The organism is Bifidobacterium sp. UBA4282 (genome assembly GCF_002394995.1).
In the GTDB taxonomy this organism is placed as follows: domain Bacteria; phylum Actinomycetota; class Actinomycetes; order Actinomycetales; family Bifidobacteriaceae; genus Bifidobacterium; species Bifidobacterium pullorum_B.
Genome location: NZ_DGVO01000040.1, coordinates 34,071 through 88,816 on the forward strand (window position 1 = coordinate 34,071; position 54,746 = coordinate 88,816).

Here is a 54,746-nt window from a genome sequence, read left to right on the forward strand (position 1 = left end):
ACCCCGGGCAACTTCATCTTCCGTACCCGCGAGTTCGAGCAGATGGAGATGGAGTTCTTCGTGGTGCCGGGCACCGACGAGGAATGGCACCAGTACTGGATCGACACCCGCACCCGCTGGTACACCGATCTGGGCATCAAGCCGGAGAACCTGCGCCACTACGAGCATCCGAAGGAGAAGCTGAGCCACTACTCCAAGCGCACCGTGGACATCGAATACCGCTTCGGTTTCCAGGGGTCCGAGTGGGGCGAGCTGGAGGGTATCGCCAACCGCACTGACTTCGACCTGACCGCGCACCAGAACCACTCCGGCGAGGACCTGAGCTACTTCAACCAGGCCACCGGCGAACGCTTCATCCCGTACGTCATCGAGCCGGCCGCCGGCCTGACCCGCTCCCTCATGGCGTTCCTGGTGGACGCCTACGACGTGGACGAGGCCCCGAACACCAAGGGCGGCGTGGACAAGCGCACCGTGCTGCGTCTGGATCCGAGGCTCGCCCCGGTCAAGGCCGCGGTGCTGCCGCTGTCCAAGAAGCCGGAGCTGCAGGGCATCGCCCAGGATCTGGCCGCTGACCTGCGCCAGCACGACTGGATGATCGACTACGACGAGGCCGGCGCGATCGGCCGCCGCTACCGCCGTGAGGACGAGATCGGCACCCCGTTGTGCGTGACGGTGGACTTCGACACGATCGACGACCATGCCGTGACGGTCCGCGAGCGCGACACGATGGCCCAGGAGCGCGTCAGCCTGGACAAGGTGGCCGAGTACGTGGCCGAGCGCGTCGGCGAGAAGCGCGTGCGCTACCCGCAGGGACCTGTCTCCATCGTCGGCGCCAAGGCCGCGGATGGCGGCCAGGACGTGGCCAAGGAGCAGGGCGTCGACGAGAGCGAACCGGTGAAGGTGGCCGAAGCCGGCGGGCAGTACTGAGTCAGACCGATACGATTGACAGCAAGACGACGGGATCCAGTCCGGCACAACGTCCGGTCTGGGTCCCGTCGCCGTGAATAGGGATGGGAATCCGGATATGTCAGAGGAAACCGTGATCGACTGCGTCGACGAAACCGTTTCGGTCGATCCGCGCACCGATGCGAAGCCGACGTCCGCCGTGCGCATCGCGCCGGTCGACCTGGGGCCGGTGCACGTCGAGACCCCGGTGGTGCTCTCGCCGATGGCGGGCGTGACCAACTGGCCGTTCCGCGTGCTATGCGAGGAATACGGCCTGGACGGACTGTACGTGGCCGAGATGATCACGGCCCGAGCGCTGGTGGCGCGCAACCCCAAGGCGCTGCGGCTATGCCGGTTCGCGCCGGGGGAGAGGATCCGTTCGCTGCAGCTGTACGGGGTGAACCCCGTCATTGTGGAGCAGGCGGCGCGCATCGTGGTGGACGAGGACATGGCCGACCACGTGGACCTCAACTTCGGCTGTCCGGTGCCCAAGGTCACCCGCCGCGGCGGCGGTTCCGCCCTGCCATGGAAAACCGATCTGTTCCGTGAGATTATCCAGCGGGTCGTGCGCGTCTGCGGCGAAGCGAATATTCCGGTGACCGCCAAGATTCGCGTCGGCATCGACCATGATCACGAAACCTTCCACGAGGCTGGCCGTATCGCCCAGGAGGAGGGGTGCAAAGCGGTGACCCTGCACGCCCGCACCACCGCCGAATACTACGGCGGGCATTCCGACTGGTCCCGGATCGGCGAGCTGGTGAGCGAACTGGACATCCCGGTGTTCGGCAACGGCGATATCTGGGGTGCCGACGACGCGCTGGCCATGGTCGAGCAGACCGGGTGCGCCGGCGTGGCCATCGGCCGCGGCTGTCAGGGGCGCCCGTGGCTGTTCGCCGACATCAAGCACGCGTTCGCCGGCAGCGGGGAGCGTACGAATCCCACGCTGGGTGAGGTCGGGCGCATCATCGTACGCCATGCGCGGCTGCTGACCGAGTTCTATGACGGTGACGAGCGGATGGCCGTGCATGACCTGCGCAAGCACGTGGCGTGGTATCTCAAGGGGTTCCCGGTCGGAGGTGCCACCCGCCGGGCGTTCATGGAATGCGAGTCGCTGACCGATGTGGAGCGCGAGGTGGCGCAGCTGGATCAGGACGCGCCCTATCCGGAGCGCGTGGTGGACAAGCCGCGTGGCCGGGTGCGCTTCCAGAAGAAGGTGCACCTGCCGTACGGCTGGTTGGATTCGCGGACGACCACACATCAGGAGCGCGAGGCGTTGTTCGGCGACGATCCGATGGACGCCAGCTACTGATGGGGCGCGGAAATTGCCTGGACTGCAAAAGAGTTGTTAAAAAGCGGTACACGCTTGAGAATCTGCGTTGATTGTCAGGCCGACTGCGATAGAGTTATGCGTAACCGTGAGTGACAGGAGACTATGGTGAGCGAGATCGCCCAGACTGAATTCAGCGACAAGACCAACATCAAGGTCGTCGGTGTCGGTGGAGCCGGCGGCAACGCCGTCAATCGCATGATCGCCGAAGGCCTGCAGAACGTGGAATTCGTGGCCGTCAACACCGATGCCAAGGATTTGCTGCGTTCCGACGCGGATGTGAAGATCTCTTTGGGGGATAACCAGAATCGCGGGCTCGGTGCCGGTGCCGACCCCGAGCGCGGCATGAAGGCCGCCCAGGACCATCAGTCGGATATCGAGGAGGCCCTCAAGGGCGCCGACATGGTGTTCGTCACCTGCGGCGAGGGCGGCGGCACTGGTACCGGTGCCAGTCCGATCGTGGCCCGCGCGGCGCACCAGCAGGGGGCTCTGACCATTGCCGTGGTCACGCGTCCGTTCGCGTTCGAAGGCCCGCAGCGTGCCAACAAGGCGGAACTCGGCATCGAGAACCTGCGCAAGGAGGTCGATGCGCTGATCGTCATCCCGAACGATCGTTTGCTGGAGCTGTCCGACCGTTCCATCGGCATCGTGGAGGCGTTCAAGACCGCGGATAGCGCGTTGCTGGCGGGCGTGCAGGGCATCACGGACCTGATCACGCTGAACTCGTACATCCATGTGGACTTCGCCGATGTCACCGCCATCCTGCGTGGGGCCGGCACGGCGCTGTTCGGTATCGGTTCGGCCCGTGGCGAGGACCGCGCCACCAAGGCCGCGGAGATTGCCATCAGCTCGCCGTTGCTGGAGGAGAGCATCGAGGGTGCTCACGGCGCGCTGATCAACATCGCGGGCCCGAGCGACATCGGCCTGCAGGAGGCGGCTGCGGCCACACAGCTGGTGCGCGACGCCATCCATCCGGAGGCGCAGATCATCTGGGGTCTGGCGCTCGACGACTCCTACGGGGACGAGGTCAAGGTCACGGTCATCGCGGCCGGATTCGACTCCGCCAGCAAGAAGCAGGATTCGCAGGAGAAGATCACGTTGGCGCCTGCCGTGGCGTCCGCCCAGCCTTCCCCGATCTCCGTTACGCCCGCGCAGCCTCAGGCCCCGGTCGTCACCGAGCAGACAACCCCGGCATTCGCGCCGTCCACTGGGGATGCGGCGTCGCGGTCCTTCGACGAGACAACCGAGCATGACGTCATCTCGTCCAACGACCCCAGCGATCTCGACATCCCTGACTTCCTGCGCTGAATCGACGGACTGTAACGAAAGGAATCGTGATGGCTGGGTTTATGAAGAACGCGATGTCCTATCTGGGCATGACGGATGTCGTTGACGACGATCCGGTGCTTGACGAGGAACCTGCCGAATCGTCGTTCGATTCGGATCATTCGGTCACGCCGATGACTTCGAACGCGTCGTCCGGTACCTCCGGGGCCTCCCGTGAATCGTCCGCCAGTCCGTTCCCGGGGCGGGTCAGCCGTATCACGACGATTCACCCCAAGACCTATGACGAGGCGCAGATGGTGGGGCGTGCGTTGCGCGACGGTGTGCCGGTGGTGCTCAACCTGACCGGTGTGCCGGAGGCTGTTGCCTACCGGATCGTCGATTTCTCCGCCGGTGTGGTGTTCGGTGTGCGCGGCTCGATCGAACGGGTGACCCCGCGCGTGTTCCTGCTGAGCCCGGCGAATATCAAGGTGGACGAACCGCAGACGTCCAAGTCGTCCCACGATCTGTTCTCGGACTGACGGTTCGCTGTTCGTTATCAGCTTGTCCCCGGTTCTCTTGGTAGGCTGGGGACATGCTGTTATTTGTCTTCGCGCGCATCGTCGATTGGCTGATCGGTGCGTATATCACCGTATTGCTGATTCGGATGGTGGTGGATTGGGTGGCGGTGCTGGCCCCGCGGTGGCGTCCGCGTGGCGTGGTGTTGTCGTTGATCGGTGCGGTCTATAGGCTCACTGATCCGCCTTTGCGGTGGCTGAGGCGCTATATTCCGCCGATTCCCATGGGGCCGATATATTTCGATGTCAGCTTCATCGTGCTGTATTTCGCTCTGATCGTGTTGCGGATTCTCCTTTAATGGCATGTGTAATGGCGTTCTGCACAGGGGACGTGCTAGCATCGTAAATTGAGTACGTACATAGCGAGGCACTATGCCTGAAGCGAGGTGCAAGATTTATGGCTCTGTTGACGCCGAAGGACATTAGGGAGCATACGTTCCGAACCGTTCGTCTGAAGGAAGGCTATGATGTCGACGAGGTCGACGACTTCCTGGATCAGGTCACCGAAACCGTTGAGGCGCTGGGCCGTCAGGCCATGCAGGGCAGCCAGTCCACGCAGTCGCTCGGTCCGGATGTTGCCAGCCTGAACACCAAGATCTCCGAGCTGACCGCACAGGTGCAGTCGCTGCAGGAGGAGAACGAAGGCCTGAAGACCGCCGCGGCGAACGCCGATGCCCAGTCGGCACAGGTCGACGCCGCGCAGCTGACCGAGGCCCAGGAGAGCAACCGTGCGCTCTCCGCCCAAAACGAGCAGCTCAAGGGACAGGTGGATCGTCTGAGCGCTCAGGTCGATCAGCTGACCGCTCAGGCCGCGCAGGCTACCGGTAACGAGGATGTTGCCGCGCAGCTGGTTTCCGTGCAGCGTGAGCGTGATGAGTTCCGCTCCCGCGTCGAGGATCTCTCCCGTCAGCTGGCCGCCGCCCAGCATCAGGCCGGTGCCGCCGCCCAGAAGGCCCAGCAGGTTGACGAGCTGGCGCGCCAGCTGAAGGAATCGCAGGATCGTGAGGCGCAGCTGCGCGAGCAGATGGCCAAGGTGGAGCCCGCCGCGGAGACCGGCAGCCTGCAGAAGATCGCCGGTGCCGCCGCGGCCGCCACCACCGAGCCGGAGCGCGCCACCGCCATGCTGACGCTGGCTATGCAGCTGCACGACCAGTACGTCGATAAGGGCAAGGCCAAGGCCAAGGAGATCACCGACACGGCCCAGAACCGTTACGAGGAGACCGTGGCCAAGGCCAACGACTACTCCACCCGCACCCGCACCGAGGCCGACGATTACAGCCAGCGCGTGCACGCCGATGCCGACGAGTATTCGGATCGTACCCGTGCCGAGGCCGATAGCTACGCGGTCAAGACCCGTCAGGATGCCGACACCTACATGCAGAACAAGCATGTGGAAGGCGACCAGTACTCCGAGACCAAGCACCAGGCGGCCGACCAGTACGAGGCCGAGGTCCAGCGCCGCGCTGCCGAGTACGATCAGAAGACCCGTACCGCCGCCGAGACCTATGCCGAGGAGGTCCGCAACAACCTGGAGACCCAGAGCAAGGTCATCGAGGGCAACATCCAGAGCCTGAAGCATTTCGAGAGCGAATACCGCGCTCGACTGACCGAGTTCCTCGGCCAGCTGGTCTCCCAGGTCTCGGATACGAACAACTTCAATCAGGTCGAGCAGAACTGACCTGACCGGAGCTGATACCGTATGACTGTGAGTCAACAAAGACGGCTGCGCACACGCGTGGCCGTCTTTGCGTGTATTGCGATTGTCGGATTGGTCCTTGACCAGGGCACCAAGCTCTGGGCGCAGCAGGCGCTGGCCGATGCCGGTACGGTGCCGGTGATTCCCGGACTGCTGTCGTTCACGCTGGTGTTCAACCCGGGCATGTCATTGGGGCTGTTCTCCTCCGCCACCTGGGCTATATCGTTGCTGGCTGCCGTGGCGTGCGTGCTCTTGGCCGTCGGCGCGTTGAAAACCGTCAGACTGGCATGGACCGTGGTGCTGTCCGTGGCGTTCTCCGGCGCGTTGGGCAATCTGATCGATCGTGTGGCGTATGCGGACGGTTTCCTCAACGGCAAGGTGGTGGATTTCATCAACTACGGGTGGTCCGTGGGAAACGTGGCGGATATCCTTCTTGTGGGCGCCGGCATTGCGGTGGTGCTGCTGCTGGTGCTGGGGGTGCCCTTCAGTGAATCGGATCTTGGTGAGGAGCGGCGATGACCCATCTGGCACCGGCTCCTGATGCGCTGATCGGCAAGCGGTTCGACGTTGCCGTGGCCAAGATGCTTGGTATCTCACGGGCGAAGGCGTCTGATCTGGTTGCCAGCGGGCAGGCGCGCATATTGGGGCGTGACGTGGCGAAATCGGGAATCCTGCAGGCCGGTGACATGGTGGAGTTCGACCTGCAGGAGGAACGCCGTGCCCCCGAACCCATTGCCGATGATATGGGCGTGGCTTACGAGGATGATGACGTTATCGTTGTGGATAAGCCGGTCGGCGTCGCCGCGCACGCCTCGGTGGGGTGGTCCGGCCCTACGGTGTTGGGCAGTCTGCTGGACCGCGGGGTGCATATCACCTCGTATGGTGCTCCGGGGCGGCAGGGGATCGTGAGCCGGTTGGACGTCGGCACTTCCGGTCTGATGCTGGTGTGCAAGTCGGAGCTGGCATACAAGGAGATGCGGCGTCAGTTCGCCGAACATGAGGTGGTGAAGACCTACCATGCCCTGGTGCAGGGCAACCTCAAGGAGGATAAGGCCACCATCGATGCGTCGATCGGGCGTGCCAAGGTGTCCGATTTCCGATTCACCGTAACCCCCGCCGGCAAGGAGGCGGTCACGCATTGGGATGTGATGGAGCGTTTCGGCGAGGCCACGCTGGTGAGCGTGAATCTGGAGACCGGGCGTACCCATCAGATTCGTGTGCATTTCTCCTCCATCGGGCATCCGCTGGTGGGCGACCCGATGTATGGGGCGAATCCGGTGATGGCGGCCGAGTTGGGTCTGGAACGCCAATGGCTGCATGCGGTGCAGTTGGAGTTCCGGCATCCCCGTACGCACGTATGGACCACCGTCAAGTCGAGGTACCCCGCCGATCTGGCGCATGCGTTAGAGCAGTTGCGTGCCCAGCACGCCGAGTAGCGGCAGCGCGCCCACGGTGATGGCGTATATCGATATCCAACGGCTGCACGAACGGCGGCAGAGACTGATGGCGCCCAGGACGAGGGATGCCAGGGCCGTAACCACCGTCAGCCAGCCGGTGGCCAGCATCGACACCATGAGCAGCGCGCCCCATGGGGAGTATTCGCCGGAGAATAGCGCCCACATCTGAAGCACCGTGCCCAGCAGTCCGAGCGTGGTACACACGGCCACCACCAGCGTTGCTGTACGTAGAATATTCGACGTATCGGATGATATGTGTTGTCTGGTCATGATGATGACGGTAGACGGGGCGTGCCGCCGACGTCTAGATGGATCGGGCAATGTGGTCGAACGATACCGGTTATCCACATGCCCGGCGTGTCGTCGCGGCTATGATGAGGGTAGGCGTCGAGTCCGGGAGGGCGGCATGGCAGGCAGGAAAACGCGTAGCACCAACGAGATTCTGGTGGATATCCTGAACGAACTGGCCGAACATACCGATTCGGAACACGGCCTAACGGTCAAGGAGCTGAGCAATAGAGTGGGGGCAACCGAGAAAACGGTGCACGCCCACCTGCAACTGTTGGAGGCCCAGCGTCCTATGGGTAGGACGGTTCGGCGTTTGACCGCAACCGATATGCGTCAGGCGGACAGTGCCGATGCACGCCCCGGATGGTGCATGGAGCCTGCGATTGATGTGGCCGAGCTGCGTCTGTTCGGTGACGGGCTGGCATTGTCCCGCATCGATGAGGAGTATGCGCGAGAGTCCTATGACCGATTGCGTGTTCTTGCGGGATTCGCCGGCGCACATTCACAGGGGTTGCGGAACATACGGGTACCCAAGCCGTACAATCGCGAGTTCCTGTCGAATGTCGAGAATCTCGACGAGGCCATCAGCGGGAAACGCGTGGTGTGCTTCCGGATGTGCGATTACGCGGTGGATGGCAGTCTGACGCTGCGTATCGATCCGGAAAGCGGCAAACCGCGGGAATACCGTGCCGACCCGTATCAGATGACGTACCGCAACGGCATGTACTACCTGCTCTGCCATATGCATGGCAAGAACGGCGTGGCATTCGCGCATGTCGATAGGATTCGCGACCTGCGGATTGTGGAGGGTGTACGGCAGGAGTGCCCGTTGGAGGAGCTGCACGCGCCGGATGGCTCCCCGTTCTCGTTGGCGGATTATCTGGCGGAACGCCTATACCCATGGACCGGCCAGGCCGAGGACATCCTGATGCATGTCAGCAGCCTGTCATGCATCTATGACTGGTTCGAGCGCCCCTCGGTCAGCCGAGTGGATGCGCGCACGTATGAGGTCGCCGTGCACGCCGACCCGCAGACCGTCTTGTGGTGGGCCCTCCAATATTCCGATAACGTCGACATCGATATTGTGCAGCCCCAGTCGTTGCGCGACGCCATGGCCGCCGTGGGCCGACGTCTGGTCGAACGATACGGCAGCGGCTCCGGTGAAGATGACGTCTGACAAGATGCTGGTGGATATACCGTGCGGCGGAAGCGCCCGAAGCGGGAGGACGCCGCTGCGAACACTTCCGTTTGCGTGGCATGCTATGCCATGATGCCGAGTTCCCGTTTGGTGAACTGGGCTGTCATGGATTGTCCGGTGAGCGTGGCGATGACGGCAAGTCGGGTGAGGGCGCCTTTGAGGGTGCGGATGTCGTCGGGGTACTGCTCGACGAGCAGATCAATGGCCTCGGCGGGGATGTCGTATCCGTGCATGGTGGCCGTCATGCGCAGGATCGCCGTTCTGGTTTCGAGCGATGGGGCGTTAAGCCCCACCACGATGCCTGATTGCAGCCGGGCAATGAGCGACTGTTGGAATCCTTTGAGGTTTTTGGGTGCGACGTCGCTGGCGATGACGATGCGTTTGCTGGCCTGGTAGAGGCTGTTGAAGGTGTGGAAGAACTGTTCGAGGGTGTGGAAGAACTGTTCGAGGGTGGCCTCCTTGCCGCCGAGGAACTGGATGTCGTCGATCAGGAGGACGTCGACCTGGCGGTAGCGTCGGTTGAATTCGGCGATGCGGCCCTGGCTTTGGCTGGGGTTCTGGAGGGCGTCGATGAATTCGTTGGTGAATTCCTCGGATGTGACGTAGCGTACCTTGAGGGTGGGGTCCTTGACGAGGGCGTAGTTGCCGATGGCGTTCAGGAGGTGGGTCTTGCCCAGTCCCGATCCGCCGTAGATGCATAGGGGGTTGAAGTCCTGTCCGGATCCTTCGGCGACGGCGAGGGCGACGGTGCGTGCGAAGCGGTTGGAGTCGCCGGGCACGAACGTGTCGAACGTCGCATTCTTATTCAAATGCGTCTCCGGATCCAGCGCCGGTCCACGCTCGCCGCTCTCGAACGATTGCGATGGAATCATGGCGGGGATGGGCAGCTGGCCCTGAACCGAGGTCTTGCCCGCATACGGGTCGAATGTCGACGGGGCTTCCGGCGTGCGCTCCTCGTTCCGGACGGGTTTGGTATGCGGCCGCTCCGGCTGAGCGGCGGGGCGTTCCTCGACGGCGGGCGCGATCTTGAACGCGGGGAACATCTCCTGTCCCGAGGCGATCCGCAGCGCATTCATCAACGATTCGTTGAGCGTGGTCTGCAATGTCTGCTGGACCTCGGCGTTGCTGACGCACAGCACGATGGTGGTGCCGAACACCGCTTCGGGCACCACGTCCTCGAACCATCCCTTTTCGCGGGCCGACAAGGTGCTGCTATGGAGAACGGCCAGCGCGTCCGACCAGATGTCGGCCGCCTGCGTTGCCGCAGGGTTGATCGTCGTATCAGCCACCAGGGTCCCTTTCCTCATCGCAGCGTGTTGTTGACAACTGAAATACAGTAGTCCATGTTTACTCCGAATCGAGGAAGTTATCCACACCCTTGCGTGTTGAAATGACTGGATTGTGAATAACATTCGTGTAATTTGTGGATAACTTTCCGCATATGTGCGGCACCATTCCAACGTTTTACGGCCGGTGTTTGTGAAGTTGGCTTGAACAAACGCGTCCGGTGTTTTGACTTGGGGTAGGGGTCAGAGTACGTTAGTAGAGCTTGACTCATGAGGAGCCGCGCTCAGGCGTGGCAAAAACACCGGGAGCATTAGATTATGAAGAGGACATTCCAACCGAACAACCGCCGTCGTCACATGAAGCACGGCTTCCGTCTGCGTATGCGCACCCGTTCCGGCCGCGCCGTCATCAACCGTCGTCGCGCCAAGGGCCGCAAGTCCCTCTCCGCCTGATTCCAACAGCGCGGGACAGCGTGGAGCGGCTGAGGAGCCACCGTGAATTTGTCGCGGTGCTGAAATGCCGCCGCAGGGTCTCTGATTCGGACATCGTCGCGCACTATCTGGTACGCGGCGATGTTTCGAAGGCTGCAACCCCGGCGGATGGTCATCGTCGTCTCGGCCTCGCTGTGTCCAAAGCCGTTGGCAATGCGGTAACCAGGAATACCGTCAAACGTCGGTTCCGGGTATCGGCGGCACACCATCAGGATGCGTTGCCCCCGAACTGTGATGTGGTGCTTAGGGCCAAGCCCAGCGCTTCATCCGCATCCTTCGCTTCGTTGGATGGCCAGATTCATTCCCTGTTCGAATCCATCGCGCGCAAATCGGGACAACGATGAACGGCAGCGTGGGCAGGGGCATGATTCGGTGTATCCGGTGGTATCAGCGTCATATCTCCGCGAACACCCCTGCATGCTGCAAGTACTATCCCACGTGCTCTCGGTACGCCATAGAGGCCATTGAACGGTTCGGCGCGTGCCGTGGAGGGCTGTTGGCGGCGTTGCGTCTGCTCAGATGCCGGCCGTGGAGTCGTGGAGGCATCGATGACGTACCCCAACGGTATTCGCTGTTCTACAGATTTTCCTGGTCCAAGGCTCACGAGGAGCCTCGGTTGACACCACTGGCCTGGGACGATAAGGAGAAGGCCTGATCATGAATACTTCGAACGAGTTTTTGCTGGATACCAGCTTCTTCGGTTGGCTGTACAAGATCCTGACGCCGATCGAATGGCTGATGACGCAGGTGATGAACCTGTTCCATGAATTCCTGAAGCTGCTGGGCATGTCGCCGATTGGTTTCTCCTGGGTGCTGTCCATCGTCTTCCTGGTGCTGGTGGTGCACGCGTGCATCTTCCCGCTGTACTACCGGCAGATGAAGTCGATGCGCAAGATGCAGGCGCTTCAGCCCAAGATGCAGCACATCCAGAACAAGTACAAGGGCAAAACCGATCAGGCCAGCAAAGAGGCGCTGAGCCGCGAGATGATGAAGTTGTACCAGGACAACGACGCGAACCCTGCCGGCTCGTGCCTGCCCATGCTCATCCAGGGCCCGGTGTTCATGTGCATGTTCTATGTGCTGTCCGCCATCCCCTACATCGCCGACGGCAAGCGTGCGGCCTTGGGCGCGTTCGACCAGGCGACCGCCGAGGAATTCTCCCAGACCACCGTGTTCGGGGTGAGCGTGACCGATAACTTCACCACGGCGGACATGTCGGGCAAGATCGTTATCGGCATCTTCGTGGCGCTGATGTGCGCCTGCATGTGGTTCATGCAGTACAACAGCATGAAGCGCAACATGAACCAGGAGACCATGGTCGGACAGGCCGCCATGATGCAGAAGATGATGCTGTGGGTGTTCCCGATCATGTACATCTTCTCCGGCATCGCGATGCCGTTCGCCGTACTGGTGTACTGGCTGACCAACAACATCTGCAACCTGCTGCGTTCGATGTGGCAGATCTACAACTTCCCGACCCCGGGCTCCCCGGCGTCCGAACGCAAGAAGATCCGCGACCATGACCGTGAGAACGCCCGCCGTGCCAAGGCGGGCCAGATCTCCCTCGAAGAGGAGGAGCTGGTCAAGGCCAAGGAGGAGGCCGAACGGCGCGAGACCCAAGGGTATCAGCGCCAGCAGCCGCAGCGTAAGAAGCGGAAGAAGAAATAACGATGTTGCGTCCCTGCCGTATGTCGGATGGCGGGGACGCATCCTTTTCCGATACCGCGTAAGCTCGGTATCGGTGAACGACTTGAACAACAACCCCTCGAGTAAGGAGTACAGAACAATGGCGCAGGATGACGACGAGAAAACGATGGATCAGCTCAATGATGAAGCCGACATCGCCGCCGATTATCTTGAGGGCCTGCTGGATATCGTCGATTACGAAGGCGATATCGAGTTGGGTGTCCGCAACAACCGCCCCATGGTGCAGATCGTTGCCGATGACGATTCGGACATCAAGCATCTGATCGGCCGTCACGGCGAGGTGGTGGATGCGTTGCAGCAGCTGACGCGCCTTGCGGTGCAGCAGAAGACCGGTGAGCGTTCCCATCTCATTGTGGATGTCGACGGGTTCCTGAAGCGCAAGCGTCAGCATCTGCGTGACGTTGCATTGGATGCCGTGGACGAGGTGCGCGAGACCGGCGAGCCGGTCAACCTGAAGCCGATGAATTCCTTCGAGCGCAAGGTGATTCACGATGTGGTGCGTGAGGAGGGGCTCAAGTCCCGCTCGCATGGCGAGGAACCCCATCGCTACGTGACGGTGTACATGAAGGCTGGTAACGACGAGTGATGTCCGCATTGTGGACATTGGGTTTCGAAGTATAAGATATGATGGAGGGCCGGTATCGGTCCTCCATCATTGTATGTGTCGAATGAGAGGATGCGTTCATGCCCGGAGACGCCGAGATTCATGATCCGCTGGATGATTCCCCGATTCTGGAAGAGGTACTGGGGGAGGCGCTGCCGCGCTTGCGGAAGTTTCACGTGAAACTTTCCACGGAAGGGGAGCCCAGGGGACTGATCGGACCAAGGGACGTCGGAATCCTGTGGGAACGGCACATCCTGAATTCGGCGGCCATTGTGCCGTTTATCCGACGCGAGATCGGCAAGACGAACGCATCGATTGCGGATGTCGGTAGTGGCGGGGGATTCCCGGGTATTGTGGCTGCGGCTTGCATGCCGGAACATCGTTTCACGTTGATAGAACCGATGGAGCGTCGTGTGGAATGGCTGCATGAGTGTGTGGTGCTTATGGAGCTGTCCAACGTGACGGTGATCAGGGCGCGCGCCGAAGAGATTATCGCTGCATTGAAGCGGCGAGATGCGCAGGTGCGACCGTTCGATGCGGTGACCTGCAGAGCCGTGGCCCCCATGACGAAACTGACCGGCTGGACGTTGCCGATGCTCAAGCCTCAGGGTAGCCTGATCGCCTTGAAGGGGCGTTCTGCTCAGGCGGAACTGGACAAGGCCGAGCGTGTTATTCGTACCGCCGGGGGTATGCGCGCACGCGTGGTTGTGGCCCCGGTTGGCGGTGATTTGGAGCCGACCCACGTGGTTATTGTGCGCAAACGATAAGTGTTATCCACAGTTATCCACGTATGTGTGGATAATTCTGTGGATAACTTTTTCGTTGGAATTGCAACGATTATCGGCAATATGAGACGACTTGTGGATTGAGTTATCCACATTGTTACTCACACTATCCACATGGTTAATGAAACCGGTGCAATGTCCATGCGCACCGTGAGACTGGAAGATACTGCATACACTGAGGAGGGCTGTTCATGGCGGAGCAACAACACAGGATCGAATCTGCCGCTGAGACGATTCATCGGATCTTTCAAGGCGGTGGTTCGCCGTTGGGCGCCGACATGGTTGATGCCGCCAGCAGGTATCGCCGACTCCAGCAGGTCGATTTCCCTCGTCCGCAACGGACGCGGTGCATCGCCGTGGCCAACCAGAAAGGCGGTGTAGGGAAGACCTCTACGGCGGTGAACATCGCCGCGGCATTGGCCGATCATGGCGCCCACGTATTGGTTATCGACATGGATCCGCAGGGTAACGCCTCCACCGCATTGGGGATCAGGCACTCATCAGGGCAGCCCTCGGTCTACGACGTGCTGGAGGGACGGCTGTCTGTTGCGGAAGTGATGCAACCGTGTCCAGATTTCCCGTCCCTGGAGGTGGTGCCGGCCTCCATCGATCTGAGCGGCGCCGAGTTGGAAGTGGCGGATATGCCCGACCGCACCTTCCTGTTGAAGCGGGCGTTGGACACACATCTTGCCGATCATGATCTGGACTACGTCATCATCGACTGCCCGCCGAGCCTGGGGCTGCTGGTCATCAACGCGATGTGCGCGGTCACCGAGATGCTTATTCCCATCCAGGCCGAGTATTACGCGTTGGAGGGATTGGGCCAGCTCATCAACACCATTGGTCTGGTGCAGGAGCATTACAATCCCGCGCTGATTGTTTCCACGATGTTGGTCACGATGTTCGACCGCCGCACTCTGCTCAGTCGTGAGGTGTTCGATGAGGTGAAGAAGCATTATCCCACCATCGTGCTGGACACCACCATCCCACGTACGGTGAAGATCTCCGAGGCCCCCAGCTTCAATCAGACCGTCATCCGCTACGACGCACATGGCGTGGGTGCCATCTCGTATGGCGAAGCGGCATTGGAAATCGCACGACGTTCGCCGATGGTGTTGGATGCCATCGACAAGAGGAAAGGGGAGCGCTGAGATGTCCTCACGTTCACGTTTGGGTAAGGGATTAGGCGCATTGTTCCCTGCGCTGCCTGGCGAGGCCATGCCATCCGAAACGGTGACGCCTGAACCGGCAAAACCCGAAACGCCTCCGCATGACGAAGCGAAGCAGGCTGCCGCGCCGGCCGAGCCGAAGGCATCAGGCACCACCAGAAGTGGCCGGAAGACCTCGGGCAAACGTGCGTCGATGCCGTCGTTGGACACCATCGTGCATCCGAGCGACATGTTCTTTGACACGACCTTGGCCCAGCCGTCGGCACCTGCCCCGAAATCCAAGGAACCTGAGCCGAAGGTTTCACGTGAAACATCCGAGGCCGAGCCGGAGGTGGAGCTGCAGCCGGTGCAAGGCGGGTATCTGGATGAGCTGCGGTTGGACGCGATTGTGCCCAATGCCCACCAGCCGAGAACGATATTCGATGAGGATGATCTTCGTGAACTGTCCGAGTCTATCCGCGAGGTCGGCGTCCTGCAGCCCATCGTGGTCCGCCGGCTGACCCCAGGCCAGTATGAACTGGTGATGGGCGAACGGCGTTGGCGCGCTTCGAAGCTGGCTGGGTTGGAAACGATTCCGGCCATCGTCAAGACAACGTCGGATAACGACATGCTGCGTGACGCGTTGCTGGAAAACCTGCATCGTGTCGCATTGAATTCCCTGGAAGAGGCGGCCGCCTATCAACAGATGATCGATGAATTCGGACTGACGCAACAGCAGCTGTCGAAATCGATCTCCAAATCGCGTCCGCAGATCGCCAACACCCTGCGACTGTTGAATCTCCCGGTCACGGTGCAGAAGAAGGTTGCATCGGGTGTGCTGTCTGCCGGACATGCCAGGGCGTTGCTGGCGTTGCCAACCGAAGAGGCGATGGAGAAACTGGCCGATCGCATCATCAGCGAGGGGCTTTCGGTGCGCAGTACCGAAGAGATCGTATCGATGCAGGTGGCGGCATCGGAGCGGCCCAAGAAACGCAGGACTCATGCCGCTAATCCTTGGGTTGGATCAGCCATCCAGCAATCGCTGGAGAATCGTTTCGATACCAAGGTGTCCATCAAGGGTACGGCGAAGCATGGTCGCATCGAGATCGTGTTCTCTTCGCCGGAGGATATGGACCGCATCATGAAGCTCTTGGTTCCCGAATCCTTGACACCTCAGGATGACGACCAAGCGGGATGGGTGTAAAGAACCGCCGCGAACAAAGTTTCACGTGAAACAAAAGCCCCGCACACCACGGTTCCATGTCGTGATGTGCGGGGCTTCTGCGTTGAATCAGCGGGGGAGATTAGTCGCCCGACAGATACCGTTGCGCATCGAGTGCGGCCCGGCATCCCATGCCGGCCGCGGAGATGGCCTGGCGGTAGACGCGATCCACGGCATCGCCGGCGGCGAAGACGCCCGGAACGGATGTGCGGGTCGAAGCGCCGTCCACAAGAATGTAGCCGTCGTCATCGAGTGCCAGGGCACCGTGGAGGAAATCGGTGGCGGGGGTGTGCCCGATGGCCACGAAGATGCCGTTCGCCGGAACATCGGTCACCTCATCGGTGGCGCGGTTGCGCACGGTGATCGATTCGGCACCGGCGTCGGAGCCGTTGACTTGCTCGACCACGGTATTCATCATCAACGTGATATCCGGGTTGGAACGGACACGTTCCACCATAATCTTCGAAGCGCGGAATTCGTCACGACGGTGAATCAACGTGACCGAGGAACCGAATCGGGTGAGGAACAGCGCCTCCTCGCAGGCGCTGTCGCCGCCGCCAACCACCACAATCGGCTTGTTACGGAAGAAGAATCCGTCGCATGTGGCGCAGTAGGAGACACCGCGCCCGGCGTAGGTCTCCTCACCGGGAACCTGGAGCTTGCGCACCGTGGATCCGGTGGTCACCACAACGGTACGTGCCTGGAACACATCACCTTGATCGCAGGTGACAGTGTGAACGTCATCGCCGAAATCGACGGATACCACGTCGTCCCAGACCAGACGGGCACCGAACTGTTCGGCCTGCCGCTGCATGGCATCCATCAGATCAGGGCCCAGAATCCCGTCGGGGAATCCGGGGAAATTCTCCACGGTGGTGGTATTGACCAGTTGACCACCGGGAGTGACGGCGCCCGCAATAACCAGCGGGCGGTACCCGGCGCGGCCCAGGTAGATGGCCGCGGTGTATCCGGCGGGGCCGGAACCGATAATGACAACATCCTGAATATCGCTCATGCCTCAACAATATCCGAACACGTAGGATGACGCATCATCTATTCCGTTCACAGGGGAATCGCCGCTTGCTTTGGTTCAGACTTCCGTGGCGTGACGGAAGGACTCATTGAACTTCCGCCAGTGCCGGCCGAATCCGGTCAGTGCAAAAACGCCGGCATAGCAGCCGCCGATGATGGCGAACGCCATCGGCAGCGGCATGGACTGGCCCAGATAACCAGCCAGCACGCTGCCGAATGGCATGCCGGCGCTGACCGCTGCGGTCAGCGCGCCCAACGTACGTGCGCGGATATCTCCGGGAATCAACGCATAGAGGATGGTGTCGATCATCGGGTTGATGGACCCGGCGGACAATCCTGCTATGGCGATGACCGCCAGGACCACGGGGAATGGAATCTGCATGGCCATACAGCAACACGGCGGCAGACAGGCGCAGGCGAACATCAGCAGGAACACCCATCGTGAGGAATAGCGGCGTCCGACGGGACCATGAGCAGGGTCACGGCGATGGTGGTCATGGCGTTGCCCGCGCGGGACAGGGCATCGGCGCCAATCACGCAGTACAGCGGTAGTGAACGGTGTTGGACGGACAACGCTATCCTCTTTATATGCAGGCTTATATGCAAAACGTTCCGGCCCCGTAACGTACAAGGCCGGAACGTTCCCGTGAAAGCCGCGGGGTGAAGACGGATCAGAAGAACTGGATCTCGTCGATGTACAGCTGGTTCTGCGGCAGATCCTCGGTCGGCACCCACAGCAGGATATCCTGGGTGTTCACCATCGTGTCGAACATGACCTCGGTGGTGTCGCCCTCGGCGAACGTGAACTCCGCCACCTGCTCGCCGGCGTTGGGGTCGGTGGTGTTGACCTTGACATACCCACGTCCGCCGGAGGAGCGGATGGTGATGACCATACGGTAGACGTCCTGCGGCTGGGCCAGATGTACCGCATACCCGTAGCCGTTCGCCGACGGCGCGTTGATGAACGATTCCGACTGGATCTCGAATGGTGTGGTGTTGACGTGGCGAGGAGTCGGCACCGCGGAAGCCTGCTTATCCGCGGTGATGAGTTCGTGCGTCTTGGCGGGCTGATCCTGAGCGTCCTCGGAGTCGGCGTCCTGTTCATCAGCCGGTTCGGCGGTATCGGTATCCGGCTGGTCTTCGGACTGATCGGTCTTGTTCTCGTCCTTGGCGGTGTCGTCAGCGGTGTCCTCAGTGTCGTCGGATTCGGCGGCTGCACTATCGTTGCCGAACGGAACCGCATCGGGGTCGAACTCCGGCCAAGCCTCGCCATCGGTCTGGATGACGTTCGGGTCGCTCGAATTGGTGGACAGGATATGCATGGTGCCGAACAGCGCCGCAACCAGCACGACCACGGCGGCGATGATCGCCATGGTTTTGGTGGTGAGCCGGCCGAAGATGGTCTGGTCCGACACATCCGCATCGTCCAGATCCTCGGCGCGGACCACTTCCTTCGGTGTGAAGCTGGGCGGAACTGTTCCATCCGGCACCGACTGTTCGGCCTGCAGGGCCCGGGCGGACGCGGATTCGACGGGAACGCCGTTGTCGTCGATGACGGGGATGCGGCTGGTCTCCTCAAAGGGGCTAGCCGGTTCGGCGCGTACGCTGGACACATCCAGCGGAATCGTCAATCGTTCGTTGCCCACTGGTTCCTGCGTAGGATACTGGGTGCCGAACAGATTGCCGGAGTCGGTGGGATGATGACCCGAATCGATGCCTTCGGCCAGGATTGTGCGTCCCTTATCCCAGAGCGATTTGACGGGGTTGGCGGTTGCAGCCGCGACGGCTGCCGCCGACGACTGATGCTCCGCTGATGTACCGTCCGTAGTTACGTCCGGTTCGGTGGTCGCCGGGTGGGAGGTCACCAGTTTGGGCATCGGAATGAGGTTTTCGACATCGGTCGGTCGAATCGCGAGACGTTGGATTGATGCCTGACCGGTGGCGGTGGGGAGTGGGAGGTGCTGGTCGCCCAGTTCCGGAACGGTGACCCACGTGTTCAGCAGGGCCATGAATTCGGGAATCGAAGCCAGCGGCGCCTCATCCCCGATACGAAGTCCACGGGAGCAGATGAGCCGGAACTCGTATGGTGTGTCCTCCGGCAACGCTTCCATATCTGATGCTGCTTCATACCGACGATGGGTCAGCAAACGGTACAGCAGCGCCGACAGCTGGCAGATCGCGAGTTCCTCGGCCGATGACGAGCCGGCATATGCAACGGAATCCGCAATCATCATACTCACCGGAGCGTCCGCCAGTTGGACACCGGATGTGGACACGCGCACGGTATCCGCACTGATCGCATGGTGCACGACACCATTGTCCATGAGATGCCGCACCGTATAGGCGGTGTCCCCGATGATGGAGCGGATGGCGTCGTACCCCAACGTGCCGAACCGGCCACCGTCAAGGTATTCAGCCAGGCTCACGCCGGTATCGGGCTCGGTCACGACGATCAGCGCGTCATCCTCGTGATGGATATGCAGAATGGGCGTGCAGCGGTGCTCATTCGACGCCGCGATCACCGACGCCGCGGTATCGGCTTCCCCAACGGCCGATGCGTCCAGAATGATGAACAGCTGGCATTCCTGATCGAGGATCTGGTCGGTGGCCTTCCACACCTGCAGGCCCTGTTCCTCGCATAGCGGCGACACCAAAACGTAACGGTTGATGATGGTATCTCCCAACTGCGGTCTCATGCTTCCCTCAACTCCCGAGCACATTGAAATGGACGCTTGTTGCGAACTAGTAGCCATTGTATCGGCGGGGATAGCCGAAGAATCCGGGGTATCCCGCGGCGTCTGCCCCTTTGCGGTAACCGTGGCGGCATCCCGTGCGGCGCGGCCGCCGAGCCGGGACCGTACCATGCCGATCGCCGCCAGAAGCTCATCGGAACGCATCAGCCACAGAGCGCCCACATACACCACGGTGATCACGATGGTCGATATCACGCATATGCCGACGGCCTGCAGCCAGTTCACCGCATCGGCGCCGAAATCGGCACCGACCAGTGCATACACCGGATCCAGCAGGACAATGCCCACGGCCGCGGCGGCAACGGCGGCCGCGATGGCCTTACCGTACGAACGTGCCAGTCGCATACCATCGATTCGATTGCCGAACCGGCGGCGCAGCATCCACAACAGCAGCGGGAAGCACAGGATGTTGCCCACGGACACGGAAGCACCCAGCGCGGTGACCCAGTATTGCGGCGGCAACAGGAACGTGGCCGCAACCACGGTGACCACCTGCACGCCGGAGGCGGCGAATGCGAATATAAAAGGATGCTTGCCATCCTCGAACGCGAAGAAGGTGCGCTGAATAATCAGATACGCCGAGGTCATCGGCAGACCGATGCCCAGACCCACCAACGGCCCCGCAATCAGCAGCGCCTCGTCCACGCTCACCGACGGCAGCAGCGCCAGGGTGATCGGCGCGGGAATCACCACAAACGCGGCCGCGAAGAAGAACATCAGCACGCCGACATTGCGCAACGCCGAACTGAGCTGCCGGCGTGCGTCATCGAGATCATGATCGGCCAGTGCGCGGGAGATCTGCGGGAACATCGCGGTCGCCACCGACACGGCGATCAGCGAGTACGGCAGCATGAACAGGGTATAGGCGTTCTGGTAGGTGGCGTTGCCCGCCACGTCGAACTGGCTGATCCCCAGCCGCATCTCGGCGGTTTCCGGGGCGTTGGTGGTGATGCGGGTGTTGATGATATTGGCCAGCTGGTTGATGACCACCACGCCGACGCTCCACGCGGCGACCGGCCCCATCGAACGCAGACCTATGCCCCGCAGCCCCCAGCGCGGACGGTACCGGATGCCGATGCGAGCCATCGGCACGAACAGGATCAGCGCCTGGAACGCCACACCCGCGGTCCAGGCGCCCGCGGTCAGCGCCAGCTTATCGGCGGTCCAGAACTCAACCGACTGCTGGTCGGCCCCGCCGAACAGCAGGATGAACACCGTGAACCCGATGCAGCTGATCACGTTGGCGCCCACGGAACTCCACGCATAGGTGCCGAAATGGTCCTTGGCCGCCAGAATCTGGCCGATGACGGTGTACAGCCCGTAGAAGAAGATCTGCGGCATGCACCACAACGTGAAGGCGTTGGTCAGGGCGGTCAGCTCCGGGCTGCCGTTCACGTACAACGTCGTCAGCAGCGGCGTGGCCGCCGCCATGAGCGCCGTGACGGCCAGCAGGAGGGCGATGGCCACGGTGATGAGCTTGTCGAGCCGTTCCTCGGCGTCCTTGCTGTTCAGCGTGCGCACAATCTGGGGCACCAGCACGGCGTTGAAGATGCCGCCGGAGACCAGCGTGAACATGACCTGAGGAATCATGGCGCCGGCCTGGTAGGCGTTGGCCGCCATGCCGGTGGTGCCCATTGCCGCGGCGAGCAGGATGGTGCGGATCTGACCGGTCACGCGTGAGGCTGCGGTGCCGGAGGCCATAATCAGTGAATTGCGTCCGATCGAGGAACTCATTCGTCGGGGTCCTTTACACGGTGGAACTGTCGCCAGAGGCCTGCGATGCCGAGCAGTACGGCGCAGACGATGATGATGAACCCGCTCATGTCACTGATCTGCAACGCACTGGTGATGGTGGTCGATTGCGCGGCGCCGAACGCGTTCCCCTCACGGTCCAGCAGCGTCAGCTGCGCGTTGGCCGTGCCCGAGGTCGATACGCGGATGGCCAGGGTGGTCTGCTCCTCGCTGGTCGGCGGCACGACCACGTCGACCAGCCGGGAGGTGACGATGGTCATGGAATCGGTGGTCGCCGAAACCTGGACCCGTACCGGGTACGGCAGGGCGTTGCTGACGGTGACGGGCATATTCGCCGTTTCGCTGACCACGTTCAGGCTCTCGATGGGGGTGATCCTGACGGCGTTGAACAGGGTTTCGGCGATGGTCTGAGGCCCGGCGAGCGTGGCACTGTCCGCGGTGGCGTTGTAGGACAGCGCATGCAGGGCGCATCGCCGGTTCACGGCCAGCAGTTGGTTGACCCATGCGGTGGTGTTCTCGGAACGATGCGTCACGCTGTCGGCATCCTGGCGGGCCAATGCCTGGGTGTCCTCACTGGCCTTCATCGATTCCTCCTGCGCATCGGTGAGGACGGAATCGCGGAAGCGGATGACGACGTCGTTGGCGTTGCTCAAGGCGTCCAACGCGGGCGTGAACCGCTCGGATACGGCCTGTCCGGCGCCATCGCTGTCGGGCACGGCGAGCAGTGCGTCCTGTCCGGTGGCGGAGGGCGTGGCCGACATCAGCGTGTGCAGGTCCGTCATCTGCAGCCAGGGCGACTGTTCGATGGCGGACAGCAGGGCGTCCAATGTGGCGGTGTCCGTGGAGGAGTCCAGGCAGATGAGCAGGTTGCGTTCCGTATAGGGTTGCTCCATCTGATAGAACGCGCTTTGCGCCACGAACCGGACCAGACGGCCTCCCGCGGTGCGTTCCGCCGTGGCGGTCTGACTGGTGGCCTGGCCCTGCGCCAATCCGCTGAGAACGGGCTGCGCCGCGAGCACGGTGACATCGCCGGCGTCGGTGGGGACCACGGTGGTGTCGGTGCGTACGATGCCCAGGGACATATCGCTGAAATCGCTGGTGGCGACCACGGTGTCATACCCCTGTCGCTTGGCGGTCGTCAGCGCCTGCTGGGTCCACGATGCCGATCCCTGCCAGGCTACGGCGTCCAATTCGGCTTCGTCGTCGCCGAGCGCCTGCCGGTACTGCGCCAGGGCGGTTGCGGCGTTCCAGTCCTCCGCGCGGATGCCGGTGCGGTCGTACCGGCTGGTGTAGGCCGCCGCATAGGCGGTGATGTCGAATCCGGCGGGCTGCATGATAGCCGAACTGCGGATCGGCATCCGCATGGCGTCCAGATATGTGGGGTCGGCGATAACCTGCACCCCCGGGTGGTTGTTCAGCAGCTGGGTCTGTTCCTTGACCTGGGCCTCACCGGTCTTGCTCAACGAGACCACGTCGGAGTCGGCACCGTCGGTGAGCAACGTGGTCAGGTCATCCGTGTCGACCTGCCACTGGGTGCTGGACAACGGCAGGGCCACGGTGACGTTCAGCGCGGGGGTGGCGGCACCGTTCAACCCTTCGGCGGAACGTGTTAGGAACGTGTGCGTCTCCACGCTGGTGCCGTCGGTATGGAAGTCGATGCGCAACGGTTTGGGGCCCCACTCGGCGATGGACGTCAGCACGGCGTTATCGGCGTTGACATCGATGGCGACGGTCGCGGTGCCGCCGGGGGCGATCTCCGGGGTCTGGACTTCGGCGAGGACCTGCGGTGTGGGGATGCCGACCTCGTCCTGCGCCCACTGCTGGATATCGGTGCGTGAGATAAAGGTGTAGTGGACGTTGGTGGACAGGGTGACCGTGCCCGCGGGCAGGGCGTGATCGGTGGGGTTGGCGATGTCCAGCGTGAGGTGGTATCCGGATTGCGCCGTGACCGGCGCCGTGGCGGTGTCGATGTCGACGGTGACCGCGTCCGTGGCGGTGCCGTCGTCCATGGCGACCGCCTGCGGGATGCAGACCATGGCCACCGCCAGCATGAGGGCGGTGACCCATGCCACGGCATGGCTGCATATGCGGTGTCCGATACCAGCGGGGATGCGAGTCACGATTGTTGTTCCTGCCTGTTGCGTTTCCTGGCGTACAGCCATGCGATCTTGCGTTCGTTCGGATAGCTTAGTACGTCATCGAGGTCGTCGAAGTCCACCCAGATCGCGTCCTCGGCCTCATGGTCCGGATCGCCCTCAACGGTGAGCTCGCCGCTGACGCGCCGTAGCGCGAAATGGTGCACCAGTTTATGGACGCGTTGATTCGTGCCGGTGAACCAGTAATCGATGGTGGCAATCGACTCCACCACCTCGCCCAGGATGCCGGTCTCCTCGTGCACTTCTCGCACGGCCGTCTGCTGGGGCGTCTCGCCCTTCTCGATATGCCCCTTGGGTAGACACCATTCCAGATGGCCGCTGCGCGAATGCCGGGCGATGATCGCCACACGGCCGCGGTCGTCGAAGACCAGGCCGCCCGCCGAATACTCCCTGACAACCGGCAGCTCCTGCGCGTCCAGCGAAGCGAACGTGGTCGGCCCGTCGGTGTTGCGCCGCGGCGGCATCATGGCGGGGGTCGGCGTGCGCGCGGATTCCGGCGGACGGGGCTCCGGGGATCGGGAGGTGTACAGGAGCTCGTCCGGTTCCAACGGGTTTTGGGCATGGTTGCCCGCAGCATGCGCGAGCATGCGTGCAAGGTCTGCGGGCGTAATCATGGTTTCCACCTTACTCAACTCTATGTGCAGGTGGGGTAATGGTGTCGGGTGCGCGGCGTTTATCCGCCGTGGAAGGGTGACGGTATGCTGGAAGGCGCAATGATTCGTCTGCCGAAAGGGTGCGCGTGAGTTTCGAAGTGTGGCCGGAAGCCATCGAGTTGGGCCGTCTGTTCGCCGATGAGGGGTATGAGTTGGCGTTGGTCGGTGGTCCGGTGCGGGATATGCTGCTGCACCGTCATTCCCATGACCTCGATTTCTGCACGTCCGCGCGCCCGGAGCAGTTCGAGCCGATCCTGCGCCGTTGGGGGCGCGACGGCTTCTGGGATATGGGGCGGAAATTCGGCACGTTGGGGGCCATGCGCCGCCGTGCCGACGGCACCGAGGTCCAGGTCGAGGTGACGACGTACCGCTCGGATGTCTACGATCCCGACTCCCGTAAGCCGGAGGTCAGCTACGGCGACACGTTGGAGGGGGATCTGTCCCGGCGTGATTTCACCGTCAACGCGATGGCGCTGCGCGTGCCCGACCTGGAGTTCGTCGACCCGTTCGGGGGTGCGAACGATCTGGCCAAGGGCGTGCTGCGTACCCCGGTCGATCCGCGGCAGTCCTTCGACGACGACCCGCTGCGCATGATGCGCGCGGTGCGGTTCGTGGCGCAGCTGGGGTTCCGCATCGAGCCGGAAACCGCCGAGGCGATTACGGACATGGTCGACCGCATCGGCATCGTATCGGCCGAGCGGGTGCGTGATGAGCTGGTCAAGATGCTGCTGTCCGACCGGCCGCGTGCGGGCATCGAGGCGTTGGTCGAGTCCGGTCTGGCCGACATCGTGTTCCCGGAGATTCCCGCCCTGCAGCTGGAGATCGATGAGCACCACCGGCATAAGGACGTGTTCGAGCACACGATGATCGTCATCGACCGCGCCGTGGCGTTGGAAACCGGCCCGGATGGCCCCGTGCCCGCTCCGGATCTGACGTTGCGTCTGGCCGCGCTGATGCATGACATCGGCAAGCCGAAGACCCGCAGGTTCGAAGCCGGCGGCAAGGTGAGCTTCCACCACCATGACGCCGTGGGCGCCAAGATGACGCGCAAGCGGCTGAGGGCCCTGCATTTCGATCATCATGTGGTGGATGATGTGGCCGAGTTGGTGAATCTGCACCTGCGCTTCCACGGGTATGTGGACGAGCCGTGGACCGATTCGGCCGTACGCCGGTATGTCAAGGACGCCGGGCATCTCTACGAGCGTCTGAACCGGCTGACCCGCGCCGACGCCACCACGCAGAACCGCCGCAAGGCCATGGTGTTCGCTTCGGCCATGGATGAGATGGAACAGCGCGTGCGCAACCTCAAGGAGAAGGAAGACTTCGACGCGATCCGCCCGGACCTCGACGGCAACGAGATCATGGACCTGCTCGGTCTCGAACCCGGACCGATGGTCGGCCGCGCCTACAAGCACATGCTGGAATACCGGCTGGATAACGGGCCGGTGGACCATGACACGGCCGTGGAGGAGCTCAAGCGCTGGTACGCGGCGCTGTGATCAGTGTGCCAGGGCGGCCGGCAGGTCGGCCATCTGATCCGCCGGCTGGCAGCCTTCGATGTCCTCGATCGGCGAGCCCGGTGCCAGCACCTCGTCGGTGTCCTTCAGATTCTTGAACGTGGCGCCCAGCACCACGTCGATCAGCGCATCCTCACGGTCGTCCATCACCATGATGGCGTCGGTGAAGTTGTCGTTCAGCGTATACGCCTGGTTGATGGCGTTGCGCCCGAAGTAGATGGTCGTGCGCTCCACGGTGGTGACGAACCCCTCACCGGCGTTGTTGTTGTCGCGCAGGGTGTCATACCCCTGGACCGTAAACCCACGGTTCTCCAATCCCTTGGCCACCGCCTGCGCGAAACCGGAGAAACTGGTGCCGTTCAGCACGCGGATGGTAATCGAGGGGTTGTCCACCGTGGTGGCGGGGGTGCCGTCCTCACCCTTGGCGGAGCAGGGCGCGGTGACCCCGTAGTTCGGCGCCTGCACGGGGGTGCCGACGCGTCCCAGGCCGGAGACGTGGAAGTAGAACAGCATCGAGACCACCAGCGCCACGGCCATGACCGCGCCGACCGCCGAGAACACGACACGCTGGCGATGACGGATGTACTGTTTGCGGGCTTCCCGCTCGTCGTTGTACTGTTCCATATTCCCAAAATCCTTCATGAATGATTGCTACCACCATAGCGTCAGTGGCTGACGCTGATGCGGACTATGCGGTATGGACGTGCACCTTTGGGGTAGCCGGGGCGTCCGCGGCGATGATGCGGTCCACGGCCGCCGACTCGCGCCATGCGTTCGCAATCGCCTGCAGTCGCGCGGCGTCGGGCGCGAACGCCACCACCGAGGGGCCGGAACCGGAGACGAAGGCATGCGTGGCGCCGGCCTGCAACGCGGCGCGCACGGCCGCACCGCTGCGCGGATGCAACGAGATGGCGGCGCGCTGCAGATCGTTGTCATGGTCGGGGTCGCCGCCCAACTCGTCGAAGGCCGCGTAGACCTCGGGCGTGCGCAGCTCGGCCTGATAAGCGCCGACCACCAACGGTCCGGCGAACCCGCTGTCGCGCAGCTGGCGGATCCGATCCTCCTCAAGCGTCGTGATGCGTTCGCCGAATCCGGTGCCATGGGCGTACCCTCCGGACAGGCAGAACGGCATATCGGCCCCCAACCCGGCGGCCACCTCGCGCAGCCGCTCCAACGGCCAATCCAGGCCCCACAGCGTATTCAACGCCAACAGCGTGGCCGCGGCATCGGCGGATCCACCGCCCAGTCCGGCGCCGACGGGGATGCGCTTGTCGATGGTGAGCGCCACGTCCGGCTCGCGGCCGCTGGCCTCGGCCATGGCGAACAGGGCCAGAACCGCATGGTTGCGGCGCATATCGGTGCCGGAGGCGGCCAGATCCCCCAGGTGGGTGCCGGACAGATCCAGCGAGAACCCGGTGCCGGGCGCTTTGCGGGTGGCGGTGACCGTGTCGTAGATGCTCACCGCGCAGTAGATGGTGTCCAGGGCGTGACGATTCCCCCACTCCGCGCGGGCCTGCCCGACGCGCAACGTCAGATTGGTTTTCGCCGGACAATCCACGCTGACGGACACGGGAAAGGATGGACCGGTCATGATGCCTGAACCTCCTGAACGGCACGGGAAAGGGTGGCGAATTCGTCAATGGTCAGGGTTTCGCCGCGGCGGGTGGCATCGATGCCCGCCCGGGTGAAGGCCTCGGCGGGCACAATCCGCTTGAGCGCGGCGTGCAGCGTCTTGCGCCGCTGTCCGAACGCGGCGTCGATCAGCGAGAACGTCAGGGCGCGATCCGCGCCGGCGAACCGCGGCTCGGCATAACGGGAGAAGCGCACCAGCGCCGAATCCACGTTCGGTGCCGGCCAGAACACGTTGCGGCCGATCACGCCGGCCCGTTCGGCGGTGCCGTACCACGCCAGCTTGACGCTCGGTGTGCCGTAGATCTTGCTGCCGGGACCCGCCGCCAGCCGGTCAGCGACCTCCTTCTGCACCATGACCAGGAAGGAGTCCAGCCCGTCGAACCGTTCCAGCAGCGTGAGCACGATCGGCGTGGCCACGTTGTACGGCAGGTTGGCCACCAGCGTGAACCGGCCGTCCATCCGGGGCAGCATATCCGGCGTCAACGCCAGGGCGTCGCTGGTGATGACGGTGAGCCGGTCCGAGGCCTGCGGCATGAACTCGGCCACGGTCGTCGGCAGACGCCGGGCCAACGGCGGATCGATCTCCACGGCGGTGAGCGTGGCACCGGTCTCCAGAATGGCCAAGGTCAACGACCCCAATCCCGGGCCGACCTCAAGAACGGTATCGTCGGCGCCGACGCCCGCCTCGCGGACGATGCGCCGGACCGTACCCGGATCGATGACGAAGTTCTGTCCGAACTTCTTGGTGGGGCTGATGCCCTCCTCCTCGGCTATGCGCCGGATGTCGGCCGCACCCAGCAGGCGGCCGCCGTCCGTCATGGTCGCATGATCCGTCATGATTCCCCTGTCTTCTCGTTCCTCGTCGATGGGCCGGTGGGCGCCGGCCGTGCCGTCAGTATCGGTTGTCGGTGCCAATCGTCAGTACCAGTTGTGCTGTTGCCACCATGCCACCGCCTGCGTCGGGCTGCCGTAGCGCTGGGCGATGTAGCTCAGCCCCCAGTCGATCTGCACCGCGCCGTCGTCCTGCCAGCCGGGCCCCATCTTGGAACCGGGCAGGGCCTGCGGGATGCCGTAGGCGTCGGACCAGGGGTTATCCGCGTACCACAGCCAGCTGGATTCGTGGTTCCACAGCCAGACCAGCGCGTCCCACTCGGCACCGGTCCATCCGTATTGCGCGGCGGCGCCGGCGGCGTAGGTCTGGGCCTGGGCCACGGTCGGATGCCAGAGGCGGCCCTGCGACGATCCGCCGGAGTTCCCTCCGGAACTACCACCGGAGTTGCCGCCGGTGGTGCTGCCCGAACCGCCGCCGGCGTTGCCGGCAGGGGGCGTCTGCGTCTGTCCGCCGGAGGACGAGCCTGACCCGGTTCCGGTGTCATTGCCCGAGGACGATCCGCCCGTGGTGTCGGACGGCTGCTGCGTCGACGGTTCGTCGGTTTCCGGCTGGGCCTGCGTATTGCTGCCCGCGTTGGCCTGGCCATGGCTCGTGTCGTCCGGCGACTCCATCTCCTCCGGCCCGACGGCGATGATCTGGTCGATGGCGATGACGGTGGTCGTCTCGGAGATCAGGGTCTCGCTTTCCGGCACCCCATCCACATAGGTGACGTCGAAGACGCGTTGGATCTCCCCGTTCGAGCCTTCCTGCCGGATGACGGTCTGCCCCGGGGCGAGCGAGGGGTCGATGATGGTCTGCGTGGAGAACGGCACCGTTTCCGTACGGGTCTCCTCGCCGTGGGTGACGCGCCGGACCCGCAAGATGGTTTGCGAGCCGTCCTTCTCCACGCTGACCCGGTCCTCCTTGTTCAGGACGATGCCCTTGGAATCCAGGATCGACGCGGCCGGCAGCTTGCCGTCGGGGGCCTGCGAACTCTTGCCGTCGGCGATGACGGTCACCGGGCCGTCCTCGTTGATGACCAGACCGCCGGTGAGCTGGCTGTAGACATTGTCGATGTTCACGGTGATCCGGGCCGCTTCGTGCTCATTGGCCTCGAAGAATCCGAGCAGCTGGTCGGCGCTGGTGGCCACCGTCCAGAACGACACCTCCTGGCCGTCGATGGTGATGGTGGTCTGGTAGGCGCTGCGCACGGTGACCACGTCATGGTTGCGCAGGCGGCTTCCGGATGTGGTGGTGATCTGATCGTGGGTCTTGACGTCCACACCCTGATCCCTGAGCAGCCTGTCGACGGTCATGGCGTAGGTGGTGACCGTGGTGGTCTCGCCGTTGATGTCCAACGCGATCGATTTGCGTGAGGTCAGGGCGAAGGTGGCGGTGGAGGCGATCACCACGGCGGCTGCGCAGACGGCCACTCGGATACGGCGCATCGTCGTGAATCGTTTCGGCGTCCATCGTCTGGCCATGACGGCATTCCTCCCGTTGTCGGATCACTACCGCTGCATTGTATCGGTTCGTCGGTGTCGTCATCGTGCTGCGACACCATACCTGTCCATTCTCCCACAATTCGGTGTGTCGGTGGGGACTGCTCCGATGACGATTCTTCGCGGCGTGGTGCCGGTGCGTCGAAAAGGATAAAAGAAAAAGGGGGCGGGAGAGAAGGGGATGTTCCCGCCCCCTTATACCGGAGGGAGCTGGTTGGGGGACGCTCCGTCCGGTCCCAGAAGCCTATAGTTGGGGGGGGGGAAGGCCTCTGGATAACTTACTCAGGGGTAAGATTTCCACGCAGACTGTCGCCTGCCTGTATAAAGCATTATACGACGTTCAGCCTGTGCTTCGAGCCTCCTGTCGGGATCGAACCGACGACCTGCCGCTTACAAGGCGGCCGCTCTGGCCATCTGAGCTAAGGAGGCGTGTCCCCAGTAGGTAAACCGTGGGACGAATGAATAGCATAGCAGCACCTGTTGAAACGGCCAACACGCACGGGAAGCCTTCCCTCGACGTGTTGACCGTCATCGTGTGCTGCCGGGAGGTCACTGACCGGTCGACACGGAGATCGGCTCGCCGTCGGCGCCGATCGACGGCATGACGCCTGCCTTGCCGACATCGCCCTCGTCGAGGCCGAGCGAGGTGAGCAGACCGTCCTTCATCGTCACGTCGGCGAAGGACAGCTCGTTGATATCCCAGAAATGCCCGTTGATCGTCAGCGTCGGCGTGCTCATCGAGCCCTTGAGTGAACCGGAGGTGTTGAACAGCTCCTCGCGCTTGGGCGTGTAGGTGTCCACCGCGTCCAGCCATTCGGTGTACTTGTCGGTGGCCATCTTGTCGGCGACGTCCTCGGACACCCCGGCGGCGATGGCCTGTTCGCGGATCTGGTCGTCGCTGACCGGTACGTATGCGTCGCCCTCCTGCGGCTGGAAGTCGCTGGCGTACATGTTGGACACGAAGGTGAGCAGATGCCCCGGATCGTCGTCGTTGTCCACAATCGTCAGGGCGGCGTTGGCCGCACGGGTGGAGTAATCGTCGGTGGACAGGGAATCCATGAACGCCATGAAGTGCAGATCCAGGTTGATCTGGCCCGCGTCCATCATCGCGATCAGCGTGGGGTCGAGCTCGCGGTGCACGTTGCCGCAGCCCGGGCACAGGAAATCCATGTAGATCGACACGGTCGGCGCGTCCTCAACCGCGGTGCCGTACCCGTCCTTGGAGATCAGGATGCCGCCCTGGTCGTCGATGTGGGCCGGTTGGGTCTCCACCTGCTGCAGCTGGGTGTAGGCCTCGTCGATGGACATCTGGGCGACGGGATTGTTCGGATGCGTGGCGCGCCAGATCGCGACGCCGGCGATGATGCCGAGCACGGCGATGATGGCCACAACGATGCCGCCGATGATGGTCTGCTGCTTGCGCTCCTTGGCCGCCTTCAGCGCCGCGGCCCGTTCCGCCGCTTCCTGCGCGGCGCGGCGTTCGGCGCGCGACTGCCGTTTTTCGGTCTTTTTGGTGTTCTGGACCATCGGTTTCCTTTCCTGATTCCACTTCCGCCCATACTAATGGACGGGGTTCCGCTCACGGCTGGACGGATATGAAATTCACGTAAACAGCGGAAACCAGGAGATGGACGGTAGGAATACGGCCATCAGCACGGTCAGTACCGTCAACATTCCTCCGACGGCTATGGCAGCTGTTCGGCGGACATGAGGACGCGAATCCGCCGTCTCGTCCGCGGATTCGCCGGCATCGCGCCGAGACGCAACACCGCAGAGGGTGGCCGCGCCGATGCGGAGGGTATCTGGCGAGAACGCCAGGACATTGGCGAGCCAGCACAGGCCTGTGACCCCGGCCATGAGCAGGCCGGAACCGGACAGCGGCGCGTCCGTGGGCAGCAGGACGATGAACGGATGGCTGGTGGGGGTGAAGGTTGCAGTGAACGCCTCCGACGGGGCCCCGAGCATCCCGGACATCGCCAAGGCCACGCCGAGAACGACCGCGGTCATCGGCGCGATGCGTAGCGCGGCCAGCGCGCAACCCTTGGCCAGATGCCACGGTACGGCGGCGGCGCGGCGCAATCCGTCGCCGAACCGCCGCTTACCGTCGTGCCGGATCTCCCGGCGGAACTGCGATTCGGCATTCAATCCTGCGGCCAGCATCGCCCAGAACAGCGCGAAGGCCAGCGTCAGCGCGCCGAACGGATGTGAGGCGGCCAGTATCGCCACCGGCAGGGTCGCCAGAAGACAGGGGGTCAGACCCTGCTTGCGGCGGGATTCGCGTTGTACGTACGTCAGATAGGCACCCCCTAAGGGGGAGGCCTGTGGCGGTGTGGGCGGGCCGGACGGTTCGGACAGTGGCGATGGTGGCGGCAGTGGCGTCGATGCGGCCGTCCGTAGGACCGCGGTGGCGGTCGGCGGAGCCGGTGGGGACAGCGAAACCGACGGTGCGGCCATCGTGGTGGTGGACGGCATGGCCTGGAGGATGGCGGTGGCGGTCGGCGGCATCGGAGGTGCCGGAGGGGCCGACGGTGTCAACGTGGAGGTCACGATTCGCGTACGCTGCTGGTCCGGTTCGTCGTCAATCGGTTCGTCACCGGCCTGCTCGCCGGGGATCTCGTCGGTCTCGTCATCGGTCCATAAGGACCGCGGATTGTTCGGGTCCGCGGGCGAGTCCTCCCCGGCGTCCGGGGACGCGGGGTCAAAAGGGCGCACCACCTCCCACGCGGTGGGGTCCATGGCGTCGCGTTCGATGGCCTGCAGCAACGCTTCCGGCGCGCAGCGCTTGGACCGGTCGGGGTCGAGCGCCGAACGGAACGCCGCCGTTGTGCCGGCCGGCAATCCCGTCAGATTCGCGTTGCCGGCCGCCGCGCGCTCCAATACGGCCATCATCGGCTTGGAACCGAATACGGGCGCCCCGGTGGCGGCGAATGCCAGCACGGACGCCACCGACCACCAGTCGGTCATCTCGTCGGATTCGGCCCCGTCGATGATCTCCGGGGCGATGAACCCGGGCGTGCCCATCACCAGACCGGTACGGGTCACATGGCTTTCCCCCTCGCCCATCGCAATGCCGAAATCCACCAGAATCGGGCCGGTGGCGGAGACCATCACATTCGTCGGCTTGATGTCGCGGTGGATGATACCGGCGGCATGCACGGCCTTGACGGCGTCGATCAGCTTGCGCGTCAGCCGTTCCAGATCAGTGCCCACATACCGGCCGTTTGCGGCGACGTCGTCGCGCAGGTTCTTGCCCTCGATCAGTTCGGTGACGATGAACGCCAGCGAATCGTCCAACTCCATATCCACAATGCCGCATACCCCCGGGTGTTGCACGCGGCGCAACGCCATCGCCTCGCGGCGCAGGCGTTCCCGTGCGGTCAGCCGTTCCTTGGCTTCAGGGGAATCCGGCGGCACGTCGTCCTCGGACAGCGAATCGCGCAGGATCTTCATGGCGTATTCCTGCCCGCCGTCATCGCGCACCCGCCACACGGAACCCATCGCGCCGGCTCCCAGACGGGATATCAGCGTGTACCCCCCCACCAGCTGGCCGGATTCCAGATTCAGTTCGCTCATGCCGCCATCCTACCGCGACACGCTGTAACGACGCGATGCTGCAGGGGTCGGCAGAGGATGAACGGCTGCGAAAAGCGGGTCGGGCCATAGACGGAACGCATGGGGGGTCATGCAGATTATGCACTTGAATCGACAGGATATGGGTCGAACGGGTAAAAGCCGGTAAAGTTGGGAATGATGGATTTATCGGCATGAAGAGGTGCTGACGTTGCGAACCTCAATGGTGAAGCGAACGATCCAGACCTGACTGATGGTTGTGTGGCAGGGCAGTCCCACGCCGGAACGTCGCGCTACGGCATGTACCGAGGGCGCATTCACGTCGGTTGTTCCCAATGAGAACAAGGAGGAGGAAAGCTCATGCTGGGCATTAATATGGCGGACGTCATCAACGTCCTCATGTCCGTGCTGCCGCAGCTGATCGTCATCGGCGTCGTGCTGGTGCTGGCGATCATCGTGACCGTGGCCGTCAACAAGAAGACGGTTGCGGATACGGCGACACGCAAACTCATTCATTCCGAATCGTGGCTGGTGTTTCTGGTCGCGGCGGTCGTGGCCGTTTCGATGATGCTGTTCGGCCCGCTGGCCACGCTGCTGAACAACGCCACCGCCACCAAGTACGAACTGACTCAGGAAACCGTCGACGCGGCCGAGGATCTGGCGGTCGAGGTGCAGCGCGAAGGCATTACGCTGCTGCAGAACAACGACGGCAACCTGCCGTTGAAGAACACGAAGGTCAACGTGTTCGGCTGGGGGTCGACCAACCCGATCTACGGCGGTACCGGCTCGGGCTCGATGTCCGCCTCGTATCCGACTACCTCGCTGCTGGACGGTCTGAAGGAAGCCGGTCTGGAGACCAACGAGGACCTTTCTAAGCTGTACACCGACTATCGCGCCGATCGTCCGGTCGTCGGCATGTTCGAACAGGATTGGACGCTCCCGGAGCTTCCGGCGGCCGACTACCCGCAGGACGTTATCGACTCCGCCAAGGAGTTCTCCGATGAGGCCGTCATCGTGATCTCCCGGTCGGGTGGCGAGGGCGCCGATCTGCCCACCAATATGAAGGGCGAAGGCATCGTCTACAACGACAACTCCACCGAGTACGCCGACTATGAGGACGGCGAGCACTTCCTGCAGCTCTCGCAGACCGAGCAGGACATGATCGACCTGGTCACCTCGAACTTCGAGAACGTGACTTTCGTCTACAACGGCGCCAACGCTTTCCAGCTCGATTTCATCCGCGACTATCCGCAGATCAAGTCCGTGCTGTGGTGCCCGCCCGCCGGCCAGACCGGCTTCGTGGCGCTCGGCGAGATCCTAGCCGGCACCGTGAACCCGTCCGGCAAGACCTCGGACACCTTCCTGTATGACCTCAAGCAGGCCCCGACCTGGAACAACATCGGCGACTTCGACTACGACAACATGTCCGAGTTCGCCTCCGAGGCGTTCGGCGGCACCACCTCCCCGACGTTCGTGAACTATGTCGAGGGCATCTATGTGGGGTACAAGTTCTACGAGACCGCTGACGACGAGGGCCTGATCGACTACGACGCGACCGTGCAGTACCCGTTCGGCTACGGTCTGAGCTACACGACGTTCTCCCAGGAGCTGGGCGACGTGACCTATGCGGACGGCACGGTGAGCCTGGACGTGACGGTGACGAACACGGGCGACGTGGCCGGCAAGGACGTGGTCGAGGTCTACTACAACCCGCCGTACACCAATGGCGGCATCGAGAAGGCCTCGGCGAACCTGGTGGCGTTCGACAAGACCGGCGAGCTTGAGCCGGGGGAGTCGGAGACCGTCGCGATCGAGTTCGAGGACGACGACATGGCCTCCTATGATTACGAGGACGCCAAGGCGTGGGTGCTCGAGGAGGGCGACTACGTGGTGTCGATCAATTCCGACTCGCACACGGTGATCGATTCCGCGACGGTGAACGTGCCGGAGACGATCACGTTCGATTCCGAGGACAACACGCACGACGGCGACCAGGTCGTGGCCACCAACGCGTTCGATGACGCGAACGGCGGGCTCAACTACCTGAGCCGCGCGGACGGTTTCGCGAACTACGCGGAGGCGACCGCCGCCCCGGCCTCGATGTCCATGCCCGAGGAGTACAAGGCCACCTTCATCAACAACTCCAACTACGATCCGGCCGACTACAACAACCCGGACGACGAGATGCCGACCACCGACGCCAACAACGGCGTGCGTCTGGCGGACCTCGCAGGCAAGGAATATGACGACCCGATGTGGGACGAGCTGCTCGACCAGCTGACCTTCGAGGATATGGACAACCTGATCGCCAACGGCGGCTACGGCAACGCGGCCGTCGAGAAGATCGGCAAGATCCAGCTGACCGACGTGGATGGCCCGGCCTCGCTGAACAACAACTTCACCGGTGTCGGCTCCATCGGCCTGCCGTCCGGCGTGTCCTTCGCATGCTCCTGGAACGCCGACCTGGCCACCGAGTTCGGTGACATGATCGGCACCATGGCGCATGAGATGCACGTGACCGGTTGGTACGCCCCGGCCATGAACATCCATCGTTCCGCCTTCTCCGGCCGTAACTTCGAGTACTACTCGGAGGATGGCTACCTGTCCGGCGTCATGGCCTCCAGCGCCATCGCCGCCGCCAGCGAGAAGGGCGTGTACTCCTTCATGAAGCACTTCGCACTGAACGATCAGGAGACCAACCGCAACTCGATGCTGTGCACCTGGTCGAACGAGCAGGCGATTCGCGAGATCTACCTCAAGCCGTTCGAGATGTCCGTCAAGATCGGCGGCACCAATGCGGTGATGAGCTCCTTCAACTACATCGGCACGACCTATGCGGGCGCCCATCCGAGCCTGCAACAGACCGTGCTGCGTGACGAGTGGGGCTTCCGCGGCGCCGTGCTGACCGATTACTTCGGCGGCTACGGCTACCAGAACGCCGACCAGCTGATCCGCAACGGCAACGACTTCATGCTGGCCACCACCGACATCACGAACCACGTGACCGACGACTCGGCCACCTCCGTGATCGCGATGCGTAACGCGGCCCACAACATCCTGTACATGGCGGCGAACAGCTGGATGTACGCGGATGGTGAGCCGGAGATCGCCACTCCGATCTGGCAGACCATCACCTACGTGGTGTGGGGCGTGGCCGCGGTGCTGTTCGTCGGCCTTGAGATCCTGACGATCAAGCGCTTCGTCGACCGCAAGAAGGCCGCCAAGGCCTGATTGTGACGGATAAACATCCAGCGCCATAATCCGGGGCGGCACCTCACAGCGGGGTGCCGCCCTTGCTTATATCCATTCCTCTGTGCTCCATTCCTCTGTGCTCCATTCCGTCCCAATCGTGTCCGCCCATCCCCGGACAGGTTGCCTTCCGGACGCTGATCCATCGCGATCGAGTTTTTTCGTGACCGTGTTTCGTGACTCTGATCCATCGTGACTCTGATGCAACTGCGGAAAACGTTGGTATTCCGCCATTGTCGGTGAGTGGGTTGTGGGGTGAGTGGATCAGAGTCCGGAAGGGGTGATCGGGGCGGATGGTGGTTCGGGAACCGCCGCAGACGCATCCGGGGAACGCAGCTCGCGGATCTCCTCCCGCAATGCGGCCACGGTGTCGGTCAGCTCGCGGATGTCACGGCGCAGACGGTCGGTTTCCGACTGCGCCTCCTCCTCACGCTCCTCGGCCTCGGCGTTGACCTGATCCACGATCCATGAAGCCAGCATCGCCGTGATCATGCCGATCAGTGCGATGCCGGTGAACATCAGCCCCACGGCCGCCAGTTTGCCGTAGACCGTCACCGGCGTATGGTCGCCGTAGCCGACCGTCGTCGCCGTCACGAACGCCCACCACAGGGCGGTGGGGAAGTCGGTGATCGACGAGCCTTCGGCGCCGCGCTCCGCCGCGTACACGGCCAACGCGCTCACGTAGATCAGCATCGAGACCGATCCGATCGTGTATACGGTGAGCTTGCCGCGCACCGCCATGCCGCTGGTGCGCCCCAGCACGTGCAGTACCTTGACCAGCCTCAGCAGCCGCAGCGGGCGGAACATCGGCAGCACGATCGACAGCAGGCTGATCAGATTGTGCTTGAACCACTGCCATTTGTTCTCGGCCAGCCACAATGAGACCACGTAATCCACGATGAATACGATCCATATCGCATTCATCAGCCCTTCGCACAGCGTCGTATGCGTGCCGGCCAGCACCTGCCAGGAAAACGCCGCCAAGAACACGATGGCCAGGATCATCAGCGGCCAATCGGTCCATTTTTGCCACTGTTTCAGGTTCATATTCCGATGATAATGTGCCCCGTCGTTTGAGACAGACCGTGTCAAGCGGGGAACGGGAAGCTGCCTCCGACGATGTCTCAGCGGTATGGTGGCCCGGATGCAGCGGCCGCTATCATGGATGGCAGTCAGCGGATGCCGGGCCGTTCGCCCGGTCGGTCGAAAGCGAGGGGCAGGCATGATAACCATCGCGCTGGTCGATGACGACGATGCGGACGCCAGGGGCACCGCGTCGATGATCGACCGGTACTTCTACGGCGACGCCTCGCGGTACGCCGTGACCCGGTTCGCCGACGGCGATTCCCTGCTGCGCGACTACAAGGCCTCGTTCGACCTGATGTTCCTCGACGTGGAGATGCCCGGCACTGACGGCGTCACCGTCGCCCGCCGTCTGCGCGTCGTCGACGACCAGACCGTGCTGGTGTTCACCACCAAGATGGCGCAGTACGCGGTGGAGGGATACGACGTCGACGCGATCGGCTATCTGCTCAAGCCGCTGAACTACTACGCGTTCGCGATCAAGATGCGCAAGGCCGAGGACATCGTCGCCAGGCGACGGAGCGTCACCGTCCCGCTGACCGTGGGGTCGGAGACGGTGTTCGTGCCCTCCGTGGACATCCGCTACGTGGAGGTGCTCGACCACGCGCTGCTGTACCACACCGGCGAGGGGATCCGCAAGGTGTGGGCGAGCCTGAAGGACGCCGCGGAGACGCTGGAGCCGGTGGGGTTCGTGCCCGTGAGCCGGTACTGTCTGGTCAATCTGGAATGGGTGCGCGCGGTCCACGGCGACGACGTCGACGTCGACGGTGAGCGGGTGCGCGTCAGCCGGTCGCGCCGCAAGTCGCTGATGCAGGCGCTCGCGGCCTATCACGGAGGGTGATATGCAGCTGTTCGATGTGTTCTACACGTTCCCGGTCGAGCTGCTGCTCGCGGTGCTGCTGTTCTGCAGGCGTGTCCGGTGGCGTCCGCCGTACGCGAGGCTGCTCGTCCTGCCGGTCGTCGCGCTCGTGACGGGTTTCGCGTACGCGCCGCTGGTGCGTCCGTTCGACGGCTACGCCGAGATGTTCCCGTGGATCTTCCGTATGATCGCGTTCTTCGCCGTGTGCGCGGGGCTGTTCGTCGTGGCGCTGCGGTGGTGCGCCGTGATGCGGTGGATCGAGGCGCTGGTCACGGTGGCCGCGGGGTACGCGGTGCAGCACATCGCCTTCGACGTCTCGCGGCTGGTGCACATGGCGGTGTGGCCGGACGCCCGGACGACGATCGGACTGGATTACCTGCTGTTCGTCGCCGTGACGTACGCGCCGGTGTACGTGGCGGCGTACTGGCTGTTCGGACGGCGGATGACCATCGACGGCGAGAAGGCGCGCAACGGCCTCGCCTGGGTCATGATCGGCATCGGCGTGATCGCGCTGTTCATCGTGTTCAACCTGGCGTTCGTGCAGAACCGGGGCCTGGAGACCCGCGTGACCGGCTACGTCTACGACATCGTCTGCGTGCTGCTCGCCCTGTCCGTGATGATGCTGGTGTCGGCCAACGACCACCTGCGCGACGACCTGGTGCTCATCCGGGAGACGGACCGCCTGCGCGAACGGCATTACGAGCTGGCCAAGGAGAACATCGAGCTGATCAACATCAAATGCCACGACATCCGCAAGGCCGTGGCCTCGCTGTATGCGGACGGCGCCGGCCGTCCGAGCCCCGGCTCGATCCGCGAGGTGGAGGACAGCATCCGCATCTACGATTCGATCTTCCACACCGGTAACGAGTCGCTCGACGCCCTGCTCACCGAGAAGAGCCTGTACTGCTCGGGCAACGGCATCATGTTCACCTGCTCGGTGGACGGCCGGCGGCTCGGGTTCATCGAACGGTCCGACCTGTACGCGCTGTTCGGCAACATGCTCGACAACGCCGTCGAAAGCGTGCTGCATGTGACGGACCCGGACAAGCGCGTCATCGACTTGACCGTTTCGGTGAACGGCGGCCTGCTGCTGATTGATGAGCGCAACTTCTACGCGCCGGACCGGCAGCCGCGGTTCCGCGACGGCCTGCCGGTCACGACGAAGGACGACCCGCGCTACCACGGGTTTGGCGTGCGCTCGATCGACCGGCAGGTGCACCGGTACGGCGGCGAGATGACGATCTCCGCCGAACATGAGCTCTTCTCGATGTCGATCGTGATTCCGCTGCCCGACGGATCGGACGAGTCCGGCGCCGACGCGCCCTCCGGCAGCGTGGCCGCCTGACCGGGTGCGTTTCGCGAACCGGAACCCGCCGTTCGCGAAGTCCCCGCCGTGTCCGCTCCCCGCCGCGCATAGGGTTGCCGCTATCCACAACGTCTGTGGTCGCCGGCGACGGCGTCGGCGGGAGAGAAAAGGAACATGCATGATCGGCGTAAACATCGATGATGTCATTGCGGTGCTGAACAACCTCAAACCGCATCTGATCACCATCGCCGTGGTGCTGGTGCTGGCCATCGCCATCACCATCGGCGTCAACCGGAAGACGGTGAAGGACACCGCCGTCCGCAAGCTCATCCATTCCGAGTCGTGGCTCGTGTTCATGGTCGCGACGGTCGTGGCCGTGGCGATGATGCTGTTCGGCCCGCTGTCCAGCCTGCTGAACCTCGCCACCAACCGTCACGTCCTGCAGGAGTCGACGATCTCCGCCGCGAACGACCTCGCCGCGGAGGTGCAGCAGGAGGCCATCACCCTGCTGAAGAACGACGACGACAACCTGCCGCTCAAGGACACCAAGGTCAACGTGTTCGGCTGGGGCTCCACCAACCCCGTCTACGGCGGCACCGGCTCCGGTTCGATGTCCGACGCCTATCCGACCGTCTCGATCCTCGACGGCATGAGGAACGCCGGCCTGGAGACCAACGAGGACCTGTCCAAGCTGTACACCGACTACCGCACCGACCGTCCGGTCGTCGCGATCAACGACCAGGACTGGACGCTGCCCGAGGTGCCGGCCGACCAGTACTCCGACGACCTGCTCTCCGAGGCCAAGGACTTCTCCGACCAGGCCGTCATCGTGATTACCCGCGTCGGCGGCGAGGGCTCCGACCTGCCGACCGACATGAAGGGCGAGAACATCGTCTACGACGAGAACTCCTCGGACTACCAGGACTTCGAGGCGGGTGAGCACTTCCTGCAGCTGAGCCAGACCGAGCGCAACATGATCGACATGGTCACCTCGAACTTCGACGACGTGACGCTGGTCTACAACGGCGCGAACGCTTTCCAGTTCGACTTCCTCGACGACTACCCGCAGATCGCGTCGGTGCTGTGGTGCCCGCCGGCCGGCCAGACCGGCTTCAACGCCCTGGGCGACGTGCTCGCCGGCAACACCAACCCGTCCGGCCGCACCTCCGACACCTTCGTCACCGACCTGACCCAGACCCCGACCTGGAACAACTTCGGCAACTTCCGCTACGACAACGTCGACGAGTTCACGGTCTCCAACTACGGCTACCCGTCCACCCCGACGTTCGTGAACTACGTGGAGGGCATCTACGTCGGCTACAAGTTCTACGAGACCGCCGCGGACGAGGGCCTGATCGACTACGACGCGATGGTCGAGTTCCCGTTCGGCTACGGCCTGAGCTACACCACGTTCGACCAGCAGATGGGCGATGTGACCTACCAGGACGGCACGGTGTCGTTCGACGTGACGGTGACGAACACGGGCGACGTGGCCGGCAAGGACGTGGTCGAGGTCTACTACAACCCGCCGTACGTCAACGGCGGCATCGAGAAGGCGTCCGCCAACCTGGTGGCGTTCGACAAGACGGAGGAGCTGCAGCCCGGCGATTCCGAGACGGTGTCCATCTCCTTCGATGACGACGACATGGCCTCCTACGACTACGAGAACGCGAAGGCGTGGGTGCTCGAGGCCGGCGACTACCGGATCTCGATCAATTCCGACTCGCACAACGAGATCGCGTCCGCCACGGTGAACGTGCCGGAGACCATCACCTACGATTCCGACGATAACACCCATAACGGCGACGCCGTCGTGGCGACGAACCAGTTCGACAACGCCGCCGGCGACGTCGAGTACCTGTCCCGCGCCGACCACTTCGCCAACTACGACGAGGCGACCGCGGCCCCGGCCTCGATGTCGATGAGCGACGAGATCAAGGCCGAGTTCCTGAACAACGGCAACTACGACCCCGCCGACTTCGACGACCCGAACGACGAGATGCCGACCACCGGCGCCGACAACGGCGTCAGCCTCTATCAGCTGCGCGGCAAGGACTACGACGACCCGATGTGGGACCAGCTGCTCGACCAGCTGTCCGTCGACGACATGGACAACCTGAGCGCGAACGCCGGCTTCGGCACCCAGGCGATCGACTCGGTCGGCAAGATCGCGCTGACCGACCTCGACGGCCCGGCCTCGCTGAACAACACGTTCACCGGCGTCGGCTCCATCGGCTTCCCGTGCTCGACCGCGTTCGCCTGCACTTGGAACGTCGACCTCGCCTCCGCGTTCGGCGACATGATCGGCCGGATGGCCCACGACATGGACGCCTCCGGCTGGTACGCGCCGGCCATGAACATCCACCGCTCCGCGTTCGGCGGCCGTGACTTCGAGTACTTCTCGGAGGACCCGCTGTTCTCCGGCGCGATGGCCTCGTCCGAGATCGCCGCGGCCCGCGAGCAGGGCGTGTACGCCTTCATGAAGCACTTCGTGCTCAACGACCAGGAGACGAACCGCAACAACATGGTCTGCACCTGGTCGAACGAGCAGGCGATCCGCGAGATCTACATGAAACCGTTCGAGATGAGCGTCAAGGACGGCGACACCGGCGCGGTGATGAGCTCGTTCAACTACATCGGACCGGTCTACGCCGGCGCCAGCAGCAACCTGCTCAACAACGTCCTGCGCGACGAGTGGGGCTTCCGTGGCATGGTGCTGACCGACTGGTACGGCGACTTCGGCTATCAGAACGGCGACCAGCTCGTCCGTGCCGGCAACGACGCGATGCTGGCTACGTTCGAAAGCTCGAACCACGTGACGGTCCGTTCCGCCTCCGGCGTCCAGGCGCTGCGCACCGCGGCCCACAACATCCTCTACACGGCGGTCAATAGCTGGAAGTACGCCGACGGCGAGCCGAAGGCCCAGACCCCGGTCTGGCAGGTGGCCACCTACGTGGGCATCGCCGTCGTGGCCGTCATCTTCCTCGGTCTTGAGACGCTGACCATCAAGCGTTTCCTCGACCGCAGGAAGGCCGTCAAGTAATAACACCTGGTTTGGGGACGCTGCTTATGCGTCAACGAACCACAACAGACCGGACTTTTCTCCTCTTTGTTCGGTCCACTGCCCAAGAATAGATGTGCGGCGCATGGTTATCCGTGCGTCGCACATCGCTATTTCCGGCGCACGCAGACGTTCGACGGTGGGCTGTATGACTAGTGCATTCTTCGGTGAAAAGTCGTCGGCTGTATAGATGGGCAGCTCAATGACGGTGTCGTCGACGTGAGCGTTGCCGTCGCATGTCGCTATGCAAGATATAGTTGACATGTCAATGATTGATATGTCAAAGGATTGGCTTATGTCATCTGCACCGACTGGTGGACCGAGATCGACTGATGAACCGAGCCCGGCGATCGGACGGTCGTTGACGGGCTTCTCCAACGGTCTTGCCCGCGCCTTCCAGACTGGCCGCACCCGGCTGCGTCGCCGCGGCGCCGAACTGGGGCTCGGTCCCGGCCAGCCCAAGCTGCTGGTGTATCTGGCGGTCCACGGTCCGACCGGCCAGCGTGAGCTCGCCGACTACTTCGAAACCGACCCGGCCGCCATCTCCCGCATGACCGACGCGTTGGTACGTGACGGTTTCGTGACATCGGCGCCCGGCCGCGATCGCCGCACCCGCGTGCTCGCCATCACAGGGCGTGGCCGTGCGGCCGCCATGGCATGGGACCGGGCCTGCATGGAGGAAGAACAGATCATGCTTGCCGGCTTCACTTCCGAAGAACGCGCATTGTTCGCCGATTATTTGACTCGCGTCCGCACCAACATGCGTGTCGCCGAGGAAACGGAGGCGGCGCGATGAGTGGTGTCCGTCTGATCGCCCGGTACCTTGGAGCCAACCGCCGCGACTTCCTGCTCGCGCTGCTGTGCGTGGCGGCGGAGACCTCGCTCGAACTCGCCATCTCGATGCTGATGGCGTGCCGTCTGGCCTGCGCCGACGAATTCCTCGACCGCATCGGCGGACTCGACGGCGTGCTCGGCCAAGGCGGTGCCGGCGTCGATGGCTACGTCGAGGAGATGATCCTCGGACAGAAGGTCGTCAAGGTGTTCAACCATGAGGCCGCGAACCTCTCGCGATTCCGCACACTCAACGGGTGGCTGCGCGAGGCCGGCGTGGCCGCGCAGACCTACGCCTCCACGATGGTGCCGGTCACCGTGTGCGTCAGCTACGCGAACTATGCGATCGTGACGATCGTTGGCGCGGTGCTCGCCATCAACGGCTATGCGGACGTCGGCTCGCTCGGCATCGTGCTGCAGGACACGCACCTGTTCCGCGGCACCATCGCCGACAACATCCGGTTCGGTAGGCTCGACGCCACCGACGAACAGGTGCGCGCCGCCGTCGCCGACCCGCCGGTGCTGATCCTCGACGAGGCCACCTCGTCCATCGACACCCGCACCGAGGCGCTGATCCAACAAGGCATGGACGCGCTGATGAGAGGCCGCACGGTGTTCGTCATCGCGCATCGGCTCTCCACCGTGCGCAATGCCGATGCGATCATCGTGCTTGAGCGCGGGCGCATCGTCGAACGCGGCACGCACGAGGAGTTGCTGGCACGACGGGGCGAATACTGGCAGCTATGGACCGGAGTCCGCGAGCTGGACTGACTCCGGTATTCGGCTGGTGTTTTTGTGACTCTGCGATAACGCGACCGTGCGATAAGTCATCGGAACGGCGGGAAACCAATGATTTCCTGTGAAATCGCACAATCATGATGTCGCGTAGTCACAAGGCGGCAGGACACGGGACGGGATGCCAGACCGATTGTGCGAGCAAAACGACAGGTTGTGTACGGGTGCCTACAGCCTGCGCCGAAACCTGATTGAATCAAAGTGGAAGGCGAACTGCTGCCGTGCGATGCAGCATGGCTGCGGTCCGTTCGAGAAAACAGTGCAAGGGAGAACCATGGAACTCGAAGAACTTTCGGTGTTGGAGAAAGCGGCGATGCTCTCGGGCGCGTCCGAATGGGATTCTCGCGGCAACGAACGGGCTGGCATCCCCAGCTTCGTGATGAGCGACGGCCCGCACGGCGTGCGCCGTCAGCTTGGCGCGGGCGACCATCTGGGCCTCGGCCAGTCCAAACCCGCCACCTGTTTCCCGACCGCCGGCACGGTGGCGAACTCGTGGGATCCGGCGCTCGCCGAGGAGATGGGCGAGGCGCTGGGCAAGGAGGCGCACGACCTGGACGTCAACGTGCTGCTCGGCCCCGGTCTGAACATCAAACGCAACCCGCTGTGCGGGCGTAACTTTGAATACTATTCGGAGGATCCGCAGGTCGCCGGCCACATGGCCGCCGGCCTCGTCAAGGGCATCCAGAGCAACGGCATCTCGGCCTGCCCGAAGCACTTCGCGGTCAACAGCCAGGAGCTGCGCCGCCAGGCCTCGAACAGCGTCATCGACGAGCGCACGATGCGCGAGATCTACCTGACCGCGTTCGAGATCACCGTCCGCGAGGCCCATCCGTGGACCATCATGACCTCCTACAACGAGATCAACGGCGTCTACGCCCATGAGAACAAGCATCTGCTGCAGGAGATCCTGCGCGACGAATGGGGCTTCGACGGCATGGTCGTCTCCGACTGGGGCGGTTCCAACTCCGCCGTCGACGCCGTCAAGGCCGGTGGCAGCCTGGAGATGCCGTCGCCGGGATTCACCTCCGTACGCGAACTCGTCGGCGCTGTCCAGGCCGGCACGCTGTCCGAGGCCGACCTCAATGCCCGTGCGGCCGAGGTCGCCAAGGTCGCCAAGCTGACCAAGACCGAAGGCGTCGGCCGTGACGACCTGCTCACGGACGACATCGCCGCCGCCCATCACGCCGTGGCCCGCCACGTGTCCGAGAACTCCAGCGTACTGATGAAGAACGGCAACGGCATCCTGCCGTTGCAGCCCGGCGTGAAGGTGGCCGTCGTCGGAGACATGGCCAAAGTCGCGCGCTTCCAAGGCTCCGGCTCCTCCAAGGTGAACGCCACCCGCGAGGAGAACCTGCTTGACGAACTCACCCGGGCCGAAGACGTGACCGTGGCCGGCTACGCGCAGGGTTACGACCGTCAGGGCGTCGAGAACCGGAGGCTGATCGACGAGGCCGTGGCGCTCGCCGGCAAGTCCGACATGGTGGTGGCCGTCGTCGGTCTGGACGAGCGCAGCGAATCCGAGGGCCTCGACCGCTCCACGATGGCGATCCCGCAGGTCCAGAACGACATGGTCGACGCGCTGGTGGCCACCGGCAAGCCCGTGGTGATCGTGCTCGTCGCCGGTTCCCCGGTGGAGCTGCCGTGGTACGACGACGTGGCCGCCATCCTGTACATCGGCCTGTCCGGCCAGGCCGGCGCCTCCGCCACCGCGAACGCGCTGACCGGCAAGGTGAACCCCTCCGGCCACCTGGCGGAGACCTGGCCGATCCAGTACGCCGACGCGCCGAACTCCGGCTGGTATCCGGCCATCGGCCGCGACGCCATCTACCGCGAAGGCCCGTTCGTCGGCTACCGCTACTACACCACCGCCGGCGTGCCGGTCCGCTTCCCGTTCGGCTACGGCCTGAGCTACTCGTCGTTCTCCTACGCCGATCTGAAGGTGGACGACAACGGCGTGGAGTTCACCGTGACCAACGATTCCGACGTCCCCGGCGCCACGGTGGCCCAGCTGTACGTGCGCGGCCCGCAGGGCGGCGTGCTGCGGCCGGACCGCGAGCTCAAGGGCTTCGCCAAGGTGCAGCTGGATGCCCACGAGTCCAAGACCGTCCGCATCGACTTCGACCGCTACACGTTCCGTCACTTCGACACCGAGTCCAACGCCTGGCATGTGGAGTCCGGCGAATGGACGCTGATGGTCGGCGCGAACGTGGAGGACATCCTGCTGACCGCCACACATGAAGTCAAGGGCGATGTGGACCCGAAGCCGGCCGACCCGGCGCTCGGCTCCTACCTGACCGGCAAGGTCAAGGAGGTCACCGACGGCGAGATGACGGCGCTGTTCGGCCACTGGGTGACGGCCCCCGGCAAGCCGGTGACCTTCGGCGCCAACGACCCGATCTCCTCTTGGGTGGATTCGAAGGGCTTCCTGGCACGCACCATCGCCAAGACGCTCACCAAGCGTGAGGCGAAGGTGCGCGAGAAGACCGGACAGCCGGATCTGAACACGCTGTTCATCCTCAACATGCCGCCGCGCGCCATGAGCAAGATGACGCAGGGCATGATCGACTCCGCGATGGTTCAGGCCATCGTCAAGATCGCGAACCGCCACACCTTCCGCGGCATCGGATCGTTCATCGCGGGATTCCTCCGCAACCAGTCCGCCAACAAGCGCACAGAAAAGGAGCTCAACAATGAGTGAGGCAGAGAAGAAGGCGTATTCCAACCCGTTCATGGCGTGGTGGATGCCGAAGTGGGAGAAGTTCGAGGCGGGACATCCCAAGCTTGCAAAGTGGGCGTACCAGATCTTCTACTTCTTCGTATTCAGCATGGGCGTGACGATTGTGCAGTACCTGATCTTCACGTTCCTGCCGCCGATCCTCGGCATTGGTCTGGCCGGCACCGAGTTCATGTGGCCGCAGGTGGATATGAGCCTGTTCGGCGTGGACTTCACCTGGAGCCTGCTGGGCTACAACGTGGTCTATGATTCCGCCGGCGCGGTGGCCATCGGCGGCGGTCTGGGCTACTTCATCAGCTACGAGGTCGGCTCGTTCATCGCGCAGTGCATCAACTTCCCACTGCAGCGCAACATCACCTTCAAGAGCCACGGCAACCCCGTGTACCAGGCGATGTGGTACTTCATCGCGTGGGTGTTGATCTCGCTGATCTGCAACGGTTTCAACAATCTGTGGATGCCGATCGCCCAGGCCTATGTGCCGCTGGCTGTCTATAACATCCTCGTGACCTTCATCACGGGCGGTGTTTCGATGGTCATCTTCTTCTTCGTCTTCAAGATCATCTTCCCGGAGGGGGAGGCCAAGAAGGACGAGGCCAAGTGATTCGCGCCCGGAGCTGATACCCGGGCTCGATAGAGGGGAACGCGGGGTCCCGTCGGAGTCAATCCGGCGGGACCCCGTCCGTATGTCACACGCGCACGGTATCCGTGTGCCGGATGGACCGTTGGCTGGCCGTTTGGTGGTCCTTTCGTCGCATGGGCCTCGTGCTTATGTGCCAAACGGACCGGCGGCGGACCGGCAAATGGTCCTTTTGCCACATGCGCATGGGGCGTCCGTCCATGCGCCGGTTAGCCCGCATCGGCCGCCGCGCCTCATCGCGGAATCAGCGCGGTGAGCGTGAACCAGTGGTTCTTCGTGTGGATGGTGACTTCACCGCCGTACTGCTGCACGATGTGGCGGATTGATTTGACACCGAATCCGTGTGCACTCGCATCCTTCTTGGTGGTGCGCAGATTGCCCGCGGTATCGGTCTTGAGCGCGGAGTCGTAGTAGTTCTCTACGCGCAGCACGATGAACCGCCCCTGCTGGTACAGCGCCAACCGGATCAGCCTCCGTTCCGGGTCGGCGAGCTTGGACGTGGCCTCGATGGCGTTGTCCAGCGCGTTGCCGAATAGGGAGGCGATGTCCATCGAGGACATGCCGTCCAGCAGTTTGCCGTCGGCCACTGCGGTGAACGTGATGCCTTTGTCCGCGCAGGTGTGCGTCTTGGTGGTCAGGATGACGTCCAGCACCGGATTGCCGGTATGTTGCTGGGCGCTGTACTGCTGCACCGACGCCTCCAGCTGTTCGAATCCCGCGGCCATGTGTTCGGGGTCCACCTGTGCGCGCAGCGCGGCGATCTGGTGCTTGAGGTCATGGGCAAGCCGCCCGATCGACTCGATGTTCTCCTTGGACTGCAGATACTCCTGATGTTGGCTTTTGAGCTGCGCGTTGATCGAGGCCAGCTCCATATTCGAGGCGAGCCGGCGCGCCTGCTCCTGCTGCGCATACAGGATCACGAACCCGCACAGGTCCACCAGCGTGCGGATGTAGAACACCTCCTGCCCGATGGTGCCGGAGAACGGGGTGTTCGTGGAGACGAAGCTCAGATTGCTCATGGCAAAGGTGATCAGCGTGGTGGCCACCGTCATCACCGCGGCGGACAGGGTCGGCACCGTGGGCTGGGTCTGGCTGAAGTTGCCGCGTTCCACGTTGTAGGCGATCACGAAGCACAGACCGTAGGTCACAACGAGCAGGATGATGTTCTCCCACCATGTGGGCGGGCTGCCCAGCGCGTGCTCGGTGAATGTGGCAAGCTGCCAGTGCAATGAGGCGATGAGTTCGCCCAGGATGAATGCACGGGCCGTGATGTACAGGCCCTCACGTTTGCCGGTGCCGATGGCGAGCATGATGATGCCGAACATGCCTACCGCCGCCAGGCACATGCCGAGGACCCAGAACGTCAGCGGCATGGCGCCTGCCAGATACTGCAGGCCGATCAGGGTTGGCAGCCCCAGCGCAGCGGCCAGGATCGTCCGCCAGAGCGGTACGCGCCGGTACAACGCGCAGACGTACACCAGACATCCCAACCACTCGCTGATGGCCGTATACAGCCGGGGGATGTCGGGCAGCGCGTTGATTATGGTGTCGCTCATCGCGCGCCGCCCATGTAGTCCGCCAGCGCGGTCAGGAACGCCTTCTTGCGGGGGCGGCTGATGCGCAGACGTTCGCCGTTGGACATGATGCAGTCCTGATCCTCCACGGCTGCCACGTATCGTAGGTTCACCAGATAGCAGGAGTTCGACCGGAAGAAATCATGATCGGCCAGCCGCGCCTCCAGGTCCTTCAAAGTGCCGGTGATGGACAGCTTGCCGCTGAGCGTGTGGATGATGATGGTGTGCCGGATCGATTCGATGTAGACGATGTCGGTCAGGTCCACGCGGATCTGTTTGGAACCCGTCTCCACCAGCATCGAATCGTTGGAATGACGCCGCACCATGTCGATGGACCGTTTGAGTTCCTGGCTGAACGCGAACCACGGCACCGGTTTGAGCAGGTAGGACAGCGCCTGCACCTCGTATCCGCTGATGGCGTATTGCGGCGCCGCGGTGATGAACACGATGACCACGCCGCTGTCGCGCTCGCGTATGCGCCGGGCGGCCTCCATGCCGTCCATCTGCTTCATTTCGATATCCATCAGCAGGATGTCGTAGACGGGTGTGTAGTGACTGACCAGCGCCGCGCCGTCATTGAAGGCGGAGACGACGAATTCCTCGCCCTGTTCGCGCTGATACCGGTTGAGGTAGTCCAGGATGACCTGACAGGCGGCGGGATCGTCCTCGACCACACCGATTCGGACAGGACGCATACCGCATCGCCTCCTTCGCCACTCAACCCATCAAACAGCATACACGGTAGGCAGGCTGGCGGTAAGACCCTGTTGATGCGAGAGGGCGGCGACCCGTTCGCAACGGATCGCCGCCCCAAGGTGACGGATGCGTGGCGTCACGCGAAGGCCGCGCGGATCTGCGCCGCGGTGCCGTAGGAGGCCTGCGCGCCGTAGTTGGTGGCGGCGTAGGCGGAGACGTAGGAGGCGAGCTGCGCGCTGTCCATCAGCGTCATGCCGGAGGAGAGGCCGGCCAGGATCGTGCCCATGAACGAGTCGCCGCAGCCGGTGGTATCGCGGGCCTGCACGCGAACGGGGGAAATACGGTGGATGTCGTCGCCGTCGATGACCACGGAGCCGTCGCCGCCGAGCGTGATCACGGCCTGGCGGAACCCGTACTCGTGCATCTTGTCGGCGATGGTGTGCCAGTCCACGCCGTCCCAGTCGTCGTCCTCCGGCTCGCTGATGTCGAGCAGCTGGGCCATCTCATGCTCGTTGACCAGCAGGATGTCGGAGGCTTCGATCAGCTCGCGCGGCAGTTCGGTGGTGAACGGGGAGTTGTTCAGCAGCACGGTGGCGCCGGCCTCATGCCCCATGCGGGCCACGGCGGTGACCGTATCGATCGGGCTTTCCAGGCACAGGCCGATCGTCGGCGCGGCGGTGATCGCGTCCTTCATCGACTCGACGTATTCCACGGTGACCTGCGCGTTGGAACCGGGGGAGTAGATGATGGTGTTCTCGCCGTTGGCGTCCACGGCGATGACGGTGGTGCCGCTGGGGCCGAGGACGTGGCGCACGTACTGGGTGTCGACGCCCGCTTCGGTGAGCTTGCCCAGCAGGAAGTCGGCGTTGGCGTCGGAGCCGACGGCGCCGAAGATGCGGACGTTCGCGCCGATGCGGGCCGCGGCCGCCGCCTGGTTGCCGGATTTGCCGCCCGGCAGCACCTGCAGGGGGCCTCCGTTGACGGTTTCGCCCGGTTCGGGCAGGCGTTCGGTGGAGACCGTGTAGTCGGCGTTCATGGAACCGATGACGGATACGGCGCCATGGATGTCGTCGAGCTTCGCGAGGATGTCGTGCATGCTTGCTCCTTGATTGTGGGGGTGGTGGGGTGAGACCGGTGCCGGAGGGAGCGGGCCCGCCTCCGGCACCGGGTGCGCGGATCGGCTACTTGGTTCCGTAGATGTGCTTGCGGAAGACGAGGTACACGATCAGGCCGAGCAGGATGACGCCCGCCGCGATGAGCAGCAGCTGCGAGTATCCCGAGGCGGCGGCCGCGCGCGTCGCCGCGGAGCCGGTCTCATCGACGGCCGGGACGCCCGCCAGCAGGCTGCCGAAGATGGCGATGCCGATGGACGGGGAGACGTTCATCACCAGGTCGTTCAGGCCCACGCCGCGACCGGATTCCTCGGTGGTCAGCGTGCCGAGCACGGTGCTGACGACCGGCGAGTACAGCAGGCCGACACCGGCGTACAGCACGCAGGCGCATAGGGTCAGGAAGATGAAGCCCTTGTCCACGCAGAACGCGGCGCCGGCGAAACCGCACATGATCAGGCAGGCGGCGATGATGACGCCGGCCTGACGTCCGATCTTGCCGATGATCACGCCGGACGAGGTGCCGACGATGGCGGCGCACACGAACGCCCACACCAGATAGGTGGAGACCTGCGAGGAATTCATGCCGTACAGGGAGCCGCCGATGGCGTTGTAGAACGGGGAGATCACGTAGTTGGTGAAGTAGAACAGCGCGATCAGCGAGATGGCCATGAGCCAACGGGTGTTCTTGAAGAACGCCGGGGTGATGAACGGGTTCTTGGCCTTGGAGATGTACACGCCGAAGCCGATGAACAGCACGGCGGCCAGGACGATCATCCACCAGCTCATGTAGGAGAAGAACAGCGTCAGGAACGCGGTGGCCACGCCGAAGATCACGAAGCCGACCGTGTCGATCTTGTCGCCGCTGCCGTTGCTGTCAGGCAGGTTCCTGAGCAGGATCGGCAGGAAGAGGATCGTGACCGCCGGAATCAGGAACAGGAACTGCCAGCTGATGGTGCTCAGGAAGCCGGCAGCGAACACGCCGATCGAGGCGGACAGCTGATAGGCGGCGGTGTACAGGCCGAAGAAGATCACCTTGAGCGAGTTCTTCAGATACTTGGTGGCCACCACCAGGAACGCGGAGCCTGCCACCTGCTCGCCGGCGGTCTGCAGCACGCGGGCGATGATGACCGTCCACAGGTTCGCCGGCAGGAAGTAGTTGGCGAAGAAGCCGAACAGGGAGCCGACGAACAGTACGATCAGGCCGACGGTGACTAGCTTGCGCAGCGAGACGAAATCGCCGAGCGAGCCGTAGATGAAGCAGACGATGCCGAGCACCAGGCTCGGGAAAGCGGTGATCAGCGAGGCCTGGTCGGGTGCGCCGACGTCGGCGCCGACCTGCTGGAAGACCAGGTTGAAGCCCTGCAGGCACAGCGTGCCCAGGACGAAGGTGATGAGCAGGGGGATCAGCGCGCGAATCGCCATCCTGTTGGTGGCGTCGTCGACGTCCTGCTCGACAACAGTGGTGTTGTCAGCCATGGTATGCATCCTTTCGATAACGTTCAAATGTCGATTGGACTCAACGTATTATGCCGCTGCGGCGGCCATATGCGATTCAGCCTGCGTTGCGGGCGAGTCCGGTGATGCGGGTCATGAATTCGTTCAGGAAGCGCGGCACATCCACGCCGACGGCCGCCTGCATGGTCTTGACCGGGTCGTTCAGGCGCGTGTTGTCTCCGATGGTGCGGCCGCGGGTCGGGCCCTCGACGTCCACCTGCAGGTTGATCGGCAGCGTGGTGACCAGCGTCGGGTCCACGGCCACGCCGACGGCGAGCGGATCATGCAGGCCGCAGCCGCCCAGATGCGGCGAGGTGGTCTCGTAGGCCTTGATGTAGAAGTCGGCCATGTCGGCGAGGAAGTTGCCGGCCTTGGTGTTCAGGTCGCGCCACTGCTGGGTCTCCTTGTAGGTCAGCAGGGTCTGCAGGGTGACGTCGAGGCCGACCATGGTGGCCGGCGCGCCGGAGCGGAACAGGTAGTCCGCGGCGTCCGGATCCTGCGAGATGTTCGCCTCCACGCAGCAGTTCACGTTGCCGCACACCGTCAGGGCGCCGCCCATGAGCACGATCTTGCCGATTTCGTCCTTGATCTCGGGGGCCTTGCGGATGGCCGCGGCGATGTTGGTCATCGGGCCGGTCGGCACGTAGATGAGGTCCTTGCCGTAGGTCTTGACCGCGTCGATGATGAAGTCGACGGCGGGCTCGGTTTCGGCCTCGCGCGTGGAATCGGGGATGTCCACGTCGCCGATTCCGTTGTTGCCGTGGATGAACTTGGAGATCTCCAGAACCTCGAAGCCGTCCGTGGCTTCCGAATGCGGGATACCTTTATACACCTTGACCTCGGGGTGGCCGAGCAGCTCGGTGATGGCCAGCGCGTTGCGCACGCCCTGTTCCAGCAGCACGTTGCCGTAGGTGCCGGTGATGCCGATGAGCTCGACCTCGGGGCTGCCCAGCGCGTAGGCGATGGCGAGGGCGTCGTCGACACCGGTGTCCAAATCGAGAATGAGCCTTGCCATGGGGGTTTCCTTCCTGTTGTTGAGGCCGCTCCCAATGCGACCTGAGTGTGCTCGGGGGCAAAGATGTCGGCGCCCAAGCACGGCGGCTGCCGCCGTGTCATCTTCGATCGGTTAGCAATACAGCCTGGCGAGCCGGTGGCCCGCGTAGTTCCATGATAAATGGATTCAGGAGGGGTGCTCGGGAAAGCCGGTGATTTCAACGTTTTATCGGCGTGTTGCTAAAACGTTATATCCGTTGGTATCATGCGATTCGCGCAGGCATTAACCGTCCTCTCGCCGGTCGGCGTACGCCTCGTATTCGGTGCATATCCGCGCAACGGCAAACGGGGGTCGATGACGAATGGGGCGGGCGGGCGCCACAGTGATTGCGCCGGGGTGCCTGCGCTGCCATGATCCTCGTGAAGGGTTTGTGAGCGTTAACACGCCGAGAAACGCCACCCTTGCCATTAACACGAACTGGTGTATAGTAGAGCGTGGCTCAAAGAAGAGAACCTTCAATGGACCGGATAAGTAAACGCCGAAGTCTACGGTTTCCGCTGTCGGGCACTGTAAGCGGACGCACAACCACCTTCCACAACGGATCGTGAGGCACGTACCTGCCTCTGAAAGGATGAACATATCATGGCAGAAGTCGTATTTGACCATGTCACTCGTATCTACCCGGGCAACGATAAGCCTTCGGTGGATGATCTGAATCTGGATATCAAGGACGGCGAGTTCCTCGTGCTGGTCGGCCCCTCTGGCTGCGGTAAGTCCACCACCCTGCGCATGCTCGCTGGTCTGGAAGAGGTCAACAAGGGCCGCATCCTCATCGGTGGCAAGGATGTCACCACCATGCAGCCGAAGGATCGCGACATCGCCATGGT

Annotated in this window: 45 protein-coding genes, 1 tRNA gene and 1 pseudogene; 27 read left to right on the top strand and 20 right to left on the bottom strand. The window is 63.3% G+C overall.

All coding sequences use genetic code 11. The features are described from left to right. The 8 genes from B4C31_RS06110 to B4C31_RS06145 all read left to right on the top strand — a co-directional run. The coding region (locus tag B4C31_RS06110; protein ID WP_291531751.1) for a glycine--tRNA ligase at positions 1–927 on the top strand (927 nt) is incomplete at its 5' end. A gap of 97 nt (positions 928–1,024) precedes the next feature. After that, positions 1,025–2,254 (top strand): tRNA dihydrouridine synthase DusB, encoded by a 1,230-nt coding sequence (gene dusB / locus B4C31_RS06115; protein ID WP_291531752.1) that lies wholly within the window; start codon positions 1,025–1,027, stop codon positions 2,252–2,254. Between the two features lie 126 nt (positions 2,255–2,380). After that, positions 2,381–3,580, top strand: coding sequence for a cell division protein FtsZ (gene ftsZ / locus B4C31_RS06120; protein WP_291531815.1), 1,200 nt, complete (start codon positions 2,381–2,383; stop codon positions 3,578–3,580). A 29-nt stretch (positions 3,581–3,609) separates the two neighbouring features. After that, complete coding sequence (locus tag B4C31_RS06125) at positions 3,610–4,077, top strand: cell division protein SepF (protein WP_291531753.1); 468 nt, start codon at positions 3,610–3,612, stop codon at positions 4,075–4,077. A gap of 53 nt (positions 4,078–4,130) precedes the next feature. Further along, the gene (locus B4C31_RS06130; protein ID WP_291531754.1) at positions 4,131–4,412 is read left to right on the top strand and encodes a YggT family protein; all 282 of its coding nucleotides are present in this window, start codon (positions 4,131–4,133) and stop codon (positions 4,410–4,412) included. 98 nt (positions 4,413–4,510) lie between these two features. After that, positions 4,511–5,791 (top strand): DivIVA domain-containing protein, encoded by a 1,281-nt coding sequence (locus tag B4C31_RS06135; protein ID WP_291531755.1) that lies wholly within the window; start codon positions 4,511–4,513, stop codon positions 5,789–5,791. 27 nt (positions 5,792–5,818) lie between these two features. Next, on the top strand, positions 5,819–6,328 hold the full coding sequence (locus B4C31_RS06140; protein WP_414631851.1) for a signal peptidase II: 510 nt from the start codon (positions 5,819–5,821) through the stop codon (positions 6,326–6,328). Further along, positions 6,325–7,245 (top strand): RluA family pseudouridine synthase, encoded by a 921-nt coding sequence (locus B4C31_RS06145; RefSeq protein WP_291531757.1) that lies wholly within the window; start codon positions 6,325–6,327, stop codon positions 7,243–7,245. The genes B4C31_RS06140 and B4C31_RS06145 overlap by 4 nt, the downstream gene beginning before the upstream one ends. Here the strand turns inward: B4C31_RS06145 and B4C31_RS06150 are convergent. Then, entirely contained in the window at positions 7,213–7,536 is a 324-nt protein-coding gene (locus tag B4C31_RS06150) for a hypothetical protein (RefSeq protein ID WP_291531758.1), read from the bottom strand. The two genes, B4C31_RS06145 and B4C31_RS06150, sit on opposite strands and share 33 nt — an antisense overlap. A 136-nt stretch (positions 7,537–7,672) precedes the next feature. Here B4C31_RS06150 and B4C31_RS06155 point away from each other — a divergent pair, with 136 nt between their 5' ends. Further along, positions 7,673–8,731: a helix-turn-helix transcriptional regulator gene (locus tag B4C31_RS06155; RefSeq protein WP_291531759.1), complete on the top strand. Its 1,059-nt coding sequence runs from the start codon at positions 7,673–7,675 to the stop codon at positions 8,729–8,731. A 98-nt stretch (positions 8,732–8,829) separates the two neighbouring features. Here the strand turns inward: B4C31_RS06155 and B4C31_RS06160 are convergent. After that, positions 8,830–10,059, bottom strand: a pseudogene (locus B4C31_RS06160) (DnaA ATPase domain-containing protein); the annotation flags it as partial. Between the two features lie 297 nt (positions 10,060–10,356). On the opposite strand from B4C31_RS06160, the gene rpmH reads away from it, so the two are divergent. From rpmH to B4C31_RS06200, 8 genes are all read left to right on the top strand, one after another. After that, positions 10,357–10,491, top strand: a complete 135-nt coding sequence (gene rpmH, locus B4C31_RS06165; protein ID WP_007054596.1) for a 50S ribosomal protein L34 — start codon at positions 10,357–10,359, stop codon at positions 10,489–10,491. Positions 10,492–10,511: 20 nt separating this feature from the next. Next, the gene (gene rnpA / locus B4C31_RS06170; protein ID WP_291531760.1) at positions 10,512–10,874 is read left to right on the top strand and encodes a ribonuclease P protein component; all 363 of its coding nucleotides are present in this window, start codon (positions 10,512–10,514) and stop codon (positions 10,872–10,874) included. A 20-nt stretch (positions 10,875–10,894) separates the two neighbouring features. Continuing rightward, complete coding sequence (yidD, locus tag B4C31_RS06175) at positions 10,895–11,185, top strand: membrane protein insertion efficiency factor YidD (RefSeq protein WP_291531761.1); 291 nt, start codon at positions 10,895–10,897, stop codon at positions 11,183–11,185. A 2-nt stretch (positions 11,186–11,187) separates the two neighbouring features. Next, positions 11,188–12,198: a membrane protein insertase YidC gene (gene yidC / locus B4C31_RS06180; protein WP_291531762.1), complete on the top strand. Its 1,011-nt coding sequence runs from the start codon at positions 11,188–11,190 to the stop codon at positions 12,196–12,198. 118 nt (positions 12,199–12,316) lie between these two features. Further along, positions 12,317–12,823 carry a protein jag gene (locus B4C31_RS06185; protein ID WP_033507669.1) on the top strand — a complete coding sequence of 169 codons (507 nt, stop codon included), beginning with the start codon at positions 12,317–12,319 and terminating at the stop codon, positions 12,821–12,823. A 98-nt stretch (positions 12,824–12,921) separates the two neighbouring features. After that, a complete protein-coding gene (gene rsmG, locus B4C31_RS06190; protein ID WP_291531763.1) occupies positions 12,922–13,608 on the top strand; it encodes a 16S rRNA (guanine(527)-N(7))-methyltransferase RsmG in 687 nt (228 codons plus the stop codon). Positions 13,609–13,817: 209 nt separating this feature from the next. Then, complete coding sequence (locus B4C31_RS06195) at positions 13,818–14,777, top strand: ParA family protein (RefSeq protein ID WP_291531764.1); 960 nt, start codon at positions 13,818–13,820, stop codon at positions 14,775–14,777. A 1-nt stretch (position 14,778) separates the two neighbouring features. Continuing rightward, the gene (locus B4C31_RS06200) at positions 14,779–15,978 is read left to right on the top strand and encodes a ParB/RepB/Spo0J family partition protein (protein ID WP_291531765.1); all 1,200 of its coding nucleotides are present in this window, start codon (positions 14,779–14,781) and stop codon (positions 15,976–15,978) included. A gap of 100 nt (positions 15,979–16,078) precedes the next feature. Here B4C31_RS06200 and trxB read toward each other — a convergent pair whose 3' ends face one another. From trxB to B4C31_RS06225, 5 genes are all read right to left on the bottom strand, one after another. Next, positions 16,079–17,011 carry a thioredoxin-disulfide reductase gene (trxB, locus tag B4C31_RS06205; protein ID WP_291531766.1) on the bottom strand — a complete coding sequence of 311 codons (933 nt, stop codon included), beginning with the start codon at positions 17,009–17,011 and terminating at the stop codon, positions 16,079–16,081. A gap of 75 nt (positions 17,012–17,086) precedes the next feature. Then, positions 17,087–17,659, bottom strand: coding sequence for an MFS transporter (locus B4C31_RS06210; RefSeq protein ID WP_291531767.1), 573 nt, complete (start codon positions 17,657–17,659; stop codon positions 17,087–17,089). Positions 17,660–17,699: 40 nt separating this feature from the next. After that, positions 17,700–21,515: a murein biosynthesis integral membrane protein MurJ gene (locus tag B4C31_RS06215; RefSeq protein WP_291531768.1), complete on the bottom strand. Its 3,816-nt coding sequence runs from the start codon at positions 21,513–21,515 to the stop codon at positions 17,700–17,702. After that, positions 21,512–23,605, bottom strand: a complete 2,094-nt coding sequence (locus tag B4C31_RS06220; protein WP_291531769.1) for a DUF6049 family protein — start codon at positions 23,603–23,605, stop codon at positions 21,512–21,514. Before B4C31_RS06220 ends, B4C31_RS06215 begins: the two co-directional genes overlap by 4 nt. Positions 23,606–23,649: 44 nt before the next feature. Then, on the bottom strand, positions 23,650–24,303 hold the full coding sequence (locus B4C31_RS06225; protein WP_291531770.1) for an NUDIX hydrolase: 654 nt from the start codon (positions 24,301–24,303) through the stop codon (positions 23,650–23,652). 125 nt (positions 24,304–24,428) lie between these two features. Here B4C31_RS06225 and B4C31_RS06230 point away from each other — a divergent pair, with 125 nt between their 5' ends. Further along, positions 24,429–25,841 (top strand): CCA tRNA nucleotidyltransferase, encoded by a 1,413-nt coding sequence (locus B4C31_RS06230; protein WP_291531771.1) that lies wholly within the window; start codon positions 24,429–24,431, stop codon positions 25,839–25,841. Here B4C31_RS06230 and B4C31_RS06235 read toward each other — a convergent pair whose 3' ends face one another. From B4C31_RS06235 to B4C31_RS06265, 7 genes are all read right to left on the bottom strand, one after another. Then, on the bottom strand, positions 25,842–26,483 hold the full coding sequence (locus tag B4C31_RS06235) for a LytR C-terminal domain-containing protein (RefSeq protein ID WP_291531772.1): 642 nt from the start codon (positions 26,481–26,483) through the stop codon (positions 25,842–25,844). A gap of 64 nt (positions 26,484–26,547) precedes the next feature. Further along, entirely contained in the window at positions 26,548–27,450 is a 903-nt protein-coding gene (locus B4C31_RS06240) for a 4-(cytidine 5'-diphospho)-2-C-methyl-D-erythritol kinase (protein ID WP_291531773.1), read from the bottom strand. Beyond that, positions 27,447–28,328, bottom strand: a complete 882-nt coding sequence (gene rsmA, locus B4C31_RS06245) for a 16S rRNA (adenine(1518)-N(6)/adenine(1519)-N(6))-dimethyltransferase RsmA (protein ID WP_043169584.1) — start codon at positions 28,326–28,328, stop codon at positions 27,447–27,449. Before rsmA ends, B4C31_RS06240 begins: the two co-directional genes overlap by 4 nt. An 81-nt stretch (positions 28,329–28,409) precedes the next feature. After that, on the bottom strand, positions 28,410–29,846 hold the full coding sequence (locus tag B4C31_RS06250) for a G5 domain-containing protein (protein ID WP_291531774.1): 1,437 nt from the start codon (positions 29,844–29,846) through the stop codon (positions 28,410–28,412). A gap of 373 nt (positions 29,847–30,219) precedes the next feature. Beyond that, positions 30,220–30,293 (bottom strand) — tRNA-Thr (locus B4C31_RS06255). Positions 30,294–30,413: 120 nt separating this feature from the next. Continuing rightward, the gene (locus tag B4C31_RS06260; protein ID WP_291531775.1) at positions 30,414–31,391 is read right to left on the bottom strand and encodes a DsbA family protein; all 978 of its coding nucleotides are present in this window, start codon (positions 31,389–31,391) and stop codon (positions 30,414–30,416) included. A gap of 75 nt (positions 31,392–31,466) precedes the next feature. Next, complete coding sequence (locus tag B4C31_RS06265; RefSeq protein WP_291531776.1) at positions 31,467–33,437, bottom strand: serine/threonine-protein kinase; 1,971 nt, start codon at positions 33,435–33,437, stop codon at positions 31,467–31,469. Positions 33,438–33,794: 357 nt separating this feature from the next. Between B4C31_RS06265 and B4C31_RS06270 the strand changes: the two genes are divergently transcribed. After that, positions 33,795–36,665 carry a glycoside hydrolase family 3 N-terminal domain-containing protein gene (locus B4C31_RS06270; RefSeq protein WP_291531777.1) on the top strand — a complete coding sequence of 957 codons (2,871 nt, stop codon included), beginning with the start codon at positions 33,795–33,797 and terminating at the stop codon, positions 36,663–36,665. A gap of 282 nt (positions 36,666–36,947) precedes the next feature. Here B4C31_RS06270 and B4C31_RS06275 read toward each other — a convergent pair whose 3' ends face one another. Beyond that, positions 36,948–37,730 carry a potassium channel family protein gene (locus tag B4C31_RS06275; protein ID WP_291531778.1) on the bottom strand — a complete coding sequence of 261 codons (783 nt, stop codon included), beginning with the start codon at positions 37,728–37,730 and terminating at the stop codon, positions 36,948–36,950. A 175-nt stretch (positions 37,731–37,905) separates the two neighbouring features. Here B4C31_RS06275 and B4C31_RS06280 point away from each other — a divergent pair, with 175 nt between their 5' ends. The 7 genes from B4C31_RS06280 to B4C31_RS06315 all read left to right on the top strand — a co-directional run bounded on the left by B4C31_RS06280 (position 37,906) and on the right by B4C31_RS06315 (position 47,953). Further along, positions 37,906–38,607: a LytR/AlgR family response regulator transcription factor gene (locus tag B4C31_RS06280; protein WP_291531779.1), complete on the top strand. Its 702-nt coding sequence runs from the start codon at positions 37,906–37,908 to the stop codon at positions 38,605–38,607. A gap of 1 nt (position 38,608) precedes the next feature. Next, positions 38,609–39,970 carry an ATP-binding protein gene (locus tag B4C31_RS06285; protein WP_291531780.1) on the top strand — a complete coding sequence of 454 codons (1,362 nt, stop codon included), beginning with the start codon at positions 38,609–38,611 and terminating at the stop codon, positions 39,968–39,970. Positions 39,971–40,109: 139 nt separating this feature from the next. Continuing rightward, complete coding sequence (locus B4C31_RS06290) at positions 40,110–42,974, top strand: glycoside hydrolase family 3 N-terminal domain-containing protein (RefSeq protein ID WP_291531781.1); 2,865 nt, start codon at positions 40,110–40,112, stop codon at positions 42,972–42,974. A gap of 313 nt (positions 42,975–43,287) precedes the next feature. Next, a complete protein-coding gene (locus B4C31_RS06295; RefSeq protein WP_291531782.1) occupies positions 43,288–43,788 on the top strand; it encodes a MarR family winged helix-turn-helix transcriptional regulator in 501 nt (166 codons plus the stop codon). Between the two features lie 110 nt (positions 43,789–43,898). Further along, a complete protein-coding gene (locus tag B4C31_RS08845) occupies positions 43,899–44,594 on the top strand; it encodes an ABC transporter transmembrane domain-containing protein (RefSeq protein ID WP_414631853.1) in 696 nt (231 codons plus the stop codon). Between the two features lie 298 nt (positions 44,595–44,892). Beyond that, positions 44,893–47,316: a glycoside hydrolase family 3 C-terminal domain-containing protein gene (locus B4C31_RS06310; RefSeq protein ID WP_291531783.1), complete on the top strand. Its 2,424-nt coding sequence runs from the start codon at positions 44,893–44,895 to the stop codon at positions 47,314–47,316. Beyond that, the gene (locus B4C31_RS06315; RefSeq protein ID WP_291531784.1) at positions 47,309–47,953 is read left to right on the top strand and encodes a hypothetical protein; all 645 of its coding nucleotides are present in this window, start codon (positions 47,309–47,311) and stop codon (positions 47,951–47,953) included. Before B4C31_RS06310 ends, B4C31_RS06315 begins: the two co-directional genes overlap by 8 nt. Positions 47,954–48,222: 269 nt before the next feature. On the opposite strand, the gene B4C31_RS06320 is transcribed toward B4C31_RS06315, so the two are convergent. From B4C31_RS06320 to B4C31_RS06340, 5 genes are all read right to left on the bottom strand, one after another. Further along, complete coding sequence (locus B4C31_RS06320) at positions 48,223–49,545, bottom strand: ATP-binding protein (protein ID WP_291531785.1); 1,323 nt, start codon at positions 49,543–49,545, stop codon at positions 48,223–48,225. Beyond that, on the bottom strand, positions 49,542–50,258 hold the full coding sequence (locus B4C31_RS06325; RefSeq protein WP_291531786.1) for a LytR/AlgR family response regulator transcription factor: 717 nt from the start codon (positions 50,256–50,258) through the stop codon (positions 49,542–49,544). Before B4C31_RS06325 ends, B4C31_RS06320 begins: the two co-directional genes overlap by 4 nt. A 137-nt stretch (positions 50,259–50,395) precedes the next feature. Then, positions 50,396–51,355 carry a ribokinase gene (locus tag B4C31_RS06330; protein ID WP_291531787.1) on the bottom strand — a complete coding sequence of 320 codons (960 nt, stop codon included), beginning with the start codon at positions 51,353–51,355 and terminating at the stop codon, positions 50,396–50,398. An 85-nt stretch (positions 51,356–51,440) separates the two neighbouring features. Continuing rightward, complete coding sequence (locus tag B4C31_RS06335) at positions 51,441–52,847, bottom strand: MFS transporter (RefSeq protein ID WP_291531788.1); 1,407 nt, start codon at positions 52,845–52,847, stop codon at positions 51,441–51,443. A 76-nt stretch (positions 52,848–52,923) separates the two neighbouring features. Next, a complete protein-coding gene (locus B4C31_RS06340) occupies positions 52,924–53,880 on the bottom strand; it encodes a nucleoside hydrolase (protein ID WP_291531789.1) in 957 nt (318 codons plus the stop codon). 621 nt (positions 53,881–54,501) lie between these two features. Between B4C31_RS06340 and B4C31_RS06345 the strand changes: the two genes are divergently transcribed. Next, positions 54,502–54,746, top strand: a 245-nt coding sequence (locus B4C31_RS06345) for an ATP-binding cassette domain-containing protein (RefSeq protein ID WP_291531790.1), incomplete at its 3' end; no start/stop codon positions are given.

Coding starts and splice junctions, on each gene's coding strand:
- dusB (WP_291531752.1), top strand. CDS start 1,025: ATGTCAGAGGAAACCGTGATCGACTGCGTCGACGAAACCGTTTCGGTC.
- B4C31_RS06125 (WP_291531753.1), top strand. CDS start 3,610: ATGGCTGGGTTTATGAAGAACGCGATGTCCTATCTGGGCATGACGGAT.
- B4C31_RS06130 (WP_291531754.1), top strand. CDS start 4,131: ATGCTGTTATTTGTCTTCGCGCGCATCGTCGATTGGCTGATCGGTGCG.
- B4C31_RS06135 (WP_291531755.1), top strand. CDS start 4,511: ATGGCTCTGTTGACGCCGAAGGACATTAGGGAGCATACGTTCCGAACC.
- B4C31_RS06145 (WP_291531757.1), top strand. CDS start 6,325: ATGACCCATCTGGCACCGGCTCCTGATGCGCTGATCGGCAAGCGGTTC.
- B4C31_RS06150 (WP_291531758.1), bottom strand. CDS start 7,536: ATGACCAGACAACACATATCATCCGATACGTCGAATATTCTACGTACA.
- B4C31_RS06155 (WP_291531759.1), top strand. CDS start 7,673: ATGGCAGGCAGGAAAACGCGTAGCACCAACGAGATTCTGGTGGATATC.
- rpmH (WP_007054596.1), top strand. CDS start 10,357: ATGAAGAGGACATTCCAACCGAACAACCGCCGTCGTCACATGAAGCAC.
- yidD (WP_291531761.1), top strand. CDS start 10,895: ATGATTCGGTGTATCCGGTGGTATCAGCGTCATATCTCCGCGAACACC.
- yidC (WP_291531762.1), top strand. CDS start 11,188: ATGAATACTTCGAACGAGTTTTTGCTGGATACCAGCTTCTTCGGTTGG.
- B4C31_RS06185 (WP_033507669.1), top strand. CDS start 12,317: ATGGCGCAGGATGACGACGAGAAAACGATGGATCAGCTCAATGATGAA.
- rsmG (WP_291531763.1), top strand. CDS start 12,922: ATGCCCGGAGACGCCGAGATTCATGATCCGCTGGATGATTCCCCGATT.
- B4C31_RS06195 (WP_291531764.1), top strand. CDS start 13,818: ATGGCGGAGCAACAACACAGGATCGAATCTGCCGCTGAGACGATTCAT.
- B4C31_RS06200 (WP_291531765.1), top strand. CDS start 14,779: ATGTCCTCACGTTCACGTTTGGGTAAGGGATTAGGCGCATTGTTCCCT.
- trxB (WP_291531766.1), bottom strand. CDS start 17,011: ATGAGCGATATTCAGGATGTTGTCATTATCGGTTCCGGCCCCGCCGGA.
- B4C31_RS06215 (WP_291531768.1), bottom strand. CDS start 21,515: ATGAGTTCCTCGATCGGACGCAATTCACTGATTATGGCCTCCGGCACC.
- B4C31_RS06225 (WP_291531770.1), bottom strand. CDS start 24,303: ATGATTACGCCCGCAGACCTTGCACGCATGCTCGCGCATGCTGCGGGC.
- B4C31_RS06235 (WP_291531772.1), bottom strand. CDS start 26,483: ATGGAACAGTACAACGACGAGCGGGAAGCCCGCAAACAGTACATCCGT.
- B4C31_RS06240 (WP_291531773.1), bottom strand. CDS start 27,450: ATGACCGGTCCATCCTTTCCCGTGTCCGTCAGCGTGGATTGTCCGGCG.
- rsmA (WP_043169584.1), bottom strand. CDS start 28,328: ATGACGGATCATGCGACCATGACGGACGGCGGCCGCCTGCTGGGTGCG.
- B4C31_RS06250 (WP_291531774.1), bottom strand. CDS start 29,846: ATGGCCAGACGATGGACGCCGAAACGATTCACGACGATGCGCCGTATC.
- B4C31_RS06260 (WP_291531775.1), bottom strand. CDS start 31,391: ATGGTCCAGAACACCAAAAAGACCGAAAAACGGCAGTCGCGCGCCGAA.
- B4C31_RS06265 (WP_291531776.1), bottom strand. CDS start 33,437: ATGAGCGAACTGAATCTGGAATCCGGCCAGCTGGTGGGGGGGTACACG.
- B4C31_RS06270 (WP_291531777.1), top strand. CDS start 33,795: ATGCTGGGCATTAATATGGCGGACGTCATCAACGTCCTCATGTCCGTG.
- B4C31_RS06275 (WP_291531778.1), bottom strand. CDS start 37,730: ATGAACCTGAAACAGTGGCAAAAATGGACCGATTGGCCGCTGATGATC.
- B4C31_RS06280 (WP_291531779.1), top strand. CDS start 37,906: ATGATAACCATCGCGCTGGTCGATGACGACGATGCGGACGCCAGGGGC.
- B4C31_RS06285 (WP_291531780.1), top strand. CDS start 38,609: ATGCAGCTGTTCGATGTGTTCTACACGTTCCCGGTCGAGCTGCTGCTC.
- B4C31_RS06290 (WP_291531781.1), top strand. CDS start 40,110: ATGATCGGCGTAAACATCGATGATGTCATTGCGGTGCTGAACAACCTC.
- B4C31_RS06295 (WP_291531782.1), top strand. CDS start 43,288: ATGTCATCTGCACCGACTGGTGGACCGAGATCGACTGATGAACCGAGC.
- B4C31_RS08845 (WP_414631853.1), top strand. CDS start 43,899: ATGGCGTGCCGTCTGGCCTGCGCCGACGAATTCCTCGACCGCATCGGC.
- B4C31_RS06310 (WP_291531783.1), top strand. CDS start 44,893: ATGGAACTCGAAGAACTTTCGGTGTTGGAGAAAGCGGCGATGCTCTCG.
- B4C31_RS06315 (WP_291531784.1), top strand. CDS start 47,309: ATGAGTGAGGCAGAGAAGAAGGCGTATTCCAACCCGTTCATGGCGTGG.
- B4C31_RS06320 (WP_291531785.1), bottom strand. CDS start 49,545: ATGAGCGACACCATAATCAACGCGCTGCCCGACATCCCCCGGCTGTAT.
- B4C31_RS06325 (WP_291531786.1), bottom strand. CDS start 50,258: ATGCGTCCTGTCCGAATCGGTGTGGTCGAGGACGATCCCGCCGCCTGT.
- B4C31_RS06330 (WP_291531787.1), bottom strand. CDS start 51,355: ATGCACGACATCCTCGCGAAGCTCGACGACATCCATGGCGCCGTATCC.
- B4C31_RS06335 (WP_291531788.1), bottom strand. CDS start 52,847: ATGGCTGACAACACCACTGTTGTCGAGCAGGACGTCGACGACGCCACC.
- B4C31_RS06340 (WP_291531789.1), bottom strand. CDS start 53,880: ATGGCAAGGCTCATTCTCGATTTGGACACCGGTGTCGACGACGCCCTC.